Source organism: Mycobacterium sp. H4Y (assembly GCF_000364405.1).
Lineage (GTDB): Bacteria > Actinomycetota > Actinomycetes > Mycobacteriales > Mycobacteriaceae > Mycobacterium > Mycobacterium intracellulare.
This window is the reverse complement of the sequence record NZ_AKIG01000001.1, coordinates 864442-922112: the sequence shown is the minus strand read 5'-3', so window position 1 is coordinate 922112 and position 57671 is coordinate 864442. Positions and strand designations below refer to the sequence as shown.

The 57671-nt window shown below is 68.3% G+C and carries 47 protein-coding genes, 3 tRNA genes and 1 pseudogene (2 of these 51 only partly in view); 11 read left to right on the top strand and 40 right to left on the bottom strand.

Features of this window, described 5'->3' with window-relative positions:
- From W7U_RS04205 to clpX, 12 genes are all read right to left on the bottom strand, one after another.
- Positions 1-939, bottom strand: the 5' portion of a protein-coding gene (locus W7U_RS04205; protein WP_036428689.1) for an Rne/Rng family ribonuclease. The gene continues 1881 nt to the left of window position 1, outside the view; the window shows 939 of its 2820 coding nt (coding positions 1-939); its start codon is at positions 937-939; its stop codon lies off the left edge, out of view.
- 343 nt (positions 940-1282) lie between these two features.
- Positions 1283-1693 (bottom strand): nucleoside-diphosphate kinase, encoded by a 411-nt coding sequence (ndk, locus tag W7U_RS04200; RefSeq protein WP_008255201.1) that lies wholly within the window; start codon positions 1691-1693, stop codon positions 1283-1285.
- A gap of 21 nt (positions 1694-1714) precedes the next feature.
- Positions 1715-2065: a DUF4233 domain-containing protein gene (locus tag W7U_RS04195; protein ID WP_008255199.1), complete on the bottom strand. Its 351-nt coding sequence runs from the start codon at positions 2063-2065 to the stop codon at positions 1715-1717.
- Complete coding sequence (locus W7U_RS04190; protein ID WP_008255196.1) at positions 2062-3531, bottom strand: folylpolyglutamate synthase/dihydrofolate synthase family protein; 1470 nt, start codon at positions 3529-3531, stop codon at positions 2062-2064. Before W7U_RS04190 ends, W7U_RS04195 begins: the two co-directional genes overlap by 4 nt.
- A complete protein-coding gene (locus W7U_RS04185; protein ID WP_008255194.1) occupies positions 3528-6176 on the bottom strand; it encodes a valine--tRNA ligase in 2649 nt (882 codons plus the stop codon). The genes W7U_RS04190 and W7U_RS04185 overlap by 4 nt, the downstream gene beginning before the upstream one ends.
- 58 nt (positions 6177-6234) lie before the next feature.
- Positions 6235-7494: a trans-acting enoyl reductase family protein gene (locus W7U_RS04180; protein ID WP_008255192.1), complete on the bottom strand. Its 1260-nt coding sequence runs from the start codon at positions 7492-7494 to the stop codon at positions 6235-6237.
- A gap of 110 nt (positions 7495-7604) precedes the next feature.
- Complete coding sequence (locus W7U_RS26380; RefSeq protein WP_081490074.1) at positions 7605-8174, bottom strand: transglycosylase family protein; 570 nt, start codon at positions 8172-8174, stop codon at positions 7605-7607.
- An 858-nt stretch (positions 8175-9032) separates the two neighbouring features.
- On the bottom strand, positions 9033-9641 hold the full coding sequence (gene mobA / locus W7U_RS04170) for a molybdenum cofactor guanylyltransferase (RefSeq protein ID WP_036428687.1): 609 nt from the start codon (positions 9639-9641) through the stop codon (positions 9033-9035).
- A gap of 1 nt (position 9642) precedes the next feature.
- Positions 9643-10743 carry a 2-oxoacid:ferredoxin oxidoreductase subunit beta gene (locus W7U_RS04165; protein WP_008255186.1) on the bottom strand — a complete coding sequence of 367 codons (1101 nt, stop codon included), beginning with the start codon at positions 10741-10743 and terminating at the stop codon, positions 9643-9645.
- Between the two features lie 49 nt (positions 10744-10792).
- A complete protein-coding gene (locus W7U_RS04160) occupies positions 10793-12748 on the bottom strand; it encodes a 2-oxoacid:acceptor oxidoreductase subunit alpha (RefSeq protein WP_085976484.1) in 1956 nt (651 codons plus the stop codon).
- A gap of 230 nt (positions 12749-12978) precedes the next feature.
- On the bottom strand, positions 12979-14250 hold the full coding sequence (locus W7U_RS04155; RefSeq protein WP_008255184.1) for an MFS transporter: 1272 nt from the start codon (positions 14248-14250) through the stop codon (positions 12979-12981).
- 43 nt (positions 14251-14293) lie between these two features.
- The gene (gene clpX / locus W7U_RS04150; RefSeq protein WP_008255183.1) at positions 14294-15574 is read right to left on the bottom strand and encodes an ATP-dependent Clp protease ATP-binding subunit ClpX; all 1281 of its coding nucleotides are present in this window, start codon (positions 15572-15574) and stop codon (positions 14294-14296) included.
- 359 nt (positions 15575-15933) lie between these two features.
- Between clpX and mmuM the strand changes: the two genes are divergently transcribed.
- Complete coding sequence (gene mmuM, locus W7U_RS04145) at positions 15934-16845, top strand: homocysteine S-methyltransferase (RefSeq protein WP_162143690.1); 912 nt, start codon at positions 15934-15936, stop codon at positions 16843-16845.
- Between the two features lie 21 nt (positions 16846-16866).
- Here the strand turns inward: mmuM and clpP2 are convergent, their stop codons facing one another.
- The 4 genes and pseudogenes from clpP2 to W7U_RS04125 all read right to left on the bottom strand — a co-directional run bounded on the left by clpP2 (position 16867) and on the right by W7U_RS04125 (position 19752).
- Positions 16867-17502 carry an ATP-dependent CLP protease proteolytic subunit ClpP2 gene (gene clpP2, locus W7U_RS04140; protein WP_008255179.1) on the bottom strand — a complete coding sequence of 212 codons (636 nt, stop codon included), beginning with the start codon at positions 17500-17502 and terminating at the stop codon, positions 16867-16869.
- Positions 17499-18089, bottom strand: a complete 591-nt coding sequence (gene clpP1, locus W7U_RS04135) for an ATP-dependent CLP protease proteolytic subunit ClpP1 (protein WP_008255177.1) — start codon at positions 18087-18089, stop codon at positions 17499-17501. The genes clpP2 and clpP1 overlap by 4 nt, the downstream gene beginning before the upstream one ends.
- Before the next feature lie 202 nt (positions 18090-18291).
- Positions 18292-19611: pseudogene (gene tig / locus W7U_RS04130) on the bottom strand (trigger factor); the annotation flags it as partial.
- A gap of 64 nt (positions 19612-19675) precedes the next feature.
- Positions 19676-19752, bottom strand: a tRNA-Pro gene (locus W7U_RS04125).
- A gap of 149 nt (positions 19753-19901) precedes the next feature.
- Here W7U_RS04125 and W7U_RS04120 point away from each other — a divergent pair.
- A tRNA-Gly gene (locus W7U_RS04120) sits at positions 19902-19972 on the top strand.
- A gap of 33 nt (positions 19973-20005) precedes the next feature.
- A complete protein-coding gene (locus W7U_RS04115; protein ID WP_008255174.1) occupies positions 20006-21196 on the top strand; it encodes a serine hydrolase domain-containing protein in 1191 nt (396 codons plus the stop codon).
- 8 nt (positions 21197-21204) lie between these two features.
- On the opposite strand, the gene W7U_RS25220 is transcribed toward W7U_RS04115, so the two are convergent.
- From W7U_RS25220 to W7U_RS04100, 4 genes are all read right to left on the bottom strand, one after another.
- A complete protein-coding gene (locus tag W7U_RS25220; protein WP_074020979.1) occupies positions 21205-21564 on the bottom strand; it encodes a hypothetical protein in 360 nt (119 codons plus the stop codon).
- 58 nt (positions 21565-21622) lie between these two features.
- The gene (locus W7U_RS04110) at positions 21623-22429 is read right to left on the bottom strand and encodes a DNA-formamidopyrimidine glycosylase family protein (RefSeq protein WP_008255172.1); all 807 of its coding nucleotides are present in this window, start codon (positions 22427-22429) and stop codon (positions 21623-21625) included.
- An 18-nt stretch (positions 22430-22447) separates the two neighbouring features.
- Entirely contained in the window at positions 22448-22927 is a 480-nt protein-coding gene (locus W7U_RS04105; RefSeq protein ID WP_008255170.1) for a ribose-5-phosphate isomerase, read from the bottom strand.
- Positions 22928-23066: 139 nt separating this feature from the next.
- Positions 23067-23690, bottom strand: a complete 624-nt coding sequence (locus W7U_RS04100; RefSeq protein WP_008255169.1) for a DsbA family protein — start codon at positions 23688-23690, stop codon at positions 23067-23069.
- 91 nt (positions 23691-23781) lie between these two features.
- On the opposite strand from W7U_RS04100, the gene pepN reads away from it, so the two are divergent.
- Positions 23782-26355: an aminopeptidase N gene (pepN, locus tag W7U_RS04095; protein WP_008255167.1), complete on the top strand. Its 2574-nt coding sequence runs from the start codon at positions 23782-23784 to the stop codon at positions 26353-26355.
- Here the strand turns inward: pepN and W7U_RS04090 are convergent, their stop codons facing one another.
- From W7U_RS04090 to W7U_RS04080, 3 genes are all read right to left on the bottom strand, one after another.
- Positions 26356-26823, bottom strand: a complete 468-nt coding sequence (locus W7U_RS04090) for a DUF5130 domain-containing protein (protein ID WP_008255165.1) — start codon at positions 26821-26823, stop codon at positions 26356-26358.
- On the bottom strand, positions 26810-27037 hold the full coding sequence (locus W7U_RS04085; protein ID WP_008255162.1) for a hypothetical protein: 228 nt from the start codon (positions 27035-27037) through the stop codon (positions 26810-26812). The genes W7U_RS04090 and W7U_RS04085 overlap by 14 nt, the downstream gene beginning before the upstream one ends.
- A 67-nt stretch (positions 27038-27104) precedes the next feature.
- Positions 27105-27755, bottom strand: coding sequence for an HNH endonuclease (locus tag W7U_RS04080; RefSeq protein WP_036428682.1), 651 nt, complete (start codon positions 27753-27755; stop codon positions 27105-27107).
- A 144-nt stretch (positions 27756-27899) separates the two neighbouring features.
- On the opposite strand from W7U_RS04080, the gene W7U_RS04075 reads away from it, so the two are divergent.
- From W7U_RS04075 to W7U_RS04065, 3 genes are all read left to right on the top strand, one after another.
- On the top strand, positions 27900-28295 hold the full coding sequence (locus tag W7U_RS04075) for a globin (protein WP_008255158.1): 396 nt from the start codon (positions 27900-27902) through the stop codon (positions 28293-28295).
- A 38-nt stretch (positions 28296-28333) separates the two neighbouring features.
- Positions 28334-29899, top strand: a complete 1566-nt coding sequence (locus W7U_RS04070) for a glycoside hydrolase family 13 protein (RefSeq protein WP_008255157.1) — start codon at positions 28334-28336, stop codon at positions 29897-29899.
- A gap of 87 nt (positions 29900-29986) precedes the next feature.
- Entirely contained in the window at positions 29987-31003 is a 1017-nt protein-coding gene (locus W7U_RS04065) for a hypothetical protein (protein WP_008255155.1), read from the top strand.
- A 68-nt stretch (positions 31004-31071) separates the two neighbouring features.
- Here the strand turns inward: W7U_RS04065 and W7U_RS04060 are convergent, their stop codons facing one another.
- The 5 genes from W7U_RS04060 to W7U_RS04040 all read right to left on the bottom strand — a co-directional run bounded on the left by W7U_RS04060 (position 31072) and on the right by W7U_RS04040 (position 39294).
- Entirely contained in the window at positions 31072-31743 is a 672-nt protein-coding gene (locus tag W7U_RS04060) for a hypothetical protein (RefSeq protein WP_008255153.1), read from the bottom strand.
- The gene (locus tag W7U_RS04055) at positions 31731-32144 is read right to left on the bottom strand and encodes a thioesterase family protein (RefSeq protein ID WP_008255151.1); all 414 of its coding nucleotides are present in this window, start codon (positions 32142-32144) and stop codon (positions 31731-31733) included. The genes W7U_RS04060 and W7U_RS04055 overlap by 13 nt, the downstream gene beginning before the upstream one ends.
- Positions 32141-36991 (bottom strand): NAD-glutamate dehydrogenase, encoded by a 4851-nt coding sequence (locus tag W7U_RS04050; protein WP_008255148.1) that lies wholly within the window; start codon positions 36989-36991, stop codon positions 32141-32143. The genes W7U_RS04055 and W7U_RS04050 overlap by 4 nt, the downstream gene beginning before the upstream one ends.
- A gap of 78 nt (positions 36992-37069) precedes the next feature.
- Positions 37070-38746, bottom strand: coding sequence for an energy-dependent translational throttle protein EttA (gene ettA / locus W7U_RS04045; RefSeq protein WP_008255146.1), 1677 nt, complete (start codon positions 38744-38746; stop codon positions 37070-37072).
- A gap of 77 nt (positions 38747-38823) precedes the next feature.
- Entirely contained in the window at positions 38824-39294 is a 471-nt protein-coding gene (locus tag W7U_RS04040) for a single-stranded DNA-binding protein (RefSeq protein WP_008255143.1), read from the bottom strand.
- Positions 39295-39418: 124 nt separating this feature from the next.
- Between W7U_RS04040 and W7U_RS04035 the strand changes: the two genes are divergently transcribed.
- Positions 39419-39679 carry a Txe/YoeB family addiction module toxin gene (locus W7U_RS04035; protein ID WP_008255141.1) on the top strand — a complete coding sequence of 87 codons (261 nt, stop codon included), beginning with the start codon at positions 39419-39421 and terminating at the stop codon, positions 39677-39679.
- Here W7U_RS04035 and W7U_RS04030 read toward each other — a convergent pair.
- From W7U_RS04030 to W7U_RS04010, 5 genes are all read right to left on the bottom strand, one after another.
- Complete coding sequence (locus W7U_RS04030; RefSeq protein ID WP_008255139.1) at positions 39676-41751, bottom strand: cytochrome c oxidase assembly protein; 2076 nt, start codon at positions 41749-41751, stop codon at positions 39676-39678. The two genes, W7U_RS04035 and W7U_RS04030, sit on opposite strands and share 4 nt — an antisense overlap.
- A 28-nt stretch (positions 41752-41779) precedes the next feature.
- Complete coding sequence (locus W7U_RS04025; protein ID WP_008255138.1) at positions 41780-44134, bottom strand: glycerol-3-phosphate 1-O-acyltransferase; 2355 nt, start codon at positions 44132-44134, stop codon at positions 41780-41782.
- Positions 44131-45906, bottom strand: a complete 1776-nt coding sequence (locus W7U_RS04020) for an HAD-IB family hydrolase/lysophospholipid acyltransferase family protein (RefSeq protein ID WP_008255136.1) — start codon at positions 45904-45906, stop codon at positions 44131-44133. The genes W7U_RS04025 and W7U_RS04020 overlap by 4 nt, the downstream gene beginning before the upstream one ends.
- Positions 45903-47372 carry a wax ester/triacylglycerol synthase family O-acyltransferase gene (locus W7U_RS04015; protein WP_008255135.1) on the bottom strand — a complete coding sequence of 490 codons (1470 nt, stop codon included), beginning with the start codon at positions 47370-47372 and terminating at the stop codon, positions 45903-45905. The genes W7U_RS04020 and W7U_RS04015 overlap by 4 nt, the downstream gene beginning before the upstream one ends.
- 145 nt (positions 47373-47517) lie before the next feature.
- Positions 47518-48765 carry an alpha/beta hydrolase gene (locus W7U_RS04010; RefSeq protein WP_008255134.1) on the bottom strand — a complete coding sequence of 416 codons (1248 nt, stop codon included), beginning with the start codon at positions 48763-48765 and terminating at the stop codon, positions 47518-47520.
- A 186-nt stretch (positions 48766-48951) separates the two neighbouring features.
- Between W7U_RS04010 and W7U_RS04005 the strand changes: the two genes are divergently transcribed.
- From W7U_RS04005 to W7U_RS03995, 3 genes are all read left to right on the top strand, one after another.
- Positions 48952-49025, top strand: a tRNA-Arg gene (locus W7U_RS04005).
- Positions 49026-49712: 687 nt separating this feature from the next.
- Positions 49713-50123, top strand: coding sequence for a hypothetical protein (locus tag W7U_RS04000; protein WP_036428676.1), 411 nt, complete (start codon positions 49713-49715; stop codon positions 50121-50123).
- Positions 50124-50540: 417 nt separating this feature from the next.
- Positions 50541-51311: an enoyl-CoA hydratase gene (locus W7U_RS03995; protein WP_008255130.1), complete on the top strand. Its 771-nt coding sequence runs from the start codon at positions 50541-50543 to the stop codon at positions 51309-51311.
- 17 nt (positions 51312-51328) lie between these two features.
- Here the strand turns inward: W7U_RS03995 and W7U_RS03990 are convergent, their stop codons facing one another.
- From W7U_RS03990 to W7U_RS03960, 7 genes are all read right to left on the bottom strand, one after another.
- On the bottom strand, positions 51329-52510 hold the full coding sequence (locus W7U_RS03990) for a dihydrolipoamide acetyltransferase family protein (protein ID WP_008255128.1): 1182 nt from the start codon (positions 52508-52510) through the stop codon (positions 51329-51331).
- The gene (gene bkdB / locus W7U_RS03985; protein ID WP_014711123.1) at positions 52507-53562 is read right to left on the bottom strand and encodes a 3-methyl-2-oxobutanoate dehydrogenase subunit beta; all 1056 of its coding nucleotides are present in this window, start codon (positions 53560-53562) and stop codon (positions 52507-52509) included. Before bkdB ends, W7U_RS03990 begins: the two co-directional genes overlap by 4 nt.
- Before the next feature lie 9 nt (positions 53563-53571).
- Entirely contained in the window at positions 53572-54654 is a 1083-nt protein-coding gene (pdhA, locus tag W7U_RS03980) for a pyruvate dehydrogenase (acetyl-transferring) E1 component subunit alpha (protein WP_014711122.1), read from the bottom strand.
- 247 nt (positions 54655-54901) lie between these two features.
- The gene (locus W7U_RS03975; protein WP_008255122.1) at positions 54902-55723 is read right to left on the bottom strand and encodes a CoA ester lyase; all 822 of its coding nucleotides are present in this window, start codon (positions 55721-55723) and stop codon (positions 54902-54904) included.
- The gene (locus W7U_RS03970) at positions 55720-56217 is read right to left on the bottom strand and encodes a MaoC family dehydratase (protein WP_008255121.1); all 498 of its coding nucleotides are present in this window, start codon (positions 56215-56217) and stop codon (positions 55720-55722) included. The genes W7U_RS03975 and W7U_RS03970 overlap by 4 nt, the downstream gene beginning before the upstream one ends.
- Positions 56214-57380: an acyl-CoA dehydrogenase family protein gene (locus tag W7U_RS03965; RefSeq protein WP_008255120.1), complete on the bottom strand. Its 1167-nt coding sequence runs from the start codon at positions 57378-57380 to the stop codon at positions 56214-56216. The genes W7U_RS03970 and W7U_RS03965 overlap by 4 nt, the downstream gene beginning before the upstream one ends.
- On the bottom strand, positions 57377-57671 hold the 3' end of the coding sequence (locus W7U_RS03960) for an acetyl/propionyl/methylcrotonyl-CoA carboxylase subunit alpha (protein WP_008255119.1). 1703 nt of this gene lie beyond the right edge of the window; the window shows 295 of its 1998 coding nt (coding positions 1704-1998); the start codon falls outside the window, past its right edge — the gene reads right to left on this strand; it ends in the stop codon at positions 57377-57379. The genes W7U_RS03965 and W7U_RS03960 overlap by 4 nt, the downstream gene beginning before the upstream one ends.

The following is a 57671-nucleotide window of genomic DNA, read 5'->3' as shown; positions in this document are numbered from 1 at the left end:
TTCGGCCTCGGTCAGCACCGGGGGGCGGCGCCGCCCGGCGTCGCGGCCGTCGCGGCGTCGTTGGCGCTTGGCCTCCAGCCGAGTCGAGCCGTCGATGCCCTTGATCTCGTTGCTCGCGCTGCCGCCGTCGCCGCCGTTCTTGCCATTGCGGGGCGGCCGCTCGTGCACGACCGTGTTGGGCGGGTCGTCGGGTGAAGGCCCCTCGTCGTTGTCGTCGCCCGATCCGGATTTGCGGCGCCGACGCCGGCGGCGGCGACGGCTGCCCCCATCCGCCGAACCGTCGTCACCGCCCTCGGAGTCGTCGCCGTCGTCGGAGTCCTCGTCGTCGGCGTCGTCGGAATCGCCCGAGTCGGACTGGGCGCCCTTCTTGACCCGGCCCTGCGGCTCGTCGTCGTCGCCGTCGCTCTGGCCCTCGGGTCCGCCCTGCTCGCCGCGCCCGCGGCCGCGGCCCCGGCGGCCGCGACGGCGCCGCCGATTCGACGGGCGGTCGGCCTGCTCGTCGTCGTCGCCGTCGGAATCGTCGGAGTCGGCGCCCTCGTCGGTGTCGGTGTCGGTGTCGTCGTCGCTGTCCAGTGGCTGCGGCGCGACGAAGAGCGGCATGTAATGCGGCCGCTCGGCGGCGTTGTCGGGGGTTTCCAGCATCAGCCGGGATTCGGGTTCGCCGGCACCCTCGCCGCCATCCACGACGGGTTCGGTGGCGGCGTCCGGGGCTTCCTGGGGCTGGGCGGCCAGCAGGTCACGCACCCGCACCGCGTCGGCGCGGTCCACGGTGGAATGTGCGCTGCGAATGCGCCCGTCCAGCTCGCTGAGCGCGTCCAGGACCCGTTTACTGGTGGTTCCCAGCGTCCGGGCCAACGAATGGACCCTCAACCGGTCGGGCAGCTCCCCGGACCGGGCCGATTCTTCTGATGGGTCTGCAGTTGGTGCACCGTCTACCACGTATTCTCCTCAAGCCCCCGGGCGCGTCGTTGCGACGCGGCCACGCGAGGGCTTCGCTATGGGCCCGGGTCACTTCTCCCGGGCTTGTGATGGTCTCGCCCCGAGCGGCTCAGGTTAGAACCCACTCGGCGCCGTGCTGAATGACGGCCTGACATGCAGCGAACCAAGGCGACGGGGCTATGGTCGCGCTTGTCTAAGTCTTCATTCGGGTGTCTGACGCCGGTCCGGCGACGTTCACCCGACATCAGTATCCCACATCACGTCGGCGCCCAACCCACACCTGATGCAGCCCGGTCGGACGAACCCCGGTCCGCAACGCGTCGCGGGGCCGATCGTCGCAGCTCTAGGCGTCGGGAAACCAGAGCCCGATTTCTCGCTTGGCCGACTCGATCGAATCCGAGCCGTGCACCAGATTGAACTGCGTCTCGAGCCCGAAATCGCCCCGGATCGTGCCGGGGATCGCCTTCTCGACCGGGTCGGTACCGCCCGCGAGCTGCCGAAACGCCGCGATCGCGCGCGGTCCCTCCACGATGGCCGCGACCACCGGCCCCGAGGTGATGAATGCCAGCAACGACTCGAAGAAAGGCTTGCCCTCGTGTTCCGCGTAGTGCTGGGCGGCGAGGTCTTGGCCGACGTGCCGGAGTTCCAGCGCGGCGAGGGTGAGGCCTTTTCGCTCGATCCGGCCGATGATCTCCCCCACCAGCTGTCGCTGGACGCCGTCCGGCTTGATCAGTACCAATGTCCGTTCGGTCACGGCGGACAGCGTACCGCCGGGCTACCCCTGCCTGCGCCGGACCTCGGCCCGGAAGTAGGCGATCAAGCCCCACAACCCGGTGAACAACACGCCGATGAACCCCACGCCGGGATACACGGCGAAGCCGGCGAGCAGGATCACCTGCACTCCGAGGTTGGCCCAGATGGCCCAGGGTTTGCGCTGCACCCCGCCCATCAGGATCAGCAGTACGGCCAGGCCGATCAGGTAGGCCAGCGACGCCGTCGTGAGGCCTCCGCCGACCGCGCCCACCACCGGGATCGCGAGCAGCACCACGATCGCTTCCAGAAACAGCGTGAGGGCCATCACCGCGCCGAAGCTGCGCCAGGGGTCGGGCCGGTTCTGGTCGGTCACTGCGGATCACGCCCGAACAGGGTGCGCGCCGCGCCCGCGGTGACGACCGAGCCGGTGATGACGATCCCGGTCCCGGAGAAGTCCTCGGCGTGGCCGTCGAGCGCGGCCCCCTCCACCTCGGAGTCGACCAGCGCGGTCGCGATGTCGATGGCGTCGCGCAGGTTCTCGGCGGTGCTCACCCGGTCGGGCCCGAACGTCTCGCGCGCCGCCAGGGCCAGCGATTCGACATCGACCGCCCGCGGGGACCCGTTGTGGGTGACCACGACCGCGTCGAACACCGGTTGCAGCGCGGCGAGGATGCCGTCGACGTCCTTGTCGGCCAGCACGCTGAGCACCCCGACCAGATAACGGAAGTCGAATTCGCCCGCCAGCGTCTGCGCCAGCGCGGCCGCACCGGCGGGATTGTGCGCGGCGTCGATGAACACCGTGGGCGCGCTGCGCATCCGCTCCAGCCGGCCGGGGCTGACGACGGCCGCGAAACCCGCGCGAACCGCCTCGACGTCGAGCTGACGCTGCGCGCCGGCGCCGAAGAAGGCCTCGACGGCGGCCAGCGCCAGGGCCGCATTGTGCGCCTGGTGTTCTCCGTGCAGCGGCAGGTAGATGTCGGAATACACCCCGCCCAGCCCCTGCAACTGCAGCACCTGCCCGCCGATCGCGACCTGACGGCCCAGCACGGCGAACTCCGAATCCTCGCGGGCCACCGCGGCGTCGGCTTGAACGGTTTGGGCCAACAACACGTCCATCGCCTCGGGCGCCTGACGCGCGATGACCGCCACGGTGTCGGGTGCGCCCTCGGGCGCCCGGGTGATGATGCCGGCCTTCTCCCCCGCGATGCCGGCGAGGTCGTCGCCCAGGTAGTCGACGTGGTCGAGGGCGATCGGGGTGATGGCCGCCACCGGGGCGTTGATCACGTTGGTGGCGTCCCAGCGCCCACCCATCCCCACCTCGACCACGGCGACGTCGACGGGGGCGTCGGCGAACGCGGCGAACGCCATCGCGGTCAGCACCTCGAACTTGCTCATCGCGGGCCCGCCGGCGGCCTGCGATTGCGCGTCGACCATCTGCACGAACGGCTCGATCTCGCGGTAGGTCGCCACGTACTGCGCGGGGCTGATCGGCTTGGCATCGATCGAGATGCGTTCCACCGCCGATTGCACATGGGGGCTGGTGGTGCGCCCGGTGCGCCGGTGCAGCGCGGTGATCAGCGCGTCGATCATGCGGGCCACCGAGGTCTTGCCGTTGGTGCCCGCGACGTGGATCGACGGGTAGGCCAATTGCGGTGAACCCAACAGGTCCATCAGCGCGCTGATCCGGGTCAGGCTCGGCTCGATCTTGGTTTCGGGCCAGCGCTGGTCCAGCAGGTGCTCGACCTGCAACAGGGCGGCGATCTCGTCCGGGGTGGGGTCCGGGGTGGGAACCGCGCCGGGAACTTCGGGGTCCTCGGCCCACTCGGGCGGCTCGGTCATTGCAGCCCGGCTAGCCGCGCGTTGATCCGCTCGGTTTCCTCCTGGGCCAGGCGTTGACGGTCCCGGATCTTGTCGACGACGTTTTGGGGGGCCTTGCCCAGGAAGTCCTCGTTGGCCAATTTGGCGGTGGTCGACGCCAGCTCCTTGTGGGCCGCGGCCAGATCCTTTTCCAGCCGGCGACGCTCGGCGGCGACGTCGATGGTGCCCGAGGTGTCCAGTTCGACGACGACGGTGCCGCCGCTCAGCCTGACTTCCACCGACGCCGACGGGCGGAACTCCGGCCCGGCGGCCGTCAGCCACGCCAGCGACGTCACCGCGCTCACCTGGGTGCCCAGATCGGCTCCCTCGACGCCCGTCATCCGGGCCGGCACCTTCTGGCGGTCCGCCAGCCCCTGATCGCTGCGGAACCGGCGCACCTCGGTCACCAGCTTCTGCATGTCGGTAACGCGTTGCGCGGCAACCTGATCCAGGGCTATCCCGGACGGCTGCGGCCAGTCGGCGATCACCAGGGTCTCGTTGTGGGTCAGCGCCTGCCAGAGGGCCTCGGTGATGAACGGGATCACCGGGTGCAGCAGCCGCAGCAGGGTGTCCAGCGTCGCCGCCAGCACCGCCGTCGTGTGCGCGACCCCCTCGGCCAGTTGCGTCTTGGCCAATTCCACGTACCAGTCGCAGAATTCGTCCCAGGCGAAGTGGTAGAGCGCTTCGCAGGCGCGGCTGAACTCGTAGTTGTCGAACGCCGAATCGACTTCCGCGCGAACCTCTTCCAGTCGCCCGAGGATCCATCGGTCGGCGTCGGTGAGTTCGGCCGGCGGGGGCAGGGGCGCCAGCTGCGCGCCGTTGAGCAGCGCGTAGCGGGTGGCGTTGAACAGCTTGGTGCAGAAATTGCGCGACGCCCGGACGTGGTCCTCGCCGATCGCCAGGTCACCGCCCGGGCTGGCGCCGCGGGCCAGCGTGAACCGCAGGGCGTCGGCGCCGAAGAGTTCCACCCAGTCCAGCGGGTCGATGACGTTGCCCTTGGACTTGCTCATCTTGCGCCCGGATTCGTCGCGGATCAGCCCGTGCAGGAAGACATCGGTGAACGGCACCTGCGGGCCGCGGCGACCGTCCAGGGTGATGGCGTCGTCGTCGCCGACGAACGTGCCGAACATCATCATCCGTGCCACCCAGAAGAACAAGATGTCGTAGCCGGTGACCAGAACGCTTGTCGGGTAGAACTTTTCGAGCTCGGGGGTCTTGTCCGGCCAGCCCAGGGTGGAAAACGGCCACAGCGCCGAGGAGAACCAGGTGTCCAGCACGTCGGGGTCCTGTTCCCAGCCTTCCGGCGGCGTCTCGTCGGGACCCACGCACACCTGTTCCCCGTTGGGCCCGTACCAGATCGGGATGCGGTGGCCCCACCACAGCTGCCGCGAGATCGTCCAATCGCGCATGTCGTCGACCCAGGCGAACCAACGCGGCTCCAGGCTTGCGGGGTGAATCACGGTGTCGCCGTTGCGCACCGCGTCGCCGGCCGCCTTGGCCAGCGACTCGACGCGGACGAACCATTGCAGCGACAGCCGCGGTTCGATCGGTTCACCGCTACGCTCGGAGTGCCCGACGCTGTGCAGGTATGGGCGCTTCTCCTCGACGACGCGGCCCTCGGCGGCCAGCGCCTCGCGGACCGCGACGCGGGCCTCGAAGCGGTCCATCCCGTCGAATTGCGTTCCGGTATCGACGATTCGGCCCTTGGTGTCCAGGATCGAGATCATCGGCAACCCGTGCCGCAGCCCGATCTCGAAGTCGTTCGGGTCGTGTGCGGGCGTGACTTTGACTGCGCCGGTACCGAATTCGGGGTCCACGTGCTCGTCGGCGACGACGACCAGCTCGCGGTCGACGAAGGGATGCGCCAGTGTGGTGCCGACCAGGTGGCGGTATCGCGCGTCGTCGGGGTGCACGGCGATCGCGGTGTCGCCGAGCATCGTCTCGACCCGGGTGGTCGCGACCACGATGTGCGGCTGCGAGTCGTCGAGCGAGCCGTAGCGGAACGACACCAGCTCGCCCTCGACGTCGAGGTAGTCGACCTCGATGTCGGAAATCGCGGTCTGAAGCACCGGCGACCAGTTGACCAGCCGCTCGGCCCGATAGATCAGCCCGGCGTCGTAGAGCCGCTTGAAGATGGTGCGGACGGCCCGCGACAGGCCCTCGTCCATGGTGAACCGGTCGCGGCTCCAGTCGACCCCGTCGCCGAGCCGGCGCATCTGGCCGCCGATGGCGCCGCCGGACTCGCGCTTCCAGTCCCAGACCTTCTCGACGAACAGCTCCCGGCCGAAGTCCTCCTTGGTCTTGCCGTCGACCGCGAGCTGCTTTTCCACCACGCTCTGGGTGGCGATGCCGGCGTGGTCCATGCCCGGCTGCCACAACACCTCATATCCCTGCATCCGCTTGCGGCGGGTCAGGGCGTCCATCATGGTGTGTTCGAGCGCGTGACCCATGTGCAGGCTGCCGGTCACGTTCGGGGGCGGCAACACGATCGAGTAGCCGGGCTTGGCGCTGGCCGGGTCCGCCGCGAAGTATCCGGCGTCGACCCACTTATGGTAGATCGCGCCCTCGGCCGCAGCGGGATCCCACGACTTGGGCAGGTCGGTGGCGGGGCTGGGGCTGGCGGTCACCCGTCAATTCTAGGGAGCGCCGTTTACCCTCGTGTAAGTGCCCGAACCGTGAGCCGGGTCACCCCGCGAGCCGTTCAACCTGCAAGGACACACCCGCGGCGGGGAACCGGTCCAGCAGCGCGTCGCCCATCGCGGCGGCGGGCGTGAGGACGCCGTGCAGGTCCGGGAGCTTGTCACGGTCGAATGCCAGCGCCATGCCGCACTCCCCCAGCAGCACCGACGTCGCCTTGTAGCCCGGGTCGCCGCGCTGTTCCATGCGCGCCACGTAGCGGGCCCCGGTGCTGGTGGTGGTGTAGGTCTCGATGCGGTAGTAGCCGCGCTCGCGGGCGGCCTCGCTCGGGCCGGTGCCCGGTTTGGGCACGATGCGCTCCACCAGCCGGCGCGGCAGGAGCCGGAAATAGCGGCTGCCCAACCCGAAGGTCGCGGCGCCCACCCCGCCGACCACGGCGGAGGCCACCGGCGCGATCGGCGACGAGCCCAGGCTCATGCTTTCGCTGTAGCGCAGCTGGCGGCCGTAGGCCCAGTCCAGCAGTGCGTTGCTGCGCCGCACGATCCGGGTGTTGTAGGGCGCCATGACGAAGCCCGCGGTCCACAGCCCGCTCAGTTCCGGCGCGATCCGACGACCGCGACGCCAGGGCAGGTCGGGCTGCGGGCCGATGTCGGGTTCGGCGCCGCGGTCGCTGCTGAGCGTGTACGGGTCGGCGAGTTGGCGGCGGGCCTCGGGATCGCGGGACGCGGTGTCGAGCACCTCCAGCATCGACGCGACGGTGCCGCCGGACACCCCGCCCGAGAAGGAACGGACCACCAGGTCGGTGTCGGCGAGTTCGCCGGCGCCGTCGTCGCGCGCCGCGCGGTACAGCGCATACACACTGAGGTCCGAAGGCACGGAATCGAATCCGCACGCGTGCACGATGCGGGCGCCGGTATCCGCGGCCTGCTTGTGGAATTGGTCGATGCTGTCGCGGACGAACATCGCCTCCCCGGTCAGGTCGGCGTAGTCGGTGCCCGCCGCGGCGCAGGCGGCCACCAGCGGCAGCCCGTAGCGCGTGTAGGGCCCGACCGTGGTGATGACGACCTGGGTGCGCGCCGCCATCTCGTTCAGCGTCGAGGGCGATGCGGCGTCCGCGTTCAGGACGGGCCACGACCGCGCGGTTTCGCTCAGCGTGTCGCGGACGGCGCGCAGCCGGTCGGGCGACCGGCCGGCCAGGGCGATCCGTTTGTCCGGTGCCGAGCGGGCCAGGTATTCGGCGGTGAGCTTCCCGACGAAGCCGGTCGCCCCGTACAGCACAATGTCGAATTCGCGCGGCGTTGCGGTCACGGGCCCGACGCTACCCGACTACGGGGGTGGCGACTGCTGGAGACAAGGAGTGCCGGGCACGGGGCCCGGCACTCCTTATATGTGCGGCTTATATGTCCAGAAGCCGTCGGTCAGCCGCGGCGTCCGCACACCGGCCAGGCGCCGATGCCCTGCGAGTGCAGCACGTTCTCGGCGACGCGGATCTGCTCCTCGCGGCTCGCGCCGGACGGGGAGCCGCTACCGCCGTTCGCGCGCCAGGTGCTGGGCGTGAACTGCAGGCCGCCCGCGTAGCCGTTGCCGGTGCTGATGCTCCAGTTACCGCCCGACTCGCACTGCGCGATGGCGTCCCAGTTGACGCTGTACGCCCTGACGGGCGGGGGCGGCGGGACATCCGGGCCAGGAGGCGGCGGAACGTTCGGGTCGAAGCCCACGGGCGCCGGCGGGGCATCCGGAGCCGGAGGGGCGTCCGGGGCCGGGGGCGGAGGCGCGTCCGGGGCCGGGGGCAGGGCTTCCGGGGCCGGAGGCGCGTCCGGCGCCGGGGCGTCCGGCGCGGGGGCGTCCGGGGCGGGGGCGTCCGGGGCGGCAGCAGGAATGTTCGGGTCGAAGCTCACCGCTTCGTCTGCGTGGGCGGTGGCCGACGGGATGGTCACGAGCGTGCCCGTGACCGCGGCAAGCATGAGCGTCTTACGGACGTTCTGCAATATCTTTCCTTTCGCTGCGCGCGCGCCAAAGCAAGCCCACGCAGGTGGGCTGAAGGTGTTGGCTTGAATGCCTGCTTTGGAACGTGCCGTCTGGGTCAGGCACGACAGCGGCGGGCCAGGTATGCCCGGCGGGTTGTCACCCACCGACCACGGTTGGGCTCTCGCCGTCCGTGGCGCCGCTCACACGCGGGTCTGTGGATTCAGTTTTGTTGATTACTTTTCCGTAACCCGTTGCGGGCTAACAGGGACCGTAGAGAACACCGGCGCGTTCGTCATCTTCGGAAATCGCAGGTCTCGTTTCGGTAACGACGCGATCACGCGGTGATAGCAGGCCTATTCACGCAGGTCACGGTCGAATTTTCGGCGCGGGCACGTCGGCCGGATCCGCAAACAAATGGTGAGCCTAATCACGCGTATTTTGTGAGCTGGCGCACGATTATTCGGGTCGATATTGCCGATTCGCCGCAGTGACAACGCATCTGCCGTCCCGGTCGGAAGGGGGCGCAGCGTACCGCATGCCGGCACCGCTTCTCACGTCGCCACGCGGGAAAGGCAAGAAAAAGTCGAGAGACGACGAATTGCGGTGTCTTGCAGTGATATTCGTCCGTCACAGTCCCACCCAGCCGAATCGGTTGATGAGACCTCGTGGATTACGCTTTCTGGCAATGACTTTCGCTAAACGTGTTCAGCGACAAAATTTTTCAGGAATGGAGGCGACTTTGCCGGCAGGCCGGGATTCACTGGGGCGCATGCACCCGGACGGGGCCAGGACGGGCGCGGGCATTTCCGCGAGGAAGCCTCAAATCGACACTGCCCCAACGGATCACGACGGTTCACAGACCGGCGCAGCGGACGGCGTCAGGCCTGCAGCTGCGCCAGAGCGCGCAGGTCACTCTCCGAGTTGACGTTGGCCAGGAAACGCGATTCCGGCAGCACGATCTGCTGGGCGTCGGAGGCGTCGATCAAGGCACGCATCGAGCGGGCACCGGCGGCGACCAGGCCGTCGATCCGCTCGGCCAGATCGGTGCGATACACCGCGGCGAGGTAGTGGCTGCGGCCGTCCCACGGCAGCACGATTTCGGCGTTGGTCTCGGTGGCCAGCCCGATCAGGTCGTCGATCAAACTCGCTGACAGCAGCGGCATGTCGACGGCGCAGACGAAGGCGAAGCGTGCGCCGGTTTCCGCCGCGGCCCGCAGGCCGCCCCCGGTCGCCGGCAGTGGCCCCTGGCCGCGCACCTCGTCGCGAAGCACGCGCGCCGGCACCTCGGGCAGCGGTTGCCCCGGCGCGGCCATCACGAAGATCGGCTCGCAGCGCTGGGAGACCACCCCGACCACGTGCTCGAGCAGCGTGGCGGCCCCGCCGGGACCCGGCAGGGTCGCCTTGTCGCGGCCCATTCGCCGCGATTCGCCACCGGCCAGCACTATTCCAGCCAGGGACACTGTGGTGTCCGCCACCCGCTCGGCCACGTCAGTCGACGGTCCAGGTGTCGCGGCCCCGCAGCAGCGACTGCAGCGCCGCGGAGTCGAACGGCTTCGCCGACTGGGCCGCCTGAATCTGTGAGCGGGCCGCGTCGTCGTAGGTGGGCCGGTTGATGTTGCGGAAGATGCCCAGCACCGTGTGCTCGAGGTTCTGATCCGACAGCCGCGACAGGGCGAACGCGTAGGCCGAGTTGTCGCTGTGCGCGTCGTGCACCACGATCTCGTCGACGGAGACGTCGGCGGTCTTGGCCACCTCCAGGCCGAACCCGGACTGCACCACGCAGTATTCGCCGTTGGCGCCGAACACAATCGGCTCGCCGTGACGGACGTTGATGACCCGCTCCTCGGCGCCTTCCTTGCGCAGCGCGTCGAAGGAGCCGTCGTTGAAGATCGGGCAGTCCTGCAGGATTTCGACGACGGCGGCGCCCCGGTGCCCGGCGGCGGCGCGCAGCACCTCGGTCAGGCCGTTGCGGTCGGAGTCCAGCGCGCGGCCGACGAAGGTCGCCTCGGCGCCCAGGGCCAGCGACACCGGGTTGAACGGGTGGTCCAGCGACCCCATCGGGGTCGACTTCGTGACCTTGCCGACCTCCGAGGTGGGCGAGTACTGCCCCTTGGTCAGCCCGTAGATCCGGTTGTTGAACAGCAGGATGGTGATGTTGACGTTGCGGCGCAGCGCGTGGATCAGGTGGTTACCGCCGATCGACAGGGCGTCGCCGTCGCCCGTGACCACCCACACCGACAGGTCCTCGCGGGCCAGCGCCAGGCCGGTGGCAATGGCGGGCGCACGGCCGTGGATCGAGTGGAATCCGTAGGTCTCGAGGTAGTAGGGGAAGCGGCTCGAGCAGCCGATGCCGCTGATGAACACGATGTTCTCGCGGCGCAACCCGAGGTCCGGCAGGAAGTTGCGGATGGTGTTGAGGATGACGTAGTCCCCGCAGCCCGGGCACCAACGCACCTCCTGGTCGCTGGTGAAGTCCTTGGACTTCTGGGGCTGGTCCTCGGCGGACAAGGTGGGGACCCCGTCGTTCTTGGTCAACTTCGGGGTAACACCGAGGTCTTTGCCCGCCAGATTGCCGATCAGGTCAGTCACGAGCGCCGCTCCTCCTCATCGCTTCGCTCTGCGTCGGCGCCGGCGCGAATCATGCGCCCGCCCCAACCGTTGCCGCCGCCATTCTGGCGACCATCGTCTTGTCGTTCTCGACTTCGGCCAACGTCCCGCCCAGCGCGGCGCGGATGACGCGGCCGATCTCGTCGGCCAGGAACGCGACACCCTGCACCTTGCTGACCGACTGCACGTCGACCAGGTACTTGCCGCGCAGCACCAACGCCAGTTGGCCCAGGTTCATTTCGGGCGCCACCACCTGCGGGTAGCGCCGCAGCACCTCGCCCAGGTTGGCCGGGAAGGGGTTGAGGTAGCGCAGGTGCGCGTGCGCCACCTTGATGCCCTTGCGCCGGGCGCGCCGGCAGGCCTCGCCGATCGGGCCGTAAGAGCTGCCCCATCCGATCAGCAGCAGCTCGGCGTCGCCGGTCGGATCGTCGACCTCGAGATCGGGAACGGAGATGCCGTCGATCTTGGCCTGCCGCAACCGGACCATGAGGTCGTGGTTGACCGGCTCGTAGGAGATGTTGCCCGAGCCGTTCGCCGCTTCCAGACCGCCGATGCGGTGCTCGAGCCCCGGGGTGCCGGGCACGGCGAACTGCCGGGCCAGCGTCTCCGGGTCACGGGCGTAGGGCTGGAACGGTTCGTCGGGCTTGGCGAAGGCGTGCGTGATGCGCGGCAGCGTGCTGACGTCCGGAATGCGCCACGGCTCCGAGCCGTTGGCGATCGCGCCGTCGGACAACACGATCACCGGGGTGTGGTACGAGACCGCGATGCGCGCGGCCTCGAGCGCGGTTTCAAAGCAGTCCGACGGCGAGCGGGGCGCGAGGATCGCCACCGGCGACTCGCCGTTGCGGCCGTACAGCGCCTGCAGCAGGTCGGCCTGTTCGGTCTTGGTGGGCAGCCCGGTCGAGGGGCCGCCGCGCTGCACGTCGACGACGAGCAACGGCAGTTCGGTCATCACGGCCAGCCCGAGCGCCTCGGACTTGAGCGAAATGCCCGGCCCCGACGTGGTGGTCACGCCCAGCGCGCCGCCGTAGGAGGCGCCGATCGCCGCGCAGATGCCGCCGATTTCGTCCTCGGCCTGGAAGGTCAGCACGTTGAAGTTCTTGTGCTTGGACAGCTCGTGCAGGATGTCGGAGGCCGGCGTGATCGGGTAGCTGCCGAGCAGGACCGGGATGTCCGCGAGCTGGCCGGCCGCGACGATGCCGTACGCCAGTGCGGTGTTTCCCGAGATCTGCCGGTATTCGCCCGACGGCAGGGTCGCCCGGGACACCTCGTAGGTGGTGCCGAACGCCTCGGTCGTCTCGCCGTAGTTCCAGCCGGCCTTCAGCGCCAGCACGTTGGTCTCCGCGACCTCGGGCTTGCGGGCGAATTTCTCCCGGATGAACTTCTCGCTGGTTTCGATCGGCCGCCCGTACATCCACGACAGCAGGCCCAGCGCGAACATGTTCTTGGCGCGCTGGCCATCCTTCTTCGTCGCGCCGATGGCCTCGACCGCGCCGAGCGTCAGCGTCGTCATCGCGACGGAATGCACGACGTAGTCGGACAACTCGTCGGTCTCGAGCGGGTTGGTGACGTAACCCACCTTGGTCAGGTTGCGCTTGGTGAACTCGTCGGAGTTCGCGATCACCATGCCGCCGCGGGGCAGGTCGCCGATATTGGCCTTGAGCGCAGCCGGATTCATCGCGACGAGCACGTCCGGCCGGTCGCCGGCGGTCAAGATGTCGTAGTCGGCGATCTGAATCTGGAAGGACGAGACGCCGGGCAGAGTGCCTGCGGGCGCCCGGATCTCGGCGGGATAGTTCGGCTGGGTCGCCAGGTCGTTGCCGAAAAGCGCTGCCTCGGAAGTGAACCGGTCGCCGGTGAGCTGCATGCCGTCTCCGGAGTCACCGGCGAAGCGAATGACGACCTGTTCGAGGCGCTGACGGGCAGATCCGTTCGGGGAAGCCCCGTTCTGTGAGTCTGATCCGGCTCCGCTGCCGTTCGGATCCACGTCTTTGCCCTCCATTTGTTCACCGGACAGACAGTTCGCGCAGCTTCAGGTTACGCGTCGGCGAAGGGAGTCTCCGGCCATCACGGTTTTATGTCACTGGCGGTACCAATTATGGCACTGATTTTCGATCGCCATGGCCGACTCCGCCGCATCATCTCGGCCGCGTTCGCGGACAAAAGGCGACGTCAGCGCCGTCTACTGACGAGTAGACCAGTAAACTGTGGTGTTGGTCACGTCTTGCGCGTTACCCAACCGTCGTTCATACCGTGTCTGCTTCGGGATGCCGCGCCTCCGCCGCCGCTTTTGGCCGCCGCCGTTTCCGGCATCGCAGCCAGATACAACACGAACCCGGCGCCCGCCAGAGCACCCAAGAACGCGAAGGCGACGTTGTAGCCGGCCGCGACCACGATCGAGCCCGCGACGAGGTTCGACACCGCGGCGCCGACGCCCGTCGCGGCCGTCACCGCCCCCAGGCTGACGTTGAAGCGGCCGGTCCCGTGCGTCACGTCCTGCACGACGAGGGGAAACAGCGCGCCGAACACGCCGGCCCCGACGCCGTCCAGCAGCTGCACGCTCACCAGCCAATAGGGGTTGTCCGAGAGCGTGTAGAGAAAGCCACGGGCGGCCAGGACGGCGAACCCGGCCAAAAAGATCGGCTTGCGGCCCCAGGAATCGGCCTTGGCTCCGGCGACGTAGGCCACCGGCACCATGACGACCTGCGCGGCCACGATGCAGCCCGCCATCAGCGCGGTCCCGACGTCCTTGTTGTGCAGCGCCAGCCGCTGGCCGACCAGCGGCAGCATGGCCGCGTTGGCGAAGTGGAAGGCGATGACCGTGGCGGCGAAGATCATCAGCCGGCGATTGCTCAGCAGGGCCGCCAGCCGGGACGGGCTCGGGTGCGGTTCCCCCGGCGCATGGTCCATGCCCCGGGCGACGTCGTGGTCGATCGCGTCGCCCGGAATACACAGCGTCGCAACCACGCTGGCGGCCGCCATGACCGCAAGCACCCAGAACACCACAACCGGCCCGAAGAAGTAGGCCAGGCCGCCGGTGATCGCCGCCGCCGTGGCGTTCCCGGCGTGGTTGAACGACTCGTTGCGCCCGATCCGGCGGGCGAAGCGACGCGAGCCGACGAGCCCCAGGGTGATCGCGGCCAGCGCCGGGGCGAAGACGGATCCGGCGATGCCGGTGAGCGCCTGCAGCACCGAGATCGAATACAACCCGGGGAACAACGGCATCGCCAGCGACGCCGCGGTGATCGTCAGCGCGCCGCCGATGACCAGCGCCCGCTTGGCGGTGCTCCGGTCCACCAGGGCGCCGGCCGGGGCCTGCGCGACGATCGCGCCGATGCCCCCGACCGCCATGACGAATCCGATCGAGCCCTGATCCCAGTGGTGGGTCAGCAGCAGATAGATCGACAGGTACGGGCCGAGACCGTCACGCACGTCGGCGAGCAGGAAGTTCAGCAGGTCCAGGCCGTGCGCAAGGCGCCGCGGGACCACGTCGTTGCTATCGCGGGGCGTGCTGGGGAGCTCCAGGAGCTAGTTAGGCGCTCTTGTCGCGGCGCTCGGTGCGCGACGGCTTGCGCGGCACGATCGTCGGCAACACGTTGTCCTGCACGGTCTCCTTGGTCACCACGACCTTGGCGACGTCGTCGCGGCTCGGGATGTCGTACATCACCGGCAGCAGGACCTCTTCCATGATGGCGCGCAGGCCGCGCGCGCCGGTGCCGCGGTGGATCGCCTGATCCGCGATCGCCTCCAGGGCGTCGTCGGTGAACTCGAGCTCCACGCCGTCCATCTCGAAGAGCCGCAGGTACTGCTTGACCAACGCGTTCTTCGGCTCGGACAGGATCTTGACCAGCGATTCGCGGTCCAGGTTGGTGACCGAGGCGACCACGGGCAGCCGGCCGATGAACTCCGGGATCAGGCCGAACTTGATCAAGTCCTCGGGCATGACCTCGGCGAAGTGGTCGGTGGTGTCGATCTCGGCCTTCGAGCGGACCTCGGCGCCGAAGCCCAGGCCCCGCTTGCCGACGCGCTCGTAGATGATCTTCTCCAGGCCGGCGAACGCCCCCGCGACGATGAACAGCACGTTGGTGGTGTCGATCTGGATGAACTCTTGGTGCGGGTGCTTGCGGCCGCCCTGCGGGGGAACCGACGCCTGGGTGCCCTCCAGGATCTTCAGCAGGGCCTGCTGCACGCCCTCCCCGGAGACGTCGCGGGTGATCGACGGGTTCTCGCTCTTGCGGGCGATCTTGTCGACCTCGTCGATGTAGATGATGCCCGTCTCGGCGCGCTTCACGTCGTAGTCGGCGGCCTGGATGAGCTTGAGCAGGATGTTCTCGACGTCCTCACCGACGTAGCCGGCCTCGGTCAGGGCGGTCGCGTCGGCGATGGCGAACGGGACGTTGAGCATCTTGGCGAGCGTCTGGGCCAGGTAGGTCTTGCCGCAGCCGGTGGGACCGAGCATCAAGATGTTGGACTTGGTCAACTCGACCGGCTCGTGGCGCGAGTCCCGGCCCTTTTCCCCGGCCTGGATCCGCTTGTAGTGGTTGTAGACCGCGACCGCCAGCGTCCGCTTGGCGGTGTCCTGCCCGATGACGTAGCCCTCGAGGAACTCCCGGATCTCGATCGGTTTGGGGAGCTCATCGAGCTTCACGTCGTCGGCGTCGGCAAGCTCCTCTTCGATGATCTCGTTGCACAGATCGATGCACTCATCGCAGATGTACACACCGGGGCCAGCAATGAGTTTCTTGACCTGCTTCTGGCTCTTCCCGCAGAACGAGCACTTCAGCAGGTCCCCGCCGTCTCCGATGCGTGCCATGGTGCGTCAGTGCCTACTTCCTCTTCGCCGTTGGACTTCCCTGTCCCGCATGTATTCACCGACGCTACCCGCTTGATCGGGCCCGCCGCGACCATAAACGCCGAATCGCGCCCATGGTATTTGCGGGAGTTCATGCCGCTTCCGTATGGAGGAAAGATATAGCCAGACGGTGCCCGTCGCTCGCGAAAGACGCGCTTTGCGTGTCTTTGGCGTGTCGCGGTCGTAATGCGACCGAGTCCGGCGGCCGCCCGATCCCGCCTCCGACGGAGGTGCCGACCCGACCCCGAGACGCTCACACGAGGCGTGGGCGAACCCCCAAGAAATCACCCTACAGTGGCCACGTGGGTTTGGCCGTGGGCTTGCGGTGGCCCAGCGGAACCGTGCTGCTCGATGGCGGCTTGGCCACCGAGCTGGAAGCGCGCGGCCATGACCTGTCCGATCGGTTGTGGTCGGCCAGGCTGCTCGCGGACGCCCCACGCGAGATCGTCGCCGTCCACGCCGCCTACTTTCGCGCGGGGGCCACGATCGCGACGACGGCCAGCTACCAGGCGTCGTTCGAGGGTTTCGCGGCGCGCGGACTGGATCGTCGGGAAACCGACGGGCTGTTGCGCCGCAGCGTCGAGCTCGCGAAGGCCGCGCGGGACGAGGCCGGCCCTGGCGAATTCGGGGGCCTGCTCGTCGCGGCCTCGGTCGGACCGTACGGCGCGGCGCTGGCCGACGGCTCGGAATACCGCGGACGCTACGGCCTGTCGGTCGGGGCCTTGGCGCGCTGGCATCGGCCCCGGCTGGAGACCCTGGCGGACGCCGGGGCCGACGTCCTCGCCTGCGAGACCGTTCCCGACGTCGACGAGGCGGAAGCGTTGGTCGACGTGGTGCGCTCGGTCGGGATGCCGGCGTGGCTGAGCTACACGATCGACGGGGCCCGGACCCGCGCCGGGCAACCGCTGACCGAGGCCTTCGCGGTGGCCGCGGGCGTCGACGAGATCGTGGCCGTCGGGGTCAACTGCTGCGCGCCCGACGACGTGTTGCCCGCGATCGCGAGCGCATCGGAGATCGGCAAGCCCGTCATCGTCTATCCGAACAGCGGCGAACGCTGGGACGGTCGCGCGTGGGTCGGCCCGCGCACGTTCGCGACGGGGCTTGCGGCGCAGTGGGTTTCGGCGGGCGCCCGCATTGTCGGCGGCTGCTGCCGGGTCGGCCCGGTGGACATCGCCGAGCTGGCCCCCTTGCGCCGAGCGTGCAATCAGAAATCAGCCGAAAACTCGCCGTGAGTGCACGCTCGGCGAAATTGGCTAGGCGCTCTGGGCGGAGAGCTTCCGGTACTCCAGCACGGTGTCGATGATCCCGTAGTCCTTGGCCTCTTCGGCCGTCAGGATCTTGTCCCGGTCGGTGTCCTTGCGGACCGTCGCGGCGTCCTTGCCGGTGTGGCGGGCCAGCGTGGTCTCCATCAGGGTGCGCATCCGCTCGATCTCGGCGGCCTGGATTTCCAGGTCGGAGAACTGTCCCTGGATGACGCCCTGCAGCGAAGGCTGGTGGATCAGCACCCGGGCGTTGGGCAGCGCCATCCGCTTGCCCGGGGTCCCGGCGGCCAGCAGCACCGCGGCCGCCGAGGCGGCCTGCCCCAGGCACACCGTCTGGATGTCGGCGCGCACGTACTGCATGGTGTCGTAAATCGCCATCAGCGAGGTGAATCCGCCGCCGGGCGAGTTGATGTACATGGTGATGTCGCGGTCGGGGTCCAGCGACTCGAGCACCAGCAACTGCGCCATGATGTCGTTCGCCGACGCGTCGTCCACCTGGACGCCGAGAAAGATGATGCGTTCCTCGAACAGCTTGTTGTAGGGATTCGACTCCTTGACACCGAAGCTGGAGTGCTCGATGAACGACGGCAGGATGTAGCGCGCCTGGGGCTGGGTTTCGGGGTTCACTGGGCTTCTCCATTGGTGATGTGGGCGGCGCGGGTGATGATGTGGTCGACGAAGCCGTATTCCAGGGCTTCCTGCGCGGTGAACCAGCGGTCGCGGTCGGAATCCGCCTCGATGCGTTCGATCGACTGGCCGGTGAATTCGGCGTTCAGCCGGAACATTTCCTTCTTGATGACGTGGAACTGCTCGGCCTGAATGGCGATGTCCGCCGCGCTCCCGGTCACCCCGCCCAGCGGCTGGTGCATCAGGATGCGGGCGTGCGGCAGCGCGTACCGCTTGCCCTTGGTGCCCGCGGCCAACAGGAACTCGCCCATCGAGGCGGCCATGCCCATCGCGTAGGTGGCGATGTCGCACGGCGCCAGCACCATGGTGTCGTAGATCGCCATGCCGGCACTGATCGAGCCGCCGGGCGAGTTGATGTAGAGCGAGATGTCTTTGGTGGAGTCCTCGGCGGCGAGCAGCAGAATCTGCGCGCACAGCCGATTGGCGATTTCGTCGCTCACCTCCGAACCCAGGAAGATGATGCGCTCGGACAGCAAGCGCTCATAGACGGAGTCCGTGAGGTTGAGACCCTGCGAGTTTGAACGCATGTCAGTCACGACCGGGGTACCTGCTTTCTGTCAGATCTGTCTTCACCGACACTAACCAACCGGGCCCGCCGTTTCGCGGCCACGCGCCCCTGAAACGGGCGCGTTCGCTCACAGCGTCATCGCGCGGTCACTCCTCGGCGTCGGCCTTCGTGGATTCTTCGGCGTCACCGGAGACGTCATCGGCGGCCTCGTCCGCCCCCGCGCGCTTGCCGAAGAACTCGTCGGTGTCGACGGTGTTTCCGGCGGTGTCGGTGACCGTCGCCGCGCGGATCACCTCGGCGATGGCCAGCGCCCGGCGTACATCGGCGAACATGGCCGGCAGCTGGTTGTTCTCCTGCAGGTAGGCCACGAGCTGCTGGGGCTCGATGCCGTACTGGCGCGACGTGGCCACCAGCCGCTCGGTCAGGTCGTCCTGGCCGACCTGGACCTCGAGCTCGTCGGCGAGCGCGTCGAGGAGCAGCTGCCGTTTGACGTCGGTCTCGGCGGCGGTGCGTGTCTCGGTCTCGAACTCCTCGCGCGACTTCCCTTGCTGGGCGAGCACCTCGTCGAGCTTGGATTCGTCGTGGTCGAGGCTGTGCAGGGCGTTGTGCAGCGCGCTGTCGACCTGCGCCTTCACGATCGCTTCGGGCAGCGGGATGTCGACCTGCTCGAGCAGCGTGTCGATCGCGGCGTCGCGGATGGCTTCGGCCTGCTGCGCCCGCTTGGTCCGGCCGACTTGCTCGCGCAGGTTGGACCGCAGCTCCTCGATGGTGTCGAATTCGCTGGCCAATTGGGCGAACTCGTCGTCGGGCTCGGGCAGCTCGCGCTGTTTGACCGACTTGACCGTGACGGTCACCTGCGCGTCCTTGCCCGCGTGCTCGCCGGTGGCCAACTGCGCGGTGAACTCCTTGGATTCGTCGACGGACAACCCGACCAGCGCCTCGTCGAGGCCCGCGATGAGCCGGCCGGAGCCGACCTCGTGGGACAGCCCCTGCGCGGTGGCGCCCGGAACCTCTTCGCCGTCGATGGTGGCCGACAGGTCGATGGAGACGAAGTCGCCGTCGGCGACCGGCCGGTCCACCCCGGTCAGGGTGCCGAATCGAGCCCGCAGGGACTGCAGTTCGGCGTCGACGTCGTCGTCACTGACCTCGATCGGGTCCACCGAGATGGTCAGCGAACCCGGGTCGGGCAGGGTGAGCTTGGGCCGGATGTCGACCTCGGCGGTGAACGCCAGCTCCTCGCCGTACTCCTTCTTGGTGACCTCGATCTCGGGCTGGCCCAGCGGGTGCACCTCCGACTCGGCGACCGCCTGTCCGTACCGCGCGGGCAGCGCGTCGGTGACGACCTGGTCGAGCATCGCCTCGCGGCCGAAGCGGGCCTCCAGCAACTTCGCCGGCGCCTTGCCGGGCCGGAAGCCGGGCAAGCGCACCTGCCTGGCCAACTCCTTGTAGGCCCGCTGGAAGTCCGGCTCGAGTTCGGAGAACGGGACCTCCACATTGATGCGCACCCGGGTGGGGCTCAACTGCTCGACGGTGCTCTTCACGGGTGTGCTCCTCGGTGCTCGTTCCTGGTCGTCGGTGGGCCGCGCAGCGTGCGGCCGGTCGTGCTGGTCGGGGTGACAGGATTTGAACCTGCGGCCTTCCGCTCCCAAAGCGGATGCGCTACCAAGCTGCGCTACACCCCGCGCTGACCTCGATGATCCTAAGGCCCCGCAAAGCCAGGTCCGTCACAGGCTTGGGCGGCGACCTCGCGGACCTCACGGAGTGATCACAAAGCCGCGTCGATTAGATTTGATCTTCGTCGCCAGCTACAGTCACGCTCGACTAAATACATGCGGGCGTAGCTCAATGGTAGAGCCCTAGTCTTCCAAACTAGCTACGCGGGTTCGATTCCCGTCGCCCGCTCGGGGCTAACTATCTGCTCGATAGAGAGGCGCCATGAGCGACCTGACGACGGACCCGTCGATCCATGGCTCATGCGCGTCGGATTTCGTCGGGGTTCGCGACGCGTTCGAGCGCAATTTCACCCTGCGCGACGAGGTCGGTGCGGCCGTCGCGGTGTGGGTGGACGGGTCTCTCGTCGTCAACCTGTGGGGCGGCTGGGCCGACGCGGCCCGCACCCGGCCCTGGCAGCAGAACACCCTGACCACGGTGTTGTCCGGCACGAAGGGCCTGTCGGCCACCTGCGTGCACCAACTGGCCGACCGCGGCGAGCTGGACCTGCAGGCGCCGGTGGCCCACTACTGGCCCGAGTTCGCTCAGGCGGGCAAACAGGACATCACGCTGGCGATGGTGATGAGCCACCGCTCCGGCGTGATCGGGCCGCGCACCCGGATGCGCTGGGAACAGGTCGCGGATTGGGACTACGTCTGCGAACAGCTGGCCGCCGCCGAGCCCTGGTGGGAGCCGGGCACGGCGCAGGGCTACCACATGACCACCTTCGGCTTCATCATGGGCGAGGTGTTCCGCCGGGTCACGGGCCGCACGATCGGTCAGTACCTGCGGACCGAGATCGCCGAACCGTTCGGCGCCGACGTCCACATCGGGTTGCCGCTGGCCGAACAGCACCGCTGCGCCGAGCGGATCAACAAGCCGCACGCCCGGGACCTGCTGGCCGACGCGAAGGCGCCGGGCTGGCCGACCAGCCTGGCCGAGCACCCCAAGGCGGGCCTGTCCATCTCGATGGGATTCGCCCCCGACGACGAGCTCGGCTCACACGATCTGGGCCTGTGGCGCGAACTCGAGTTCCCCGGCACCAACGGTCAGGTGTCGGCGCTGGGGTTGGCGACCTTCTACAACGCGCTCGCCCAGGAGAAGGTGCTCAGCCGCGAGCACATGGACCTGGTGCGGGTCTGTCAGGGCGGGCTGGAAACCGACCTGGTACTGGGGCCGCGGGTCGCCGACCACGGCTGGGGTCTCGGGTACATGCTCAACCAACGCTGCGTCAACGGACCCAACCCGCGGATCTTCGGCCACGGCGGGCTGGGCGGTTCGTTCGGGTTCGTCGATCTCGAGCACCGCATCGGCTACGCCTATGTGGCGAATCACTTCGACCCCACCAAGGCCAACGCCGACCCCCGCAGCCTGGTCCTGTCGAACGCGGTCTACTCCGTGCTGGGTGTCATCTAGCGGCGCCGTTAATGGCCGCCGCCACCGCCGCCACCGCCGCCGTGTCCACCACCGCCGGGACCACCCCCGCCGGGTCCACCGGGACCGCCGGGCCCACCCGGTCCGCCGGGTCCACCGGGACCGCCCAGCCCACCGGGACCGCCGGGTCCGCCGGGGTTGAGGTACGGATTGGGCCCGGGTCCGCGCCAATTGTCGTGGCAATTCCCGGTGTCCCAGTTGTCGCCCCAGCCGGGGTCCCAGAAATCGCCGGGGCACCACTGCGGGAACGGAGCGGGATGCGCCTGCGCGTCGGTCGCGACGCCCAGCCCCGCCAAGCCCAGACCCGCGATGGCGGAAATCGTTGCTGCTGATCGAGCGAGAGTCTTCATGGAGACAACACATGCCCACCCCGATTGAATTCAAACCGGAGGCGGCGATGTTTCGCCATTATTTTTGGCAGGTCGGACACCAGAACACGTTGCGGCCCTCCAGCACGGTCGTGCGGATCGGGGCTTTGCACACGCGGCACGGTTCGCCGGAGCGCCGGTAGACGTAGGTGCGGGGGCGGTCGGGGCGATACGAGGGCGCGCCGTGGTCGTGTTCGGGCCGCACCACGATGATCTTGCCCCGGCGCAAACCGACCTTCATCAGTGCCACCAGATCGGTCCAGGCCGCATCGAATTCGTCCTCGCCGACGTCGCGGCCGGGGCGGAAGGGGTCGATGCCGTGGCGGTACAGCAACTCGCTGCGGTACACGTTGCCCACGCCGGCCATGACGGTCTGATCCATCAACAGTGCCCCAATGGGCCTGCGCGACTTGGCAATTCGCTTCCACGCCCACGACGGATCGGCGTCGCCGCGCAGCGGGTCGGGACCAAGCCGGGCCAACACGTCGCTGACCTGCCCTTCGTCGATCACCTCGCACACCGTCGGGCCGCGCAGGTCCGTGCCGTAGTCGGCGCCGATCATGCGCATCCGCACCTGCCCGACCGCCTCGGGAAGCGACCCGTCGTCGGGACGTTCCCATTCGGTGAAGGCGCCGTACAGGCCGAGATGCACGTGCACGATCGGGCCGCCGGCGTAGTGGTGAAACAGGTGTTTGCCCCACGCGCTGGTGCGTTGCAACACCCGGCCGTCGACCGTCGCGGCCGCGTCGGCGAAGCGGCCCTGCGGGCTGGACACCGATACGGGCGCACCGGCGTAGTGGCGTTGGTGCAGCCGGGCCAGCCGGTGCAGGGTATGCCCTTCGGGCACGCGCGGACCTTTCCAGCGTCAGCCCGCCGCGCCGGGTACCGGCGGGGCTTGGTGGGTGCGTTCGTATTCGGCGAGGATGTCGATACGCCGTTGGTGGCGTTCGGCTTTCGACCATGGCGTGGTCACGAAGGCGTCGACGATGGCGAGCGCCTCGGCCGCCGTGTGCATGCGACCGCCGATGCCGATCAGTTGCGCGTTGTTGTGTTCGCGGGCCAGGCTTGCGGTTTCGACGCTCCAGGCCAGCGCGCACCGGGCGCCGGGCACCTTGTTGGCCGCGATCTGCTCGCCGTTGCCCGACCCGCCCAGCACGATGCCAAGGCTGTCCGGGTCGGCCACCGTGCGCGTCGCGGTCGCGATGCAGAAGGCCGGGTAGTCGTCGTCGGCGTCGTAGGTGAAGGCGCCGCAATCGATCGGCTCGTGGCCGGACTTCGCGAGGTGCTCGATGATCTGCTGCTTGAGCTCGAATCCGGCGTGGTCAGAGCCGAGGTAGACGCGCATGCCCGCAATCCTTACACAGCCACCCGCCGCCCTGGCGGCGGCGACGGCAAGCGGGGCGGCGGCCTACCGGCGCCCGGCCAGCGGGGCGGTCGCAGTAGAACGCCCGCCTGGCCGGGCGGTCGGCGTCGGGCCAGCCCACCTAGGCGAAGTCGGGCTTCTCGGTGCGGCTGCGCTTGAGCTCGAAGAAGTGCGGGTAGGACGCGAAGGCCACCGAGGCGTCCCACAGCTTGCCCGCTTCCTCACCGCGCGGAATCTTCGAGAGCACCGGCCCGAAGAACGCCACATCGTTGACGTGGATGGTGGGCGTGCCGACGTCATCGCCGACCGCGTCCATTCCGGCGTGGTGGCTCTTGCGCAGCGCCTCGTCGTAGGCGTCGCTGTCGGCGGCGTCGGCCAGCTCGGCCGGCAGGCCCACCTCGGCCAGCGACTGTTTGATCACGTCGTCCAGTTCTTTGTTGTCCTCGTTGTGAATCCGGGTTCCCATCGCGGTGTACAGCGGCGCCAGCACCTCGGCGCCGTGGGCCTGTTCGGCCGCGATCGCCACCCGCACCGGACCGAAGGCCTTCGCCAAGCGTTCGCGGTATTCGTCGGGCAGGCCCTCGCGGTTTTCGTTGAGCACCGCCAGGCTCATCACGTGGAAGTTCACCTCGATGTCGCGAACCTTTTCCACCTCTAGGATCCAGCGCGAGGTGATCCACGCCCACGGGCACAGCGGATCGAACCAGAAATCGGCCTTGTTCTTCGCGGGCGCGTTGTCGGGCATGTCCGGTCCTCTCTTCGGTTGAAAGTCTGATCTGCACAACCGTAGGCCTCTCGCTCCTGTTCCCGGTTCGCCCGACCCGTAAGTTGGACACGTGGCACTCCCCAACCTCACCCGCGAACAAGCCGTCGAGCGCGCTTCGCTGATCACCGTCGCCAGCTACCAGATCGATCTCGACCTCACCGACTCCCACGGCGGTCCCGGCGAACGGACCTTCCGCTCGGTGACCACGGTGGTGTTCGACGCCCTCGCCGGCGCCGACACGGTCATCGACATCGCCGCCGACACGGTGCGCGGCGCCACGCTCAACGGCCGCGACCTCGACGTCTCCGGATACGACGAATCGACCGGCATCGAGTTGCGTGGCCTGGCCGACCGCAACGTCGTCGTGGTCGACGCGGACTGCCGCTACTCCAACACCGGTGAGGGTCTGCACCGGTTCGTCGACCCGGTCGACAACGAGACCTACCTGTACTCCCAATTCGAAACCGCCGACGCCAAGCGCATGTTCGCCTGCTTCGACCAGCCCGACCTCAAGGCGACCTTCGACGTGCGGGTGACCGCGCCCCGGCACTGGAAGGTGATCTCCAACGGCGCGACGGTGTCGGTGACCGACGGCCTGCACACCTTCGCCACCACCCCGCGGATGAGCACCTACCTGGTCGCCCTGATCGCCGGCCCGTACGCCGAGTGGAAGGACGCCTACACCGACGAACACGGCAAAATCCCGCTGGGCATCTACTGGCGGGCGTCGCTGGCGCCCTACATGGACGCCGAGCGGCTCTTCACCCAGACCAAGCAGGGATTCGGCTTCTACCACAAGAACTTCGGCTTGCCCTACGCCTTCGGGAAATACGATCAGCTGTTCGTCCCCGAGTTCAACGCCGGCGCAATGGAAAACGCCGGCGCGGTGACCTTCTTGGAGGACTACGTCTTCCGCAGCAAGGTCACCAGGGCGTCCTACGAACGTCGCGCCGAGACCGTGCTGCATGAGATGGCCCACATGTGGTTCGGGGATCTGGTCACCATGGCGTGGTGGGACGACCTGTGGCTGAACGAGTCCTTCGCGACGTTCGCGTCGGTGCTATGCCAAAGCGAGGCAACCGAATTCACCGAGGCATGGACCACGTTCGCGACGGTCGAAAAGTCGTGGGCCTACCGTCAGGACCAGTTGCCCTCGACCCATCCGATCGCCGCCGATATCCCGGACCTGGCCGCGGTCGAGGTGAACTTCGACGGCATCACCTACGCCAAGGGCGCTTCGGTGCTCAAGCAGCTCGTCGCCTACGTCGGGCTCGAGCACTTCCTGGCCGGGCTGCGCGACTACTTCCGCACCCACGCGTTCGGCAACGCCACGTTCGACGATCTGGTCGCCGCGCTGGAGAAGGCGTCGGGGCGCGACCTGTCCGACTGGGGGCAGCAGTGGCTGAAGACGACCGGGCTCAACACGCTGCGGCCCGATTTCGACGTCGACGGTGACGGCAGGTTCACGCGGTTCGCGGTGACCCAGAGCGGAGCCGCCCCGGGCGCCGGCGAGACCCGGGTGCACCGGCTGGCCATCGGCGTCTACGACGATGACGGGTCGGGAAAGCTGGTGCGGGTGCGCCGCGAGGAGCTCGACGTCGAGGGCCCGGTGACGGAAGTCCCTGCGTTGGTTGGGGTTTCGCGGGGCCAATTGGTCCTGGTCAATGACGATGACCTGACGTACTGCTCGTTGCGGCTGGACCCCGAGTCCCTGCGCACCGCCCTGGGTCGCATCGCCGACATCGCCGAGCCGCTGCCCCGCTCGCTGGTCTGGTCGGCGGCCTGGGAGATGACGCGCGAGGCCGAGCTGCGGGCCCGCGATTTCGTGGCCCTGGTGGCGGGCGGCGTGCACGCCGAAACCGAGGTCGGGGTGGCGCAGCGGCTGCTGCTTCAGGCGCAGACGGCGCTGACGTCCTACGCCGAGTCCGGCTGGGCGCGCGAGGAGGGCTGGCCGCAGTTCGCCGACCGGCTGCTGGAATTGGCGCGCGCCGCGCAGCCCGGATCGGATCACCAGCTCGCCTTCGTCAACACGCTGTGCTCGTCGGTCCTGTCGACTCGCCATGTGGTGACGCTGGCCGATCTGCTCGACCGCTCCCCCGAAGACCTGGGATTGCCGGGCCTCGAGATCGACACCGACCTGCGGTGGCGGATCGTCACCGCGCTGGCCACCGCCGGCGACATCGACGCCGACGGGCCCGCCACGCCGTTCATCGACGCCGAGGTTCAGCGGGACCCGACCGCCGCCGGCAAGCGGCACGGCGCCCAGGCCGCGACGGCGCGGCCCCAACTGCAGGTCAAGGAGGAGGCGTGGACGAGGGTGGTCGAGGACGACACCCTGGCCAACATCACCGCCCGCGCGATCATCGCGGGCATCGCCCCGCCGGCGCAGCATGAGCTGCTCAAGCCGTTCACCGCGCGGTATTTCGAGGCGATCTCGGGGGTGTGGGCGCGCCGGTCCAGCGAAGTGGCGCAGACGGTGGTGATCGGCCTGTACCCGCACTGGGACATCGGCGAGGACGGCATCGCCGCCGCCGACGAGTTCCTGTCCGACCCCGAGGTGCCGGCGGCGCTGCGCCGCCTGGTGCTCGAGGGCCAGGCCGGGGTGAAGCGATCGTTGCGGGCGCGCCGTTTCGACGCCGAGTAGCTAAGCCGGCGAAATGCCGGCGCTCAGCACGCGGATCGCGCTGACCAGCCCGTCCACCAGATCGCCGCGCTCGAATGCCGAGGAAGCGGCGGCCACACCCAGCGGCGCGGCCGATTCGGCGCCGCGGCCGCGGACCGCGGAACCGTAGACCACCTCGATGACCTTCTGGTCGGGCGAGACGGCCAGCAGCACCGCATTGTCCGGCGTCGGCACGTCGGCCAGGATCTCGCGGGCCCGCGCGGCGGTGTCGTTGCCCAGGTCGCCCAGGTAGATCGCGAAACGCGTCTTGGAGGACCGCGACCCGAATTTCAGCGCGTCGTCCACCGCGACGAGATCTTTGGTCGAGAACGGGAACTGCACCGAGAGTTCGCCGGGCTCGGTGACTCCGGAGATCCGTCCGCTGGCGGTGATCACCGAGCCGTAGGGCAGCTCGGCGGGTTCCCTCGTCGCTACCTCACCACGTGCCACTGGCGCCACCTCCGACTGAGAATTCCGACGTGCCGTGCCCCCCATGGCTGTGGCCGACCTCTTCGCCGATGGCGGCCCACAGGATCGGCGGATGCGTCCACTTCTCGCCCAGCTTGTAGGACGCCGGGTGCGGCCCCTTGCGGGACCAGATCAGCACCGACAGCGCGACCACCAGCAACACGGGTATACCGACGATGATCAGGTGGAGATGCATAGGACTCACGACGCAAACCGTATCCCACCAAGCGATCCACCGGCGCGACCGGACACCAGATTGTGGCTCAGGCCGCGCCTTCGCCGAGGTATCGGGCCCAGGCCGGGTCCAGCTCCTTGACCGTCGACAACAGCCGCCAGTGCTGGCCCGTCGGCGGCATCGGCGGCCGGCGCAGCGCCCAGCCGAGCTCGCTGAGCAGCTTGTCGCCCTTGCGATGGTTGCAGGTCGAGCAGCAGGCGACGCAGTTCTCCCAGGAATGGTCGCCGCCGCGGCTGCGGGGCACCACGTGGTCGACGGTGTCCGCCTTCGCCCCGCAGTAGGCGCAGCAGAACCGGTCGCGGTGCATCAGGGCGGCCCGGGTCATCGGAACGCGCGCCCGGTAGGGAACGCGGACATACGAGCGCAGCTGGATCACCGAGGGCACGACGATCGAGCGGGTGGCCGAGTGGATGACGGGCCCGGCCGGGTCGTGATGCACCACGTCGGCCTTGCCGCAGATCACCATGACGATCGCGCGCCGCATCGGCAGCGCGGTCAGCGGCTCGTAGGTGGAATTCAGCAGCAACACCCGCCGGCGACTCCAGATGGAAGCGCTCTCCGGGCGGGCCGGCGGATGGATCTCGACACTGTGCAGCGATGACACGGTTGTGGGCCCGGTTGACCCTGCCGTGGCCACTTGACTACTGCGGTGGCTGCGGCGTCTCTTGCCCTGCGCCATAGATCCTCCGCGAACAGTCCACCATGATTCGCCGCCAATCGCACCCCTATTGCAGGTGAAACGCCGTGTCCAACCGGTGAACAGCGAGAGCGGCGTCGGGCCGCCGCGGCTTGCCGTCGCGACGATGCCCCACAATGGACGGCGATGGATGAGGTAGGACAGTCCTTCTACGACGCCGTCGGCGGTGCCGAGACCTTCCACGCGATCGTGTCGCGGTTTTACGCTCAGGTGCCCGAGGACGAGATTTTGAGCGAGCTGTACCCGCTGGATGACCTCGAGGGCGCCGAGGAGCGCTTGCGGATGTTCCTCGAGCAGTATTGGGGCGGCCCGCGCACGTACTCGGACCGGCGCGGACACCCCCGGCTGCGGATGCGTCACGTCCCGTTCCGGATCACTCCCCTGGCGCGCGACGCGTGGCTGCGCTGCATGCACACGGCGGTGGCCTCCATCGATTCGGCGACACTCGACGACGAGCACCGCCGCGAGTTGCTCAGCTATCTGGAGATGGCCGCCGACTCGCTGGTGAACTCGTCGTTTTGATGCCCAGTTCTGATGCCCAGCGAAGCGAACGGAGCAGCATGAGCCCGGCAGCGTGGTGGTCGAGCGCGGTGTTCTATCAGGTGTATCCGCGGTCGTTCGCCGACAGCGACGGCGACGGCGTCGGCGACCTGGACGGGGTGACGGCCCGCCTGGATCACCTCGAGCAGCTCGGCGTGGACGCGATCTGGCTCAACCCGGTCACGGTCTCCCCGATGGCCGACCACGGGTATGACGTCGCCGATCCGCGCGACATCGACCCGTTGTTCGGCGGGATGGCGGCCATCGAACGGCTGATCGCCGCGGCGCACCGGCGGGGCATGAAGATCACCATGGACGTGGTGCCCAACCACACCAGTTCGGCCCATCCGTGGTTCGCCGCGGCGCTGGCCGCCGGGCCGGGCACCGACGCGCGGGAGCGGTATTTCTTCCGCGACGGCCGCGGCGCCGACGGGGAGCTGCCGCCCAACAACTGGACCTCCGTCTTCGGCGGCCCCGCCTGGACCCGGGTGGTCGAACCCGACGGTCAACCCGGCCAGTGGTACCTGCACCTGTTTGACACCGAGCAGCCGGACCTGAATTGGGAGCACCCGGACGTCTTCGACGATTTCGAGAAGACGCTGCGCTTCTGGCTGGAACGCGGCGTGGACGGCTTCCGCATCGACGTGGCGCACGGCATGGCCAAGCCGGCCGGCCTGCCGGATGCGCCCGACGTCGAGTCCAAGGTGTTGCACCACACCGACGACGACCCGCGCTTCAACCACCCGAGCGTGCACGACATTCACCGCGACATCCGCAGGGTGATCGACGACTACCCGGGGGCGGTGACCGTCGGCGAGGTGTGGGTGACCGACAACGCCCGCTGGGCGGAGTACCTGCGGCCCGATGAGCTGCACCTCGGATTCAACTTCCGGCTGGCGAGGATCGAATTCGACGGCGCCGAGATCCGTGACGCGATCCAGAACTCGCTCGCCGCCACCGCCCTGCAGGACGCCGTCCCGACCTGGACGCTGTCCAACCACGACGTCGGCCGGGAGGTCACCCGCTACGGCGGCGGCGACCTCGGCCTGCGCCGGGCCCGCGCGATGGCGATGGTGATGCTCGCCCTGCCGGGCGCGGTGTTCATCTACAACGGCGAGGAACTGGGGCTGCCCGACGTCGAGCTGCCCGACGAGGTGTTGCAGGACCCGACGTGGGAACGCTCGGGACACACCGAGCGCGGCCGCGACAAATGCCGGGTGCCTATCCCTTGGTCGGGCGACGAGCCCCCGTTCGGTTTCTCGTCCTGCGCCGAGACCTGGTTGCCGATGCCGAAGGAGTGGGCGGCGCTGACCGTCGACAAGCAGAGCGCCGATCCCGACTCGACGCTGTCGTTTTTCCGGCGCGCACTCGAATTGCGCAAGCGTCGCGTCGAGTTCGACGGCGACGGTGTCGACTGGCTGGACGCCTCCGGCGACGCGGTGATCTTCCGGCGTCCCGGCGGCCTGGTGTGCGCCCTCAACTGTGGCGCACAGCCGGTGCCCCTGCCGCCGGGGGAACTCGTCCTGGCCAGCGCGCCGTTGCTGGACGGGAAACTCCCCCCGGACTCCGCGGCCTGGCTGGCGTAGCCGGTTCGGGCCTCACGGCCCGAGTCCCGGTGGGCGTTTCGCCGCGCACTGCTCTATATGTGGTGCATGACTTCCTACGCGTGGGCAGTGATCGGGGCCGGGCCGGCGGGCGTCGCCGCGGTGGGGAGGCTGCTGGATCACGGCGTCGCGGCCGAAAGGATCGCGTGGATCGATCCCGCCTTCGCCGGCGGCGACATCGGGCAAAAGTGGCGGTCGGTGTCGAGCAACACGCACGTGGGTCTGTTCCTCGAATACTTCAACGGCTCCAAGTCATTTCGGTTCGACGAAGCGCCGCCCCTGCCGCTGCGCGAAATCGACCCCCAGGAGACGTGCGCGCTGGGCCTGGTCGCCGAGCCGCTGGTGTGGATCACGGGGCAGCTTCGTGAGCAGGTCGCCACCTTCACGACGACCGCGACCGCGCTGTACCTGGAAAACCGGCGATGGCGCATCGAGACCGAACAGGACGACATCGTGGCCACCAACGTGATCCTGGCCGTCGGGGCGGTCGCCAAGAAGCTTCATTACCCCGAGCTCGACGAGATTCCGGTGGAGGTCGCCCTCGATCCCGAGAAGCTCGCGCGTGAGCCGCTGCGGGGTGCGACGGTCGGCGTGTTCGGCTCGTCGCACTCGTCCATGATCGTGCTGCCGAATCTGCTGCGCCATCCCGTCGAGCGGGTGATCAACTTTTACCGAAGCCCACTGAAATACGCTGTGTACTTTGCGGATTGGATCCTGTTCGATGACACCGGGCTGAAGGGCCAGGCTGCGGTGTGGGCGCGGGAAAACATCGACGGGGTGCTGCCGGACCGATTGGAGCGATGCCTGGTATCGGCGCCGGAGTTCTCCGGGCAGCTGGCCCGGTGTGACCGGGTGGTCTACACCGTCGGCTTCGAACGCCGGCGATTGCCCGAGACACCGCAGTTTGGGCAACTGGACTACAACCGCACCAACGGAATCCTTGCCCCCGGCCTGTTCGGGGTGGGGATCGCGTTTCCGCAGTATGCGCAAGACCCCTACGGGTATGGGCAATTCCGGGTAGGGCTCAAGAAATTCATGGACTACCTGGATGCCGTGCTGCCGCTGTGGCTGAGTTACGGCCCCTGATGTCCGCGGCCGCTGGACCGCCGACGCCGCGTTAAACTCAGCCTGATTTCGTTCGCCAAACCGGGGCGTCAGCCCAGCAGCAACGCCGGGTCGCCGCGGCGGCGATACACCGAACCGAACCGGGCGTCCAGGCGCAGCCACGTCGGCGTGATGCGGACCCGGATCAACTCCTGGGCGTCGACGGCATCGGGCGACTGCGGCAGGAAACCCATCGCGGTCAGCGCGAACACGCAGCGCATCGGCAGCCCCACGTGGACGTCGGCGGCACTCACCTGGATGACCTCCTGGTCGAGCAGCGACACCGGCGGGCCGTGAGAACTGCTGTGCTCCTTGGCAAGTCGCGCGCCGCTTTGGGCCAGACCGAGCACCACCTTGGCCGGGATGTCCTCGATGTGGGTGAAGCCGGATTCCGGGGGCAGGCCGCCCCGCCACGCCGAGTCCATCGCGAATCCGGGATCGACGTAGCCCGAGTCGTCCATCGCGGCCAGGCCGCGCGCCAGCGCGTCCGCACCCACGGACAGGTCCGAGGGCCGGACCTCGCCCGGCACCACTCTGCTGGCCAGCACGTCGAAACCCGTTGCGACCCAGGCGGTCAGAAGCCCGTCGGATCGGGTCCGCAAGCGGATGATCGCCGCATCGTCGAGTCGCAGCGCGCGCTCGAGGAACGCGGCCAGATCCCGGCGGTGCTCGGCCCGAAACTGCGCGCCCAGCCACAGGCCGCGGTCGGCTACCTGATCCACCGCTGCAGATACTCCCGATGCTGCGGCGAGAGCCGCACCAGCCGCTCCTCCTCGATGTGGACGGCGGCCAGTTGCGACTCGGCGATGACGGCGGGCTTCGAGTCCGGATCCGCGTTGACCGAACGCACTTCGTAGCCCAGCGTGAAGTCGACCGCCCGCAACCGCTTGGTCCACATCGTCACCTGCAGTGGAGAATCGGCCAGCCGAAGCTGACCCTTGTAGGTGACCTTGACCTCGGCGATGAGCAACCCGATCGTCAAGATGTCGACCTCGAACGCCTCGCGCAGGAACTGCACCCGCGCCTCTTCGAGGATGGTGACCATGGTGGCGTGGTTGATGTGCTGGTACATGTCGATGTCCGACCAGCGCACCAGCACGGGCGCGACGAAGCCGATGCTCAACTCGATGAACCTCTTCCGCTCGTGCGGGTCATGCGACGGATTTGTCGCGCGGCGACGGACAACGTCGCGAGATCCTTGTCCCCGCTTTCCTGGATCTCGAGGAGCGTCCGTCGGGCCCGCTCGACCCTGGACGCGGACAGGTGCTCCCACTCGGCGATCTTCTCTTCACCGCTTTCGTCGGGCTCCCCCACGGCGAGCACATCGAAGCACAGCGACCGCAGCGAGGCGTAGATGTCGTCACGGATTGCCAAGCGCGCCAACGAGTGCCAGCGGTCCCTGCGGGGCAGCTCGGAGACTGCCGTCAGCAGGCCGTCGGTGCCGAGCCGGTCCATCAGGGCGAAATAGGTGTCGGCGACCTCGGCGGCGTCGATGTCGTTGATGTCGCCGATGTCGATGATGTCGAGCAGGCTGAAGTGGTAGAGCCCGGCGGCCACCGTGTAGGCCAGGTCTTTGGGCGCGCCCTGGGAGGCGAATTCCGCGGCTTCGGATTCCACGATGGCCTTGTCGTCACCGCGCAGCCATTCCGACATCCGCGGCGTCAGCGCCTTCACTTTGGCGGCGAACCGGTTGATCTCGGCGCCGACCGCCAATGGCTGTGGGCGGTAGTTGAGCAGCCAGCGTCCGGCGCGGTCGATCAGGCGTCGGGTGTCCAGGGTGAGCCGATCCGACAGGGCGACCGGCAGATTCTCCGCGCGGATGCGGCGCCAGATCTCGCTCACGCCGAAGATGGCGTCGGTGGCGACGTAGGTGCGCACCGCGTCTACCGACCCGACCCCGACGTCTTCGGTGATCCGGAAGGCGTAGCTGATGCCGGCGGCGTCCACCAGGTCGTTGATCAGCATGGTGGTGACGATCTCGCGGCGCAGCTGGTGGGTGCGGATCTCGCCGGTGAACCGTTCCCGCAACGGTTTCGGAAAGTACAGGGGCAACCGGGACGCGAAGACGTCCTGTTCGGTCAGTTCGGTTTCGAGCATCTCCTCTTTGAGCCCCAGCTTCACGTGCGCCATCAGGGTGCACATCTCCGGTGAGGTGAGCCCGATGCCGGCCTCGGACCGCCGCTGAATCTCCTTTTCCGACGGCAGTGCTTCGAGTTCCCGGTTGATGCCACGCTCGTCGACCAGGTACTGGATCAGCCTGGCGTGCACCGGAAGCAGGCTGGCCGCGTTCGCGCGGCTGGTGCCGATCAGGTCGTTCTGGTCCTCGTTGTCGGTGAGCACCAGTTGGGCGACCTCGTCGGTCATCGACTCCAGCAGCGGCTTGCGTTCCTCCGGCTTGACCTTGCCGGCGGTGACCAGGGAGTCGATCAGAATCTTGATGTTGACCTCGTGGTCGGAGCAGTCCACTCCGGCCGAGTTGTCCATCGCGTCGGTGTTGATCCGGCCGCCGGCCAGGTCGAACTCGACGCGGCCCAAGGCGGTCACCCCGAGGTTGCCGCCCTCGCCGATCACCTTGGCGCGAACCTGAGAACCGTTGACCCGCACCGGATCGTTGGCGCGGTCACCGACGTCGGAGTCGGATTCGGACTCGGCCTTGATGTAGGTGCCGATCCCGCCGTTGAACAACAGGTCCACCGGCGCCTGCAGGATGGCCTTGATCAGGTTGGGCGGGGTCATCTCGGTGACGTCATCGCCTGAGCCGTCCAAGCCCAACACGTCGCGGACCTGGGGGCTGACCGGAATGGACTTGTGCTCCCGGCTGTACACCCCGCCGCCCTCGCTGATCAGCGACGTGTCGTAGTCGTCCCAGCTGGAGCGCGGCAGCTCGAACATCCGCCGGCGTTCCTCCCACGAGGCCGCGGCGTCGGGGTCGGGGTCGAGGAAGATGTGCCGGTGGTCGAAGGCGGCGAGTAGGCGGATGTGCTTGCTCAGCAGCATGCCGTTGCCGAAGACGTCACCGCTCATGTCGCCGATGCCGACCACGGTGAAGTCCTCGGTCTGGGTGTCGACGTCCATCTCCCGGAAGTGTCGCTTGACGGCCTCCCACGCGCCCTTGGCGGTGATGCCCATGGCCTTGTGGTCGTAGCCGACCGAGCCGCCGGACGCGAACGCGTCGCCCAGCCAGAAGCCGTAGGACTTGGCGACGTCGTTGGCGATGTCGGAGAACGTGGCGGTGCCTTTGTCCGCCGCCACCACCAGGTAGGCGTCGTCACCGTCGCGACGGATGACTTCCGTTGGCGGGTTGACCTTTCCGGTCGCGTGGTCGACGTTGTCGGTGACGTCGAGCAGGCCGGAGATGAACAGCTGATAGCAGGCGACGCCTTCGGCGCGGGTGGCGTCCCGGTCGGCCGCGGCGTCCCCGGTGGGCAACGGTGGCCGCTTGACGACGAATCCGCCCTTGGCCCCGACGGGCACGATGACCGCGTTCTTGACCGCTTGCGCTTTGACCAGACCCAGGATTTCGGTGCGGAAGTCATCGCGACGGTCCGACCAGCGCAGGCCGCCGCGGGCCACCGGGCCGAACCGCAGGTGCACGCCTTCGACCCGCGGCGAATAGACGAAGATCTCGTACTTGGGGCGCGGCAACGGCAGCTCGTCGACCAGCTGAGCGTCCAGTTTGATCGCCAGCACGTTGCGGGCCCGGGCCGAACCCTTGCGTGTCACAAAGTAATTGGTGCGCAGCGTCGCCTGCACCAGCGACGCGAAGGCGCGCAGGATGCGGTCGGTGTCCAGACCCACCAGGGCGTCGATGTCGGCGGCGACCGCGGCGGCGGCCGCCTGCGCGTCACGGCCGGTCGAGGAACTCGGGTTCGGGTCGAACAGCGCCTCGAACAGCGCGACCAGGGACCGCGCGGTCGACGGGTGCTCGTTGAGCACCGATTCGATGTAGGACTGGCTGTAGGGAAAGCTAGCCTGCCGCAAGTACTTTGCGTAGGCGCGCAAGAGCACGACCTGTTGCCAGCGCAGCCCCGCGCGCATCACCAGCTCGTTGAAGCGGTCGATCTCGAGGCGTCCCTGCCAGATCGCGGTGACGGCGTCGGCGAATCGCTCGGCCATCTCGTCGCGCTCGGCTTGCGTCGACGCCGACTCGATGGTCGGGTGCGGGGATATCTTGAACTGATAGATCCACACCGGCAGCCCGTCGGAGCGGGTGACCGTGAACGGCCGCTCCTCGAGCACCACCACGCCCATGCTCTGCAGCATCGGCAGCAGCTGGCTCAGCGAGGCGGTGCGCCCGCCCAGGAACCAGGTCAGCTGGGCGGATCCGTCCTCGCCTTCGAGGAACACCAGCTTGACCGAATTGTCGTGCAGCTCTTTGATGATCGCGATGTGATCGATGGCGTCGGCCGGGGTGACGGCCTGCTTGTAGACCTCGGGAAAGGCGTCCGCGTAGTACTCCGCGTCGGCGTGCCCGACGGAGCCTTCGGCGGCGGCGGCGATCAGCCGGTCGGTCCAGGTGCGCGCCGCTTCGCTCAGCATGCCCTGGATGCGGATCCGGTTGTCCTCGGAGACGTCGACCGGCGTGGCGCCGGGGTCATCGGAAGGCAGGCGCACCATGAAATGCATGAGCGCCCACGGTGATTCGCTGACCCGCGCGGTGAATTCCAGCCGCGTGCCGCCGAATTCGTGTACCAGGATGTCTTCGATCTGCAGCCGCACCGCCGTGGTGTAGCGGTCGCGGGGCAGATACACCAGGCAGGAAACGAAGTACTGGAGGCTGTCGGCGCGCAGGAACAACAACGCATTTCGCTGCGGACCCAGATCCACCACCGCTTTGGCCATCGCCAACAACCGTTCGGCGCTGAGCGTGAACAGTTCCGAGCGCGGAACGGTTTGGATGACGTCGAGCAGCAGCTGGCCGGGGTGGATCGGGTCGCTGTCGGCCATCGCCAGCGCCTCGCGGACCCGACGCGAGATCGTGGGGATCTCCAGGACGTCGGCGTTCATGGCGGCAACCGTGAACAGCCCGACGAAGCGGTGCTCGAGCACGCCGCCGTCGGCGTATTCGCGAACGGCGATGGCGTACGGGTAGGCGCCGTAGCGCAGGTAGCTGCCCACCACGGATTGCGCCAGGACCAGCAGCCGGTCGTCGTCGGTCAGCCGGGGGCGCGAGCCGGTGCGGGTGCGCAGCACGCCGAGCCCGGGCGTCCCGTCACCCGAGACGCGGCCGTCGTGCACGTGGCAGCGTTGATAGCCGAGCAGCAGGAAATTCCCGTTGCCCAGCCAGCGCAGCAGGGCCGCGACGTCGTCGCGGTCCGGCGCCGAAAAGCGGTCTTGCGCGTTGGCTTCGACCTGGGCGGCGAGGTCGTTGAGCGCGGCGATCAGGTCCGATGCGTCGCTGGCGACCTGTTGCACGTCGGCGAGAACCCGGGGCAGCAGCCGCTCGACCTCGGTGAGCCCCTTGCTGTCGACGGACGGCAGGAGCTGCACGTGGATCCATGCCTCGCCGGCGTATTGCGATGCCCCCTCGGGCTTCGCTTCGACGCTGAGCAGATCGCCGGCGGGGTTGCGGTGCACGTCGAACACCGGCGTCATGATCGCCGTATAGGGAACGCCGAGCCGGTGCAGCAGCACGGTGACCGAATCCATCAGCATGCCGCCGTGGTCGGTGACGACCTGCAGCGCCGGCCCGAACCCGGCGGGGTCCTCCGCGGGGTAGACGGCGACGCGGCTCTCGCCGTCGGGGCGGTGCTGGCCGAGCCGGTAGTGCGCGCTCAGCATGGCCGGGGTGACGATCGCCGCCGGGACCGTCAGGTCAATGGGCCTGGTCTCCGCGCCGCCGGACTGGTCGCTATGGGGACCGCGATAGCTCTCCACATAGGCTTTCGAGATCCACTGGGGAATGTCCTGCTGCTGGGTGAAGGTCGTCCATGGCTCGAGGTCCTGTTTGGCTCCGGGATCGATCGTCATGCCGACTGCTCCCAACTGGCGACGGTTGTCACTGCGCTCAAACGCCCCGTTCCCGCGCGGCGGGGGGCAGAGCCGACACTAGTCGCGCGTCAGCTTGCGGTGGGTCACTCTGTGCGGCCGCGCCGCCTCGGCGCCGAGCCGTTCGATCTTGTTTTCCTCGTATGCCCCGAAGTTGCCCTCGAACCAGAACCACTTGGCCTCGTTGTCGTCGTCACCCTCCCACGCGAGGATGTGGGTGCAGGTGCGGTCCAGGAACCACCGGTCGTGCGAAATCACCACCGCGCAGCCGGGGAACTGCTCGAGGGCGTTCTCCAGCGAGCCCAGGGTTTCGACGTCGAGGTCGTTGGTGGGCTCGTCGAGCAGGATGAGGTTTCCGCCCTGCTTGAGCGTCAGCGCGAGGTTGAGCCGGTTGCGCTCGCCGCCCGAGAGCACGCCGGCCGGCTTCTGCTGGTCTGGTCCCTTGAACCCGAACGCCGACACGTAGGCCCGCGACGGCACCTCGGTCTGGCCGACGACGATGTGGTCCAGCCCGTCGGAGACGACCTCCCAGACGTTCTTCTTCGGGTCGATGCCCGCGCGGGTCTGGTCGACGTAGCTCAGCTTGACGGTCTCGCCGACCTTGACCGTGCCGCTGTCCGGCTCCTCGAGACCGACGATGGTCTTGAACAGCGTGGTCTTTCCGACGCCGTTGGGGCCGATGACCCCGACGATGCCGTTGCGCGGCAGGGTGAACGACAGGTCCTTGATGAGGGTGCGTCCGCCGAAGCCCTTGTCAAGGTGCTCGACCTCGACCACCACGTTGCCCAGCCGCGGACCGACCGGGATCTGGATCTCCTCGAAGTCGAGCTTGCGCGTCTTCTCGGCCTCGGCGGCCATCTCCTCGTAGCGCTGCAGCCGTGCCTTGCTCTTGGCCTGGCGCGCCTTGGCCCCGGAGCGCACCCACGCCAGCTCCTCGGTCAACCGCTTCTGCAGCTTGGCGTCCTTGCGCCCCTGCACCGCGAGCCGTTCGGCCTTCTTCTCCAGGTACGTGGAGTAGTTGCCCTCGTACGGGTAGGCCCGGCCGCGGTCGAGTTCCAGGATCCATTCGGCGACGTTGTCCAGGAAGTACCGGTCGTGGGTGACCGCCAGGATCGCGCCCGCATACGAGGCGAGGTGCTGTTCGAGCCACTGCACGCTCTCGGCGTCGAGGTGGTTGGTGGGCTCGTCGAGGAGCAGCAGGTCGGGCTTGGACAGGAGCAGCTTGCACAGCGCGACGCGGCGGCGCTCACCGCCGGACAGGTTGGTCACCGGCTCGTCGGGCGGCGGGCAGCGCAGCGCGTCCATGGCCTGCTCCAGCTGCGAGTCGAGGTCCCACGCGTCGGCGTGGTCGAGTTCTTCCTGCAGCCGGCCCATCTCCTCCATCAGCTCGTCGGAGTAGTCGGTGGCCATCAGCTCGGCGACCTCGTTGAAGCGGTCGAGCTTGACCTTGATCTCGCCCAGGCCCTCTTCGACGTTGCCGCGAACGGTCTTCTCCTCGTTCAGCGGCGGCTCCTGCAGCAGGATGCCGACGGTCGCGTCGTTGGCCAGGAAGGCGTCACCGTTGTTCGGCTTGTCCAGGCCCGCCATGATCCGCAAGACGCTCGACTTGCCGGCGCCGTTGGGCCCAACGACGCCGATCTTGGCGCCTGGATAGAAGCTCAACGTGACGTCGTCCAGGATCACCTTGTCGCCGTGCGCCTTGCGGACCTTCTTCATCGTGTAGATGAACTCAGCCATGCCGCGGTTGTGCCTTTCTGGTCTTGCGGGTATCGGGGGGATCCCCGCGGACCATCCTAGGCACCGCCGGGCGACGGCTAAGCCGAGAGAGGCAGTCCGTCACCGCCCGTGCCGTCGTCGGCCTCGGTGGTGTCGCCGTCGGCGTCCGCGGGTCCGCTCGCTGCGGTGGCATCCGCGGTGGTCGGACCGGTGTATCCGGGTTTCTCGATCCGGACGATCGCGCGCGACACGTCCGGCCCGACGGAGGTCGCCCGCATCTCCAGTGACGAGCGACGGTTGCCGTCGCGGTCTTCGTACTCGCTGGTGTAGACGTGGCCCACCACGATCACGGGTGCGCCCTTGCCCAGCGCGGCCCCCACCCCGGTGACCAACTTGCCCCAGCAATTGACGTTGATGAACAGCGAGTTGCCGGGCTCCCAGCCGCCCTCGGCCGTGCGCCGGCGCGAATTGCTGGCGACGCGGAATTTCATGACCTCCTGGGTGCCGACCTGCCGTCGCTCCGGGTTGTTGACGATGTGGCCGACGACGGTGAGCGGTGTTTCAAACATGGGTTGATCCCTTTCGATTGCGTTTGTGGCTATGGCTGCCAGTAGGCGCGGCGGCACCGACGGCTCGACGGGACAACGGGCGCCGGCCCACCCGCCCTGTGGACGAAACCGTGACTGTGGATCGATGCTGATGTCCGCCGATGATTGGAAGGCGTGGAACGACTACCTGCACTGGCAGACGGCCGACCGGGCCGTGCTCAAGCGGATCAACAAGCTCATCGCGGAGGCTTGCCGGTCGCCGCAGGCGGGCATCGGCAAGCCTGAGCCCCTGAAATACGGGCTCGTCGGCGCCTGGTCTCGGCGAATTACCCAGGAACACCGGCTCGTCTATCGGGTCGTCGGCGATGACCTGCAGATCCTCCAGGCCCGGTTTCACTACACCTAGTCGGTGGCGGATTCCTCGCGCGCCGGTCCCGACCCCTCGCGCTGCGCCAGCCGGCTCAGCATCGCGTTGTAGGCCGCCAGCTCGGCGTCATCGTCGCGGTCGGCGGCCCGGTCCAATCGTTTGGCGGTGCGACGGTCGCTGCGCGCCCACTGCACCAGCAGCGCCAGCATCACGATCACCAGCGGAAATTCCCCCGCCGACCAGGCGATGCCGCCGCCCAGCCGCTGGTCACCCAGCAGGTCGGTGTGCCAGCTCAGACCCAGCGAGCGGTAGTAGTCGGCGCCGAGCACCTTCTTGGTGCCCATCAACACCACCCCGAAGAATGCGTGCAGCGGTAGCGACGCGAACACCACGGCCACCTTGGCCAGCGGCGGGATCGGTCGCGGCGTCGGGTCCACCCCGATCACCACCCAATAGAACAGGTAGCCGCTCAACAGGAAGTGCAGGTTCATCGCCAGGTGCCCGGCGTGACTGCTCGCGGTGATGTCGAAGAGGTTGGACAGGTACAGCCCGTAGAACCCGGCGACGAACAGCACCGTGGCCACCACGGGGTTGGTGAGGAATCGCGAGAAGCGACTGTGCAGCCCGGCCAGCAGCCACTCCCGCATGCCCGGCGGATCTTGGTGGCCGGATGAGCGCCCCGCCGCGGGCAGCGCCCGCAACGCCAGGGTGACCGGAGCGCCCAACGCCAACAGGATCGGCACCAGCATCGACAGGCACATGTGGACCACCATGTGCATGCTGAACATCGCCGGCATGTAGCGCCCGATTCCCGAGGACGTCACGAACAGCAACGCCAGGCAGCCGAGCAGCCAGGACACGGTCCGGCCCGGCGGCCACCTGTCGCCGCGCCGGCGCAGCCGCACCAGGCCTGCCACATACAGCGCGGCGAGGACGATGGCCGCGGTGCCGAAGATCAGATCGAAGCGCCAGTCGAAGAGAATGCGTGCCACGGTCGGGGGCCCGTCGAAGTCATAACCGATCTCGGCTTCGGGGACCGACGGCAGCCGGGCCGGCGGGGGCGGCGGCGCGGTGCGGCTCAGCCCGACGGCGATGCCGAACGTGAGGCCGAACAGCGCGGCCTCGAGCAGCGCCAGCCTGGCCAGCGCGGCGCGTGCCCGCGACGGGCTCGGATCCGCCTGCAGCGCAGCCACACTCACGCGCCGCTGGCGCCAGCCGACGCCACCCAACAGGCACAGCGCGACGAACTTGGCGACCACCAGGCGCCCATAACCGGTGCTGAGCAAATCGCCGGGCTGGACCCGCACCAGGGCGTTGACCAAACCGCTCAACGCCATCGCCACCCAACACCACAGCGCGATCGACGAGAAGCGCCGCGCCGCCAGGCCGGTGTGGGCGCCGCCACGCAGGGCGTGGGCGAGCAAGGCGAGCAGGCCGCCGGCCCACAGGCTGGCGGCGACCAGGTGGATCAGCAGGCCGTTGGTGGCCAGGTCGTGCGAGCCGCCGGCCGACGAATGACCGGTCAGGCCGAGCGGGATGAGCGTCAGCACCGACGCGGCGAGCAACACCGGCGTCCACGACCAGCGCAGCACCGACAGGCTCGCCACCGTGATCACGGCGGCCAGGATCGCGGTCCAGCGCCAGGCCGAGGCGGTGGCGATCAGACCCGCCAACGACCAGATGCGCGCCGGGCCGATGTCGACGACCGCGCGACCGGACACGTCGGAGATGGTCAGTGGGACCAGTAGGGCCGCACACACCGCCCACACCCCCGACGCCACCGTCCCCAACCGCAGCGCGCGGTAGCCGTCGGCGTCGAGGACGCCGCTGCGTTGCGGCGGCACCAGGAAGGCGGCGAACAGGAACGACCCGACCGCCAGGACCGCGGCGATCTCCCCCGCCGCACGAACGAACGGCAACCCCAGCGTGGTCACCGGGCCCGGATCGGGCAGGCCCGTCGCGGTCAGCGCGCTTGCCAGCGAGAGCGTCCCGATCCCGGCGGCCGTGCAGCCCGCCAGGGCCGCGACGCCGGCCAGCACCGGCCACACCAACGCGCGGCGCTGGGACGGGGCAGCGGTCGGGGCCGTGCCGGCCGGCGGGGCGACGGTCATACACCCAGGGTATGGGCGCGGGTGCCGGCTACCCGGGTCGGCTGCCCAGCCGGTCCTGACGCGCCTTGAGCTCGCGGGCCACGAACTGATCCCGGGCAATGCGTCCGACGTAGTTGGAGTCCCGGAGAATGTCGCGCAATTCGCGCAGGAAGGCGGCTCGCCGTTCGGCCAGGTCCGGGGCGGGGCCGATCAGGTCCTGATCCTCGACGACCTGGCGCGCGGTGGCGAACAACAGCGTCGACACCGATTCGCTGCTGCGGACCCGGGTCTGGGCCACATATTGTCGACCGACGCCGAGCGCCAAGTCGGTCAGTTCCTGGTGGCCGATGCCGGCCGGGGCGTCGCGCAGCACGTCGGCGACGATCTCGTAGGCCTCGAAGAACACCCGCAGCATCGCGTCGGCCATCAGCGGACGCTTGGCGAACAGCAGGGCGTCGATCTCGTCGCCGCCGGCGGCGACGTGGGCTTGCCAGTTGTCGTGCCACGCCATCTCTTCGGCGATGTGGTCCCGGAAGGTCGCCGAGTCCGCGAAATAGAAGTCGAACTTCAGCAGATCGCGCAGCCGCGTCGCCTGGGCCCAGAACGCCGCCATGCGGTCGCCCTCGGCATGCCTGGCGTGGGCCAGCGCGAGCTCCACGATCGAGGTCTCCAGGAACGCGTGGATCACCGAGTTGCGGTAGAACGCGGCGGCGTGCTGGTGTTCGGGCGCGATGTGCCACACCGGCTCCCGGCCGCCGTCGACCCGGGTGATGGGGTGCCCGTTGGACAGGGCGTCGACCGCCGCCCGGACACCGTCGTGCGAGCGCAGGCGCAATGCGCTGGTGGACATCGGATTCTGTTTGCGTTCCAGATAGTCCAGCGAGTCCTGCAGCGTGTGGTGCAGCTGGCCCAGCGTCAGCGCCGCGCCGCGCGTGGTCAACAGCAGGGCGCACACCAGACCGGTCGCCGTCACCGGTGTCGCCTGCAGGATCCGCCACGCGACTTCGAACGACATCTTCTGCAGGGCAAGCCGCTTGGCGTCCGGGTCCTGTGTGAGCGGGCCGTGCGGGGCGCCGAGGTACTGGCGCATCGACACCGCTTCGGGGAACCGGACGTAAATCTTGCCGTAGTTGCGTTCGCCCTGCGCCCTGATGAAGTTGTACAGCCAGCCGACGCCCTCCGGGGTCTTCTCCCCACCTCGGGCGTAGGCGGCGTATTCGGCGGTCTCGTGCAGCTGGTCGAAGCTGATCGAAACCGGTTGCAGCAGAATGTCCTCGCTGCGGCCATCCAGGTACGCGTCGGCAACGTAGGCCAGCAGACCGAGCTTGGGCGGCAACATCTTTCCGGTGCGCGAGCGGGTGCCCTCGATGGACCAGCTCAGGTTGAACCGCTTTTCGACGATGTAGCCGACGTATTCGCGCAGCACGTACTTGTACAGCTGGTCGTTGCCGATGTTGCGGCGGATGAAGATGACACCGGAACGCCGCAGCAGTGGCCCCATCGCCCCGAACGACAGGTTGATCCCGGCGAAGACATGCACCGGCGGTAACCGGTTCTCCTGCATGGCCACCGGCACCACGGCGCCGTCGATGTAGGACCGATGGGAAAACAACAGCACCGCCGGGTGGGCTTCCAGGCCGGTGCGCATCGCGGCGACCTGATACTCGTCGTAGTCGATCTCGGGATCGAACCCGCGGCTGATCATCCTGCCGAGCACCGAGACCAGGTCGACCGACGCCCTGCTCCACCCGGTGGCGAGTTCGTCGAGCATCTTCCCGGCCTCGTCGACGGTCGCGCCCGGAATCTTCGCCAGGCCGGCGCGAAACCGGTTGGACGCCAAGATCTCCGGCTTCACCAGCCGTGGCGACTTGTACTGCGGCCCGAGGATCCGGTACTCGACGCGTTCCATCGCCAAGATCGCGCGGCGGATCACGAATTGGGCGAAGTCGCTCTTGTCGTCGCCGACGGTGGTGTCACGCCACTGCCGGCGGAGTTCGGAGACCGTGGCCGATTCGCCGGCCACCACCCGCGCCCGCTGGGGAGCGCCGCGCAGGATCTGGGCCTGCATGCGTTGGTTGGGGTGGTAGGGGTCCCGGCCGGGCAGCAGCCCCGTCAGCCTCGCGAGCCGCCCGCGATCCGGCGGGGGCAGCCAGAACACCCGCACCGGCACGATCGAACGGTCCTCCCCCGACTCAAGCTGCTCGGCCAAGAACGTCATCGCTTCGGGCGGCGCGTTGAGCGCGGGCAGCGTGACCAGGTCGAAGTTCGCGCCCGGATGGTCGGAACGCTGCTGATCCAGCCACGTCGTGACCAGTTCCATTTCGATCGGCGAGGCCATCGAGGCCAATACCAGCGAGTCGGTTTCGGCGAGGATGGCGCTGGTATCTGCCGCCGGTTCGGTCACGGACGCCCTCGGGGCGGCGATTCCGGTGATTCGGCGCCGACGGTTCCGTCCGCGGCGGGCTGTTGCACCTCACCGTCCTTGAGAGCAACCTCGGATGCGTTCGGATTCGCCGTGGGCGCAGCCTTTTTCGCGCGGGACTTGCTCGCCGATTTGGCCGGGGCCTTTTTCGCTGCGCCCTTTTTCGCGGTGGTCTTCTTGGCGGTGGTCTTGGTGGCGGTGGTCTTGGTGGTCCGGCTGCGGGCTTGGGCGGCCGCCTTCTTTTCGGCGTACAGGTCGACCTCGGGCAGTTCGCCGACCGGCCAGTTGGCGAGCGTGTCCAGATACAGCTGACGCACCTCCTCGATGCGCTCGGGGAGCGTGTCAACTGTCCAGTCCTGCACCGAGATCGGAGGAAAGACCGCGACGTCGACCGTGCCGGGGTTGATGATGGCCGAGTTCCTGGCGGCAACGAGCTCGGCATTGCGGATCACGATCGGGACGATCGGAATGCCCGCGGCCATCGCGAGGCGGAACGGCCCCTTCTTGAACGGACCGACCTCGGTGGTGTCCAGGCGGGTGCCCTCCGGGGCCATCAAAATGGAAAGCCCGTTCTTGGCCCTCTCCTCGACCGTGCGCATCGTCTCGAGCGCGGAGGCCGAGTCGTCCCGGTCGATGAACACCCCGTCCAATGCCTTACCGAGCAGGGCCATGATCGGGTTCTTCTGCAACTCCTTCTTGGCCACGGCGACCCAGTTATCGTTCACCAGCGCGCCGGCGATGACGGGGTCAACCTGGTTGCGGTGGTTGTAGATAAAGACGGCCGGACGCTGCGCGGTCAGGTTCTCTTTCCCGACGACATTGAGATGCACTCCGGTGGTCGCGAGCACCGTTTGGGAGAACACGGAGGTGAAGAAATTGGCGCCGCGCCGCCGGCTTCCGGTCAGCACACCCATCGCCACCGCGCCGGCCCCGACGGGGACGATCGAGCCGAGCCCGGCCAGCGTGCGCACCTGGCGCCGCAGGCCCACCGGACCGCGGCTGCTGAACCGCAGGATCGGCCAGCCGCGGCGCTTGGCCACCGCCGCCATCTTGCCTTCGGGATTCGTCGGCCGCGGATTGCCGACCAGATACATCAGCGCGACGTCCTCGTCACCGTCGGCGTAGAAGTAACTGTCCTTGAGATCGATGTCGTGCTCGGCCGCAAAGCGTTGCACCGCAGCGGCTTTGCCCGGACCCCACAGGATCGGCTTCTGGACACCGCCGGTGAGTATGCCGTCTTCGGTGGTCTCGAATTTGTTGGTGAGCGTGTTGGGGATGCCGAGGAACCGCGCGACCGGATTGACCTGGATGGTCAGCGCCGACGAGCTGAGCACCACGGTGTGCCCGCGGGCCATGTGGGCGCGCACCAGCTCGCGCATCTCGGGGTAGATCCGCGACTCGATGCGCTGGACGAACAGCCGCTCGCCGATCTCGTCCAAGTCGTCGATCAACCGGCCCGCCAGCGCCGCGGCGGCCTTGCCGATGAGGTCCTCGAACTCGATGCGCCCCAGGGTGTGGCTCAGGCCGGCCTGGACCATGCCGAGCAGTTCTCCCACGCCCATGTCGCGGCGCAGCAGCCGCTCCTGGGTCAGGATGACCGCGGTGAACCCGGCGACCAAGGTGCCGTCCAGGTCGAAGAACGCGCCGATTTTCGCGCCGGCGGGGCTGGCCATGATCTCGGCCACCGAGCCGGGCAGTCGCATGTCCGCCCCGGTTTCCGGGGTGTCGTCGGCCCCCCCTTTGGATGCGCTCATGAGCCCGACGCCGATCGAGACGACACGGCCGACTCGGTGAACGAGGCGGGGACCGCGCGCGGGGGCGGATCACCGGCCAGTGCCAGAATTTCGTCGAAACCGTCGAGCAGGCACTGGGCGAACAGCGCGTCGTTGCGTACCGAGGCCCTGTCGTAGCGCACGGTGATGGTGCACCACCCGCCACGCGAGATCAACACCACCATCATCGCCACGCCCGGCAGCGGGCCGATACCGTACTGCCGCAAGACTTTTGCGCCGGCGAGGTAGGTGTCACCCGGAAAGACGGGCAGATTGCTGGCCTGCACGTCCGAACCGATCACCGAGCCGGTGAGGCCTTCCAGCACGGCGGTGGGCAAGACGCTGAGCACCGGCGCAAAAGAACCGATGATGTTCATCGCGGGCTCGTCGCGGCGCTGGGTCATCTGCGCGCGGATCTTCTTCATGCGGGAGACCGGGTCGACGGTGCCGATCGGGGCGGCCAGGTTGACACCGGTGAACCGGTTGCCGCCGGCGTTGTCCGCTTCGGCCCGAAGGTTGACCGGCACCGCCATCGGCAGCGTGCTGATCGGCACGCCGAACGCCTGGTGGTAGCGGCGCAAGGCTCCACACAGCCCGGCGAGGTAGGCGTCGTTGATCGATCCGCCGCCGGCTTTGGCGGCCTTGTGCAGGTCGGAGAGCGGGATGTCGATCGCCTCGGTGCGGGTGGTCAGGCTGCGCCGACGCAGCAGCGGCGACGGCTCGGCGGCCCGGTTGAGGACCCGCATGCCCGACATGGCGTATCCGACGATTCCCGAGACGGTGGCCGCCGGTTCCAGCACCGCTCGCCCGGCCGCCGACACCGCCCCCGACAGCGCGCCCAGGACGCCGCCGACCACCGCGAGCGGGAGGTGGTTAATGCCTTGGCGCATCAGGTCATTCGACGTCAGGTCCTGCGGGATGGGCAGCGGCAGTGTCGGCTTCGCGGGCGGGTCGCGCTCGAGGTCATAGATCTCGGCGAACATCTGGACCCCGCCGACGCCGTCGGTGACGGCGTGGCTGACATGCAACAGGGTCGCCGCCTTCCCGTCCGCCAAGCCCTCGACCAGGGTGGCCGTCCACAGCGGCCGGGAGATGTCCATCGGTGATTGCAGGTTGACCTCGGCGAGGTCGAAGACGTCACGCAGGGTGCCGGGTTCGGACACGCGCACCCGGCGCACATGGAAATCCAGGTTGAAATCGGGATCGACCACCCAGCGCGGCGCCGCCGTCGGCAACGTCGGGACGACGACCTTCTGCCGCAGCCGCAGCACCCGCCGGGAGGCGTTTTCGAACCGGGCCCGGAACTGCTGCCAGTCCGGTGTGGTGTCCAACAGCTCCAGCGCCATGATCCCCGAGCGGGTACGGGGATTCGCTTCGCCCCGGTGCATGAGGTAGTCGACCGGCCCAAGCTCGTCGGACAGTTTGATTGCCTCGACGGACTCAGTCATGGTCATCAACTCGACGAACCAACCTTGTCACCGTCGATCACGCTCCCGCCTTGGTCCGCGAACCCTGATGGTCACCACAACGCTAGTCGGGTTACCCCCCTGGTGAAAGGAGATGCGAGGACTGCAGCGCGCGCTCAGCCGGCCGTCAGCTGGCGGAAGTGGCCGACAGCGGCAGCGAATCCAGGACCGAGCTGACGCGCCGCCCGTAGACGACACCCAGGAAGTCGGCGACGGCGTCGGCGGCCAGCCGCGACCGAACCGTCGGGGTGATGTCGAAAGCGTGATGCGCGTTGGCGAGTTCGGCGTGCGCCACCGTGGCGGCACCGGCCCCGCGCAGCGCCGCGCAGAAGGCGCGGGCCTGGCCACTGGGAACCAGTTCGTCTTTCTCGCCGTGCAGCACGAAGAACGGCGGCGCGTCGGGGTGCACATAGGAAATCGGCGACGCCGCGGTGAACCGCTCCGGCTCGTCGGCGTAGCGGGCCTTCACGACGAACTGCTCCAGGAACGGCAGCATCAGTTCGTGCATGTTGTCGAAGTCGGTGAAGTCGTAGACGCCGTAGTAGGGGGCGACCGCTTGGACGGTGGTGTCGGCGTCTTCGAAACCGGGCTGAAAATCGGGGTCGTTCGGGGTGAGCGCCGCCAGGGAGGCCAGGTGCCCGCCCGCGGACCCGCCGGTGATCGCGATGAAGTCGGGGTCGCCGCCGTAGTCGGCGATGTTCTCCCGGACCCACGCGATCGCCCGCTTGACGTCGATGAGATGCGCGGGGAAGGCGCTGCGCGGGCTCTTGCTGTAGTCGATCGACACGCAGATCCAGCCCAGTTGAACCATGCGGCTCATCAGCGTGTAGGCCTGCGGGCGCCTGCCGTTCAGCGCCCATGCTCCGCCCGGCACCTGGATGAGCACGGGCGCCCGGCACCCGGGGGCCAGGTCGTCGCGCCGCCAGATGTCGAGCAGGTTGTCGCGGCCGCGGGGGCCGTAGGAGATGTCGGAAGTCTGTGCCGCATACCGGCGGTGGGGCCCGGGCCTGCCCAACAGGCCACCGCGGGGGGTACATACGGTCCCGACGGTGGTCGGGTGGCATACCTGTTCACGGAAGCCGGGGCCGAAGGCCTCCTCGAGCGCGGTGGTGAGGGTTTGATCCGCCCGCTGGGCGGCCAACGTCTTGCCGACCCGTCCGATCGACGGATGCGCGACCCGCGACAGTGCGTGACCGGTGACGACGTGGGGCGGGAACTCGGTGAAGAGCCAGCCGGTGAAAAAGCCCAGCGCGAGTGGGCCGCCTCGCAGCAGCAGGCTGCCGGCCCGATAGGCGACTTTGGCGTCGGCCGCCAGGCGTGATGCCTGGGCGCCGGCCCACGAACAGCGCGAAGTCAGGTCACTGGCCACGCTCATGACAACGTCACCCCTCGACGTCAGGCACACGCCTCGCTGCGGTTAACGGCGGATTGCCGGCCGATGTTGTACGTGTGTCGAGGTTCATCACGATAACCGATAAACGCGGCGCGGGAAGGCTTTTCGTGCGCGTGGCGGCGGGGAATCGGGCCGGGGGGTGCGGTTGGATAGACTGACCTGCACATTGCCTCCGTAGCTCAGGTGGATAGAGCAAGGGCCTTCTAATCCCTAGGTCGCAGGTTCGAATCCTGCCGGGGGCGCGGGCAGGCAAATCCGCGGGCGGCGCAGGGAATCCCGCTACGTCGGGCAGCACGTGACGACGGGGTGGCCCCCGCCTTATAGCGCAGGTGATCAGCAGCCGACCGGACCGCCGCCCGCCGGGCAGGTGGGTATGTCAATGGGTAAACAGCTCACCGACGTCGTTGAGACGGCGAATGCGAGGACCAGCGCGAACAGAACTTTTCCCCCTGGTCATAATGGGAAAGCGTGCGCCCGGGCGGCATTCCCCGCGGCGTGTTTGGCAGAAACGGCAGAAACTCCCGCAGGAGCCGGGAGTGACCAAAACCTGTTGCGCCACTTGTCGTTGTGAGGTCAGCGGGCCGCGACGTACTGCCACCCCGCTTCTCGCTTTCGAATCAGCGCGGGATTGGGCGGGGCCGGTCGCGTCACGCGTCGCCGCACCCGGTCGGACACCCGCTCGATTGGCGCGGTGATGCAGGTCACGGCGCAATTTAGGGGGAAAATCAACGGCCACAGAACGCACCGTTAGAACCGGCGGTAATGGCTATTCGGCCCGGCCGCATACCAGCGGACGCCCGGGCTTGGTCAAAGTGACTATCCAAAGTTTGCAGATTCAGTATTCTGGGAACAGCGTGTCGTGACGAGCAGTTGACGCCCTCGGGGAGATCATTAGTTAGGGCGTCTTCTCTTCGAGGGGTTGGCGATATATGGCGTCAAATGACTGGCAGCCGGTAGTCCGTGTCGGAGAGCCGAGGTTCATAGCCGGCGTAGGAAGTCGCATCAAAGTCGAAGTGAAGACCAGGGGCTGGCTGAGCCGAGATTGGCGATGTTACTTCGGATCTCAGGTATCACAGCAGCAACTCGACGCCCGGTATTCCTCATATCCGTGCTGGGACGAAGTCCAGCGGATCGAGGGCTCCTGCTCGGAGAATGACGCGGAGCGCTACATCGAAATGATCGACGCGGCAATCCATTACGCCAATATTAAGTTGCGTAGCAATGCCATGCCGAGGACCGTCATCCAGGGGGCGGGCTTCGATCAGCGGGCGTGTGCGGTGCGTGAGCGTCAAGCCGAACTCGACGAGCTGGCCAAGAAATTGGCGAAACCGGAGTCCTAATCTTCCGCATGTCCGCCTGGGTCCCAGGGCCCAATGGCCGGGCAGGTCATGCGTTTGCGCAGGTCATTCCGGAAATTGGACGAAGAGTCCCAGAAGTTGCAGATAACGTTTTCATAAACACAGCATTAGTTGTAGATTCCGACTTCCCTGTCGCACCGGCAAAGATTGGCGCGTCGCACCGCTCCGGGGCCCGGCGAACTCGGCTCGGCGGTGAATGGCGTTCAACCACCGAGACGTCCAAAGACCGATCGCCGATGTTCTTTGTAGCGCCCTTTCTCCCGCGTCCGTCGGTAATCGCGCTCACACCGGCCGAGCCGGGCAACCGGCGGCGCAGTACCCTTACCTCGCCCGTCACTCCGCCGCCGAACGAACCGGCGGGCAGGCGGTCCCGCAAACCCCAAGCCGGAGGTGCCCGACATGGCCCAGTCCGATCTGGTGTTGCTCGATATCGACAACCGCGTCGCGCTCATCACGGTCAACGATCCCGACCGCCGCAACGCGGTGACGGCCGAGATGTCGGGTTTGCTGCGCGACGCCGTCGAGCGGGTCGAAGCCGATAACGACGTGCACGCGGTGGTGGTCACGGGGGCCGGCAAGGCGTTCTGCGCGGGAGCCGACCTCAGCGCCCTGGGCGCCGCCGGCGGCGGGGCGGCCGAGACCGGCCTGCAGCAGCTGTACGACGGCTTCATGGCCATCGGTAGTTGCCGGCTGCCCACCATCGCCGCCGTCAACGGGGCGGCCGTCGGCGCCGGTCTGAATCTGGCCCTGGCCGCCGACGTGCGCATCGCCGGACCCGCGGCGCTGTTCGATGCGCGGTTCCAGAAGCTGGGGCTCCACCCGGGCGGCGGTGCGACGTGGATGTTGCAGCGCGCGGTCGGACCGCAGGCCGCCCGCGCGGCCCTGCTGTTCGGCATGCGCTTCGACGCCGAGGCCGCGGTGCGCCATGGCCTGGCGCTCAGTGTCGCCGACGATCCGGTGGCCGCGGCGCTGGAGCTCGCCGCCGGGCCGGCGACCGCGCCGCGCGAGGTCGTGCTGGCGACCAAGGCGACCATGCGCGCCACCATCAGTCCGGGTTCGCTGGACCACGAGCAACACCAGCAAGCCATGCGCGCCGAGCTTGGGCCGCAGGCGCACTCGATCCAGTCACCCGAATTCGCACAGCGATTGGCCGCCGCGCAACGCAAGTAGCCGGCCGAGGTAGAGGGTCACAAATCGAGCAGCGCGATTTCCGGTGACTCAATCAGATCCCGTAACTCACAGACGAATTGGGCCGCCTGTGCGCCATCGGCGATGCGATGGTCGAACACACAGGTCAGCGACATCGTCGGGCGCACCACGATCTCGGCGCCGAGGGCCACCGGTCGCGGCTTGATCGCTCCCATCCCGAGGATGGCCGCTTCGGGGTGGTTGATCATTGGTACGCCATCGTCCACACCCAACGCCCCAAAGTTCGAGACGGTGAACGTCGAGCCCCGCAACTCACCCGGCGTCAGGGTGCCCGCACGCGCGCCGGCGATCAATTCTGCTGCGCGAGCGGCCAATTCTCGGGTGGTCTTGGCGTGGGCGTCGGCGAGGACCGGGACGAGCAGACCGCGTTCGGTGGCCGTGGCGATGCCCAGGTGCACTCGGTGTTCGACGCGCAGCTGCGGACCCTGCGGGGACTCCACCCAGGCCGAATTCAGGATCTCGTTGTGCCGCAACGCCATGACCAGCAGCCGCAACGTCAGCACGAAGGGTGTGATCTGCTGGTCCGTCGCGCCGAGTCGATCGGACAGCCGCATCAACTCGGTGCAGTCCACCTCGACGGTGACCTTCGCCGCCGGAATCTCCTTGTGCGACAGGGCCATTTTCTCCGCCATCCGGGCCTGCACGCCACGAACCGATCGGACATCGGCGCCGTTCCCGGTCCCGCCGGCCGCCGACAGCACATCCTCGCGGGTGATGACGGCACCGGGGCGGTGCGGTAACGAGGCCAGGTCGACCATCAAATCTTTGGCCAGTTTGCGCACCGGAGGGGCGGCCAGCGGGCGGCCGCTCCGCCGGCTGCTGTCGACGCCGGCATCGGCGCCATAGCCGACCAGTGTGGGCGGCGCCGTTTCAGCCGCCGGTGGGTCGTCGCTGCGCGGTGTCGTGTCGATCTGCACCAGCACCTCCCCCACCTTGAGCACATCGCCTTCGGCACCGTTGGTTTCGACGACCCGTCCGGCGTGCGGGCTGGGGATCTCGACCTCGGCCTTGGCGGTCTCCACCGTGCACAACACCTGGTTGAGCTCGACGTCGTCACCCACCGCGACGTTCCAATGCGTCACCGTCACCTCTTCCAGCCCCTCGCCGAGGTCGGGGACCCGAAACGGCTTGACCCGCTCCTGCGCGGACGGGGCGCTCACGGCTGTTCCAACGCGCGCTCGACGCAGTCCAGCAGCCGGTCGGGGCCGGGCAGCCACCACTTCTCCAACCGCGCAGGCGGGTAGGGGGTGTCAAACCCGCACGCGCGCAACACCGGCGCCTCCAGCTCGTAGAACATCTCCTCCTGGATGCGGGCGGCCAGCTCCGCGCCGAACCCCAGGCTGCGGGGTCCCTCGTGCATCACCACGCAGCGCCCGGTCCGGTGGATCGACGCGGCGACGGTGTCGAAGTCCAGGGGCACCAATGAGCGCAGGTCGATGACCTCCAGGCTCCAACCGCGTTGGCGCTGAGCCTCTTCCGCCGCGCCCACGGCGGTGCCGACCAGGCTGCCGTAGGTCACGACGGTGACATCGGTGCCCGGACGGCGCACCATCGCTCGCCCGATCGGTGGTTCGGGCCGGGAGGCGTCGACCACGCCGCGGCCCTGGTAGCGCCGCTTCGGTTCCAGGTACATGACCGGATCCGGGCAGGCGATCGCGTGGCGCAGCAGCCAATACGCATCGGCGGGGCTGGAGGGCACCACCACCTTCAATCCGGCGGTGTGCGCCCAGTACGACTCGGTGGAATCCGAATGATGCTCTGCGGCACCGATTCCCCCGAACGACGGGATGCGGACGGTCACCGGCATGTTGATCTCGCCGCGGGTGCGGGTGCGGTACTTGGCCAGGTGGCTGACCACCTGGTCGAAGGCCGCATAGGAAAACCCGTCGAACTGAATCTCGGGCACGGGCACGAATCCGCGCAGCGCCAGCCCCACCGCGATCCCGATGATGGCGGACTCCGCCAGCGGCGTGTCGAAGCAGCGGCTCTCGCCGAACGCCTCGGCCAGTCCCTCGGTTGCCCGGAACACCCCACCGGCGACGGAGACGTCCTCGCCGAACACCAACACCCGGTCGTCGCCGGCCATCGCGTCGTGCAGGGCGCGGTTGAGCGCCTGGACCATGGTCAGCGACTGCGCACCGAGGGCAACGTTTTCCACTGCCGCCGTGAGTGTTTCGTCGTGGCCGGCGGGACGATCAGCGAGCTGAGTCATTGACGCCTCTCAATCGCTTCGGTCGAGTTCGGCCCGCAGCTGCTGTCGCTGCGCCTGCAGTCCCGGCGTGATTTCGGCGTACACCGAGGTGAACACCTCGTCGATGTCGAAATCGGGCGCATCGACCACCCCGTCGCGCAATTCGGTGCGCATCCGCTGTGCGCGGCCAATGACCCGTTCCTCCAAGCGTTCCGACCACAGGCCCTGGGCCCGCAGGTAGGAGCGGTACCGCGCGATCGGGTCCAGCGCCGCCCAGTGATCGACCTCGTCCTGCGTCCGGTATCGACTCGGGTCATCGGAGGTGGTGTGCGGGCCCATCCGGTAGGTGATCGCCTCGATCAATGTCGGGCCGCCGCCGGCGCGGGCACGGGCGGCGGCCTCGGCCGTCACGGCGTAGCAGGCCAAGACGTCATTGCCGTCTACCCGGACTCCGGGCATGCCGTAGCCAATCGCCTTGTGCGCCAGCGACGGTGCGGCGGTCTGTTTGTGGATCGGCGTCGAGATCGCCCACTGGTTGTTCTGCACGAAGAACACACAGGGCGTGGTGAACACGGCCGCGAAGTTCAGCGCCTCGTGCACGTCTCCCGTGCTGGTGGCGCCGTCACCGAGAAAGGCCAGCGTCACCGAATCTTCGCCCAGCCGTTGCGCTGCCATCGCGGCGCCGACGGCGTGCAGGGTCTGGGTGCCTATCGGGATCGAGAGCGGGGCGCAGCACTTTTTGGTGAATTCCAGGCCGCCGTGCCAGGTACCGCGCCACACGGCCCCGACGTGCCCCGGCGGGATGCCGCGCACCAAAAAGGCGCCCAGCTCGCGGTATTGGGGGAACAACCAGTCGGTTTTGCGCAGGCACGCCGCCGCGCCGATCTGGGCGGCCTCCTGACCGCGGCACGACGCAAAGAGCGCCAGTTCGCCTTGGCGCTTGAGGTTCACGAATTCGGCGTCGAGTTCCCGGGTGATCACCATCAGCTCGTAGAGCCAGCTCAGCGTCTCCGCGGGAAGGTCGCGGCCGTAACGGCGTTCGGATGTCGGCGAGCCATCGGCGGCCACGAGTTGGACCGGTTCGAGGTCGACCGCCATGGCCATCGAAGACATCTGCGCCACACCGCCTCCCTCGCTGGGTGCCGCGTGGCCCCGCGAGCCACAGCGGGTCACAGCAAACGGTCAGCCGAGACCTACCGCGAGCGGAAGTCGATCGCCAGCTACACGAAAGGCTTCGCTCGCCGCGACACTGGCGTATTTCCCATTATGCCCTCAAATGAGAAGACACCGCGTTGATTGCGAAGACTGCGGAGCGTGTCGCGCTCCCCAAACGACGTGTCGCTGGAAAGCCATGAAACGGTCAGCCCGGGACGGTCTCACCCGCCCTGCGCAACGTCATCTGCGCGTGCTTGAGCACCGGTGAGTCGACCATCTGTCCTTCGAAGGCGAAGACCCCGCGCTCGTTGCGCGCGGCCGCCAGCACCCGTCGCGCCCAGTCCAGCCGGTCCTCGCTGGGGCGATACGCCTCGCGCACCACCGGGATCTGGCTCGGGTGGATACACACGGTCCCGCCGAACCCCAGCGCGACGGCGTCCTCGGCCTCGGCCCGCAAGCCGTCGAGGTCGCGGATGTCGAGGTGGACCGCGTCGAGCGCCACCCGGCCGAAGGCGGACGCGTTGAGCAGCGCCGTCGACCGCACATGGTGGGCGACGTCCCGGTACGTGCCGTCGGCCCGGCGGCTGGAGCTACCACCGAGCGTGGCGACCAGGTCCTCGGCGCCCCACATCAGCGCAACCGTGCCCCGGACCGCCGCGATTTCGGTGGCGAAGACCGCGCCGCGCGGCGTCTCCAGCAGCGCGATGACGTCGCGGGGCGCCAACGCTTCCACCTGCGCCGCCGATTCCGTCTTGGACAGCATCACCGTGGTGTAGGCGGTCGCGGACAGGGCCTCGAGGTCGCGGGGGTATTCGTCGGTGTCGGCGGCGTTGATGCGCACGACGGTGCGCTCGGGGTCCAGCGGCGTCTCCTGCAACGCCTTGCGGGCGGCGGGCTTGTCCGCCTCGGCCACCCCGTCCTCGAGGTCGAGGATCACCACGTCGGCCGCGGCGGCGGCCTTCGCGAAACGTTCGGGCCGGTCGGCCGGGCAGAACAGCCATCCGGGGCCGGCGGCGTGCAGGTTCACTTGGCCTCCTGGTTGGACGGGCGCTTCTGGACCAGCGTGGTGCGCGCGGCGCGCGCGACGACGTCGCCGTGCTGGTTGCGTCCGGTGTGCTCGAGGGTGACGATGCCCTCGCCGGGCCGGCTCTTCGATTCCCGCTTGGCCGTGCACACGGTTTCGGCGTACAGGGTGTCGCCGTGGAAGACGGGTTTGGGGAAGGACACCTCGGAGAAGCCGAGATTGGCCACGATGGTGCCGAGCGTCAGTTGCGACACCGACAGTCCGACCACGGTGGAGAGGGTGAACATGGAGTTCACCAGGCGCTCGCCCCGAAAGCCCGGCTGCTCGGCCGCCCAGGCGGCGTCGAGGTGCAGCGACTGGGTGTTCATGGTCAGCGTGGTGAACAAGACGTTGTCGGCTTCGGTGACCGTACGGCCGGGGCGGTGCAGGTAGGTGGTGCCGATCTCGAACTCTTCAAACCACAAGCCGCGCTGGACAATCGACTTGCCGTCCGTCATGACAGTCCGAGCGATCGCGCGATGAGCATCAGTTGCACCTCGGTGGTGCCCTCACCGATTTCGAGGATCTTGCTGTCGCGGTAGTGACGCGCCACCGGATACTCGTTCATGAAGCCATACCCTCCGTGGATCTGCGTGGCGTCGCGGGCGTTGTCCATCGCCGCTTCCGACGCGATCATCTTCGCGATGGCCGCCTCCTTCTTGAAGGGCTTGCCCGCCAACATCTTTGCAGCGGCATCGTAATACGCCGTGCGGGCGACATGGGCACGCGCTTCCATTCGCGCGATCTTGAAGCTGATCGCCTGGTACGAGCCGATCGGCTGGCCGAACGACTGGCGTTCCTTGGAATACTTGACGCTCTCGTCGACGCAGCCCTGCGCCGCCCCCGTCGCCAGCGCGGCGATCGCGATGCGGCCCTCGTCCAGGATCGACAGGAAATTCGCATACCCCCGGCCACGCTCGCCCAGCAGGTTCTCCTCCGGGACCCGGGCGTCGGCGAAGCTCAGCGGATGAGTGTCCGACGCGTTCCAGCCCACCTTGCTGTAGACCGGTTCGACGGTGAAACCCGGTGTGCCGCTGGGCACGATGATCGTCGAGATCTCTTTCTTGTCTCCCCCGACGCTGCCGGTGACGGCGGTGACGGTGACCAGCGAGGTGATGTCAGTGCCCGAGTTGGTGATGAACTGCTTGCTGCCGTTGATCACCCACTCACCGCCCTCGAGCCGCGCGGTGGTGCGCGTCGCACCCGCGTCGGAGCCCGCGCCGGGCTCGGTGAGCCCGAAGCCGGCCAGCGCCCGGCCGGCAGTCAGGTCCGGCAACCACCTGGTCTTCTGCTCCTCGGTACCGAACCGGTAGATGGGCATCGAGCCCAAACCCACACCGGCCTCGAGCGTGATCGCCACCGACTGGTCGACCTTGCCGAGTTCCTCGAGCGCCAGCGACAGCGCGAAGTAGTCGCCGCCCATGCCGCCGTACTCCTCGGGGAACGGCAGGCCAAACAGGCCCATCTCCCCCATCTTCGCGACGACCTCGTACGGAAAGCTGTGCTCCTCATCGTGTTTGGCCGACACCGGGGCCACCACGGTGCGCGCGAACTCGGCGACCGTGTCGCGAAGGTCCTCGTATTCCTTGGGGAGGGTCCCCGCGGTTATGGATGTGGTCATGTCTCGTCCTTGCTTTCTTCTTCCGGGATCAGCCGGGCCAGCACCTGATCCACGGTCACCTGATCACCCACGGAGACCAGCACCTCCACCTGCCCGGAAACGGGTGCGGCCAGCGAGTGTTCCATCTTCATCGCCTCGATGACGACCACCACGTCGCCTTCGGAAACCTCGGTGCCGGAGGGGGTTTGGACGGCGATCACGCTGCCCGGCATCGGACTGAGGATCTCGGCCCGCTGCGCGCCCACGGCGCGATGGATCTTGTTCTCCTCGGCCTCGCGCAGGTGCCAGGTG

Excerpts from the sequence above, each read along its gene's own strand:
- W7U_RS04190 (WP_008255196.1), bottom strand. The coding sequence starts at position 3,531 with ATGACCGAGCCGCCCGAGTGGGCCGAGGACCCCGAAGTTCCCGGCGCG.
- clpX (WP_008255183.1), bottom strand. The coding sequence starts at position 15,574 with ATGGCACGCATCGGAGACGGCGGGGACCTGCTGAAGTGCTCGTTCTGC.
- clpP1 (WP_008255177.1), bottom strand. The coding sequence starts at position 18,089 with ATGCGTTCAAACTCGCAGGGTCTCAACCTCACGGACTCCGTCTATGAG.
- W7U_RS04115 (WP_008255174.1), top strand. The coding sequence starts at position 20,006 with ATGAGCGACCTGACGACGGACCCGTCGATCCATGGCTCATGCGCGTCG.
- W7U_RS25220 (WP_074020979.1), bottom strand. The coding sequence starts at position 21,564 with ATGAAGACTCTCGCTCGATCAGCAGCAACGATTTCCGCCATCGCGGGT.
- W7U_RS04105 (WP_008255170.1), bottom strand. The coding sequence starts at position 22,927 with ATGCGCGTCTACCTCGGCTCTGACCACGCCGGATTCGAGCTCAAGCAG.
- W7U_RS04100 (WP_008255169.1), bottom strand. The coding sequence starts at position 23,690 with ATGCCCGACAACGCGCCCGCGAAGAACAAGGCCGATTTCTGGTTCGAT.
- W7U_RS04085 (WP_008255162.1), bottom strand. The coding sequence starts at position 27,037 with ATGCATCTCCACCTGATCATCGTCGGTATACCCGTGTTGCTGGTGGTC.
- W7U_RS04080 (WP_036428682.1), bottom strand. The coding sequence starts at position 27,755 with ATGGCGCAGGGCAAGAGACGCCGCAGCCACCGCAGTAGTCAAGTGGCC.
- W7U_RS04075 (WP_008255158.1), top strand. The coding sequence starts at position 27,900 with ATGGATGAGGTAGGACAGTCCTTCTACGACGCCGTCGGCGGTGCCGAG.
- W7U_RS04070 (WP_008255157.1), top strand. The coding sequence starts at position 28,334 with ATGAGCCCGGCAGCGTGGTGGTCGAGCGCGGTGTTCTATCAGGTGTAT.
- W7U_RS04050 (WP_008255148.1), bottom strand. The coding sequence starts at position 36,991 with ATGACGATCGATCCCGGAGCCAAACAGGACCTCGAGCCATGGACGACC.
- ettA (WP_008255146.1), bottom strand. The coding sequence starts at position 38,746 with ATGGCTGAGTTCATCTACACGATGAAGAAGGTCCGCAAGGCGCACGGC.
- W7U_RS04040 (WP_008255143.1), bottom strand. The coding sequence starts at position 39,294 with ATGTTTGAAACACCGCTCACCGTCGTCGGCCACATCGTCAACAACCCG.
- W7U_RS04035 (WP_008255141.1), top strand. The coding sequence starts at position 39,419 with ATGCTGATGTCCGCCGATGATTGGAAGGCGTGGAACGACTACCTGCAC.
- W7U_RS04030 (WP_008255139.1), bottom strand. The coding sequence starts at position 41,751 with ATGACCGTCGCCCCGCCGGCCGGCACGGCCCCGACCGCTGCCCCGTCC.
- W7U_RS04020 (WP_008255136.1), bottom strand. The coding sequence starts at position 45,906 with ATGAGCGCATCCAAAGGGGGGGCCGACGACACCCCGGAAACCGGGGCG.
- W7U_RS04015 (WP_008255135.1), bottom strand. The coding sequence starts at position 47,372 with ATGACTGAGTCCGTCGAGGCAATCAAACTGTCCGACGAGCTTGGGCCG.
- W7U_RS04010 (WP_008255134.1), bottom strand. The coding sequence starts at position 48,765 with ATGAGCGTGGCCAGTGACCTGACTTCGCGCTGTTCGTGGGCCGGCGCC.
- W7U_RS04000 (WP_036428676.1), top strand. The coding sequence starts at position 49,713 with ATGGCGTCAAATGACTGGCAGCCGGTAGTCCGTGTCGGAGAGCCGAGG.
- W7U_RS03995 (WP_008255130.1), top strand. The coding sequence starts at position 50,541 with ATGGCCCAGTCCGATCTGGTGTTGCTCGATATCGACAACCGCGTCGCG.
- bkdB (WP_014711123.1), bottom strand. The coding sequence starts at position 53,562 with ATGACTCAGCTCGCTGATCGTCCCGCCGGCCACGACGAAACACTCACG.
- pdhA (WP_014711122.1), bottom strand. The coding sequence starts at position 54,654 with ATGTCTTCGATGGCCATGGCGGTCGACCTCGAACCGGTCCAACTCGTG.
- W7U_RS03970 (WP_008255121.1), bottom strand. The coding sequence starts at position 56,217 with ATGACGGACGGCAAGTCGATTGTCCAGCGCGGCTTGTGGTTTGAAGAG.
- W7U_RS03965 (WP_008255120.1), bottom strand. The coding sequence starts at position 57,380 with ATGACCACATCCATAACCGCGGGGACCCTCCCCAAGGAATACGAGGAC.